The sequence below is a fragment of the Cryobacterium sp. TMT1-3 genome (assembly GCF_004402315.1).
GTDB lineage: Bacteria > Actinomycetota > Actinomycetes > Actinomycetales > Microbacteriaceae > Cryobacterium > Cryobacterium luteum.
Window position 1 is genome coordinate 1 of sequence record NZ_SOFW01000014.1, and the last position, 53,208, is coordinate 53,208.

A 53,208-nucleotide genomic window follows, 5' to 3' on the forward strand; every position below is an offset into this window, starting at 1 on the left:
CGCAGCAGCGACTCGGCTTCGGCCGGCGGCGCCCGTCGCGAGCGGTCCGGTCGTCCGGCCGGCGCTGCTGCCAGCGCACCCCGTTCGGGTTCGGCCGCCGGCCGTTCCGGCGGACCCCGCGTCGGCAGCCTCCAGGTCGGCGGACTCGTTCGCGGTCCGCGCGAGGGTGGAGCCGGCCGTTCGGCTCCGCGCCGCTCACAGGGCTAAGCCCCCAGCATCCGCTTGACGAACGGGCCGGTCTCTCAGGAGGCCGGCCCGTTGCCGTGTTCGGGCCCACTCGCAAACACGGTTAGTGTCGAATCATGAACACCACAGTTGTCGTTCGACCCGTCAGTGAAGCGGATGCCGAAAGCCTGGGCCGCGTACACGCCGCCTGCTGGCATGAAACCTACGATCACCTGCTCAGCCAGGCGGCCCTGTCCCAGTTGCGGCCCCAGCGCCTCGCGGCCATGTGGCGTCGGTTCACCACCCAGGGACCCGAGTACCGCCAGAGCGTCGTGCTCGTCGACGACGAGATCGTCGGCTTCGCCGGCAGCGGACCGTGCCGCGACGACGACCTGCCCACCGAGCACGAGCTGTTCTTCATGTACCTACTCGACGCCCACCACGGCACCGGCATCGGTCAGCAGCTGTTCGATTCCGTCGTCGATCCCGGCCCGTCATCGCTCTGGGTTGCCGCCGACAACCCACGCGCGCACGCCTTCTACGCCCGCAACGGCTACCTCGCCGACGGCCAGGAACGCACCGAAGAGGTACTCGGCGAGACGCTGCACGAGGTGCGCCTGGTTCGCTCATAAGTGCAAACTTGGGCGTTCAACGCGCGAGTGCGGCGGCAGACGCCACGGCGGGGTTCCGGGGCAAACCCGAAGGAATAGGGTGAGCGGATGACTCATTCCACCGTTCCAGACGCCATCCCGGTCATCCTCGACGTCGACACCGGCGTCGATGACGCGCTGGCCATCCTCTTCGCCCTCGCGCACCCGGGCATCAACGTGCTCGGCATCAGTTGCGTGGCGGGCAATGCCTCGCTCGAGCGCGTCGTCGAGAATACGCTGCGCATTCTCGATGTCGCCGACGCCCCGCCCGTGCCGGTCGCCGCCGGGGCCAGGCGCCCCCTGCTCGAGCCGGCGCGCTCCGCCGCACACGTGCACGGCGAAAGCGGCCTCGGCACCCTGAAGCTTGCGGCGACAGACCGGCAGGCGGAGTCGATCAGTTCCATCGAGCTCATGCACCGGCTGATTCAGGCCAGCCCGCACCCGGTTACCCTGGTCGGGCTCGCACCGCAGACCAACCTGGCGCTGCTGCTGCGTCAGTACCCCGACGTCGTCGACAACATCGAGCGCATCGTCTTCATGGGCGGATCGACGACGGTCGGCAATGCCACCGCGGTCGCCGAGTTCAACGTCTGGCACGATCCGGAAGCAGCAGCCATCGTGCTCGACTCCGGCGTACCCACCTTCATGTACGGGCTGGACGTGTTCAACCAGGTGGCGATACCGGAGCCCGTTGCCGCGGCCCTGGTGCGCAGCAACTCCCCCCTCGCCCACGTCGTCGGCCTACTGCTCAGCAACCGGGTCGCGCTCGGATCCGGGCGCAACGCCGCCTACACCGGGCTGATCGGCGATGCCGGTGCCATCTGCGCCCTGGTCGACCCGGACGCCCTTACGACGGCGATGCTGCCGCTGCGTATCCAGCTCTCCGGTTATGGCCGAGGCCAGACGCTCGTCGATCAGCGCATCCACCCGGGCGAGGACATCGTGCACGGTCTCGCCGGCGACTGGGAGGCCGCTGAGGTGGCCCTCGACGTCGATGTCGACCGGTACGTTCACCTGTTCCTCGACACGCTCGGCCTCGGTTCGGCGTTGCCGCAACGGCGATAACCGTCGTCGAACGGATGCTGTGGCCCGCCCCTGCCGCGCGGCACGCTCATGGCCGCGCCCCAGACGGGTAGCCGCTACGCCGATTACCGCAGCGGCCACCTGTATCGGGCGCCGCCGCGAGCAGACCGGTCGGGGTGCGGGGCCGGCCGGCGCTGCCGGCATCCGCTCAGCGCGTCAGTACAGCTGGCCCACCGAGGCGAGCGCCGCACGCAGCAGGGTGCCGCGGCCGCCTTCCATCTCGGCCGAGACGCCGGGGGATGCGGCCTCGGCCGGAGTCATCCAGGTGATTTCGAGCGCGTCCTGGCGGGGGTCGCAGGTGCCGGTGACGGGAACGACGTAGGCCAGCGAAACGGCGTGCTGGCGGTCATCCGTGTAGGCGGTGATTCCGGGCAGGGGAAAGTATTCGGCGACGGTGAACGGCACGGGGCTGGTCGGCAGTTGCGGAAACGCCATCGGTCCGAGGTCCTTCTCGAGGTGACGGAACAGCGCGTCCCGCAGGGTTTCGCCGTAGAGCACCCGGCCGGAGACCAGCGTGCGCGTCATTTCGCCGGTCGGGCGGGCGCGCAGAAGAACTCCCACCTCGACCACCTGGCCGAGGCCGTCGACCCGCACGGGCACGGCCTCGATGTAGAGAATCGGCAACCGGCGACGAATTTCGGCGAGCTCGACGTCTTTCAGCCAGCCCGGATTCGCGTTCGGGGCTCCCGCGGGGGGCTTTGGCGTCCAGTCCGGGTCTGGGTCAGGGGTTCGCACGCTCATAGTGCCATTCTGTCCTACGCCGGCCCCGCCCGCGCACTCACGAGCGCCCTCGCCCCGCCGGGCGGCGCCTGCGCGCGGCCCGTTCTGCGGCCGGCCCTTCAGCCTTTCTAGCAACAGGAGCCGGGCTCCTGGGTAACGAATTCAGGAAATCCACCGGCCCCAGGAGCGGCGAACCCGGGAATCCGCGGTCTCCCGGTCGGCCAGCGCGCGGGTTTCCTGAATTCGCCACGGCTGGCAGGTGCGAGAACTGGGCGCGGCGATGAAAGTATGGAAGTACACGGCGCCCGCGCCGCGAACCCCGGAAGGATCCCCATGACCACCAGCACCACCATCGACAATGCCGCCGTACTCTGGTCGGCGACCGGCGCCGACCGGGCCGACCGCCCGCTCCTGCTCATCATGCACGGTTACGGCTCGCACGAAGGCGACCTGTTCTCCCTCGCGCCGCACCTGCCGCTCGAACCGGTGATCGCGGCCCTGCGCGCGCCGCTCGTGGCCCAACCGGCGCCGGTCACCGACGGTTGGGCCTGGTTTCCGATCAGCGAGCCGGGCAGCCCTGACCCGGCCACCGTCGCAGCGGCCGTCACCGCGGTGCTCGACTGGCTCGACGCCCTGCCGCAGCAGCCACCGACGATCGGCCTGCTCGGGTTCTCGCAGGGCGGAGCCATGGCGCTCGAGCTGCTGCGCGCCGCCCCCGACCGGTTCAGCTTCGCGGTGAACCTCTCCGGATTCATCGCGACCGGCTCGCAGTTCAGCGACGCCGAGCTGGCCGAACGGCCGGCCCCCGTGTTCTGGGGTCGCGGCACGGCCGACGGCATCATTCCGACGAGCGCGATCGAACGCACCCAAGCCTGGCTGCCGAACCACAGCACCCTCACCGAGCGCATCTACGAGGGACTGGCGCACTCGATCTCCCAGGCCGAACTCGGTGACGTCGTCAACTTTCTGCGCGCGCAGTACGTCACGGTCGCGGCCGAACCGACCGCCTGACGACGCGGGCCCCAGCGGATGCCGCGGCTCGGCATCCGCTCGCCCCGCAATCTCAGCGCTCCCCCACGCAGGAGTCGCGCCAGCGGCCGGAACACCCGCGCAACACGCTGCGCCGGAGTTGAGCCAGTGCGCTGGAGTTGCGCCTCGCACGCAGCTGCGCAACTCCAGCGCGGCCGTGAAATGGGTCCGGCCACCCGCCCGGCCACCCGGTCAGCGGCCGCGACGAGCTAGGAGCGGTCGCGCTTGGCCTGTTCCTGCGAAGCCTGGCGTTCAACGTGTGCCTTCTTGGCTGCCCGGTGGGCGTCGCGGTCTTTCACCGCGATCTGGTCGGCGCGCACGCCGGCCTGGGTGGAACGCTCGAGCACGAGCCAGGCCGGCGGCTGCTGCAGCAGGGCGGCGATCTCGGCCGTGGTCAGCGGGTCGTTGATGTCGCTGCGAGCGAGGCCGGAGATCGAGACGCCGAGCTTGGCGGCGACGACCTGACGGGGGTGCGGGCCGTTGGCGCGCAGCAGGGCCAGCCATTCCGGCGGGTTTGCCATGAGCTCGGTGAGCTCGGTGCGGCTGACGAATTCGGTCTGGAACTCGGCCGGAGCCGCGTCGAGCAGAATCCCGAGTTTCTGGGCCGCCGTGGCGGGCTTCATGGTCTGGGGCTTCTTCTCGGAACTCATTGTTCAAGCGTATAGCCTAAAGAGAGCCCTCGTTTGGGCGAAACGCACGCTCAACTACCCGAGAGAGGACGCCGGTGAGCTTTTCCATCGCTTTCGTCGCCGGTGTGACCCCCACCAAATGGACCCGCATCTGGAATGACCGCCGCCCTGACGTTCCCCTCACCGTGTTTCGCACCGAGACCGCCGAGCAGATTGCGGTACTGCACGACGGCCGGGCCGAGGTGAGCCTCGTGCGCCTGCCCATCGATGACACCAACCTGAGCGTCATCAACCTGTACAACGAGATTCCGGTCGCCGTCGGGGCGAAGGATCACGCGAGCCTGCAGTCCGAGACCGTGCTGCTGGCCGACCTGGCCGGCGAACATCTGCTGCAGAACCCCGACGATGTGCCGGAGTGGCGCGACCTCGCCGACGAGGTGCGTGACGGCTCCCGTCGCGCCCTGCCGCCCATGCGCGACCTCGACGAAGCCATGGAGCAGGTCGCCGCCGGCGTCGGGATCCTCATCGTGCCGCACTCGATCGCCCGGTTGTACGGTCGTAAAGACGTGGTGTCCCGCCCGGTGACGGGTGTCGCCGAGACCCAGATCGCGCTGGCCTGGATCACCCGGGAGACCACCGACGACATCGAGGACTTCATCGGCATCGTGCGCGGACGGTCGAAGGCGAGCTCCCGCACCGATACCGGAGCGGCGGCGGCCGACGCCGCGGCATCCGCTGAAGCCGGCGCTGCAGCCGATGAGGCGCCAGCGCGCAGCGACGGCCGGCCGCCCAAGCCACCGCGCAAGCCCAAAAAGACCGACAAGGCCAAAGCTGCCGCCAAGGCCATTCGGGTCGCGGCGGCCAAGGCCAAGCCCGCCGTGCGTAAGAAGGTCGAGAACTCCCCCGGTCGCACCCGGCCGACCAAGAACCCCAACAAGGGCAAAAGCCGCGGGCGCTAAGCGGATGCCCGGGCCCGCCTCCGGGACGTGGCTGAGAGGTCGCAAATCGACCTCGCAAACCAGTTATTGGGTCGATATGCGACCCCTCACGGGGACGCCACCCGCAACGTACCGCCGCCGAGCTACGGGTTCGTCAGCACCGACAGAATATTGCCGGACGGATCGGTGAACCAGGCGATGTCGGGTCCCTGCCCACCGCCGGCAGCGATGCCCTTGTCGTTCTGATCGAAGCCGTCGTACCGCAGAAAATCCACGCCGCGCTCGGTGAGTTCGTCGACGGTCGCGTCGAGGTCGGTGACCGCAAAGTTGAGAATCGTATAGGTGGCCGGTGCGAAATCCGGCTTCGGGTAGACAATGACGGTGGCACCGCCGGGAAGCGCGATGCGCAGCATGCCCATCTCCCCGGCCGTCACCTCGAGACCGAGCGTCTCGGCGTAGAAGGTGCGCGCGGCATCGAGGTCGGAAACGGCGAATCCGCTGAAGCCGGCGACGATGCCGACGGCGTGCTCAGACTGGTGCTGGGTCATGAGGGTGACTCCTTCGTCGAAAATGAATCGGTCAGCGGGAGCTGATCGAGGCGAACTTTCGAATGCACAGCGGCACGAACACCAGCAGCATCACCGCGATGCCGATGAGCACGGTCAGAATCGGGTTCTGCATGGTCCAGATATCGGGAACGGGCGCGGTGCCGAGGTTTCCGAACAGCTGCCTCACGGCCTGCACGAGCGAGGACACCGGGTTCCATTCGGCGAACACGCGCAGCGCGGTCGGCAGGGTTTCGCTCGGCACGAAGGCGTTCGAGACGAAGGTCAGCGGAAAGAGAATGAGGAACGACGCGTTGTTGATGACCTCCGGGCTCTTCACACTCATGCCGAGCAGCGCCATCACCCAGCTGAACGCGTAGCCGAACAGCAGGAGCAGCGCGACTCCGGCCAGAAATTCGGGCGGCGAGGTATTAACCCGCCAACCGACCGCGAGGCCGGTGGCCATCATGATGATCATGGAGATGGTGTTCAGCACGAGGTCGCCGTTGGTGCGACCGATCAGCACAGCGGATGCGTTCATCGGCAGGCTTCGAAAGCGGTCGATGATGCCCTCTTTGAGGTCGAGCGCCATGGCGGCGCCCGAGAACGTGGCCCCGAACACGACCGTCTGCGCGAAAATGCCCGCCATCAGAAACTGGGTGTAGTCGCTGCCCTGAACCGCGATGGCACCGCCGTACACCTGGCTGAACAGCAGAACGAACATGATCGGCTGGATCACAGCGAAGACCAGCATGTCGGGTGAGCGCTTGATCTTGATCAGGTTGCGCTTGGTGACGGTCCAACCATCGGAGTACCACAGTGACAGCGGGTTCCAGGTGGGCAGCGGGGGCAGGGTCCCCACGCGAGATTCGCCACGCGCGAGATTCGGCTCGCTGCGGGTCTGCATTAACGTGGCCTGCGCGGTCGTGGCCTGCGCGGTCGTGGCGGGCTCGGGCATGGTCGGCTCCGGCGGTGCGGCCGAGTGCCGGGGGCTCATGTGACCTTCTCCAAATCCGTGGCGGCGGCATCCGCTGCGCGCGCTTGGTCGCGCTTGGCTTGTGATCGCTTCGACGACTTGGTGCCGCCGGCATCCGCGTCGTCGTCGGTCGCGTTGAGATCGGCTTTGTGGCCGGTGAGTTTGAGGAACACGTCGTCGAGGGTGGGGCGGCGCATGCCCGCGTCGTGCAGGTTGATCTGGGCGGCACGGAGGTCGGCGAGCATGTTCTGCAGCGCGGTCGGGCCGTCGGTGACGGCCACTTCGACTCCGCGGCCGTCGGTCGATACCGACGACGCCCCGGAGCCGTGCCGGGCGAGGATGTCGCGGGCGGCCGCGCTGTCGGCGGCATCGACGAGCGCGACGACCACGCGGTGTCCGCCGATCTGCGCCTTGAGCTGATCCGAGGTGCCCTCGGCGATGACCCGGCCGTCGTCGATGACGACGATATCGTCGGCGAGCTGGTCGGCCTCTTCGAGGTATTGCGTGGTCAGCAACACGGTCGTGCCGTCGGCGACGAGCCGTTTGATGACGTCCCACAGGGCGATCCGGCTGCGGGGGTCGAGTCCGGTCGTCGGCTCGTCGAGAAAGAGCACCCTGGGGTTGATCACGAGCGCGCCCGCGAGGTCAATGCGCCGCCGCATGCCGCCGGAGAACCCCTTGACCGGTCGATTGCCGGCGGCGGTGAGCTCGAACAGGTCGATGAGCTCCTGCGCCCGCTGACGGGCGGCCGCGCCGCCCAGGTGGTACAGGCGGCCGACCATCTCGAGGTTTTCAAAACCGGTGAGGTTCTCGTCGACGGCGGCGTACTGACCCGAAACCCCGATGATGCGACGCACCGACTTGGGGTGGCGCACGACGTCGATTCCGTCGATGACGGCGGTGCCGGCATCCGGTCGAATCAGCGTCGTGAGCATCTTCACGACGGTGGTCTTGCCGGCGCCGTTGGGGCCGAGCAGCGCCTTGACCGTTCCGCGCGGAACCTGCAGGTCGAGCCCGGCGAGCGCGTGCACCGGCCCGCTCTTGGACTGGTAGGTCTTGGTCAGGCCCTGGGCCTCAATGATCACGGGGATTCCTTGCCGGGGTATCGAGTGGGGAAGTGCACGCTGCCTGCAATGCTAGTAACGCCCTCCAATTTCGACAACCGTCGATGCCAATTTGGACGGGGCCCGGGCCCCGTCCACGGGCTCATGATAGAAACTGGGCCCGGGGTCACAGTGTGGGCCCGGTCGGTTGCGCCCTCCGGCTACGGGAATCGCGCGTTGGCCCCGACCGATACCGTGGCCAGGGTCAGCGTGGCGAGCTCGGCTGTGCTGCTGACCGACCGCACGCACGGCTTCGCCACCACTCCCGCAGAATGCCAGCTCATCGCCGACACGTGGACGGTGGGAACCGAGCTGACCGCCAACGTCCTCTCCGAATGGGGACCGGAACTCGTGGCCGATATCCTGCTGCACGCCGCACGCCGCAGCCGATCCCTCGGATCGGTCGAAGCCGCGCTGGCGTACGCCGGGCTGTCGTCGCGCATCGCGCCCAGCCTGCCGGCCTCGATCGAGTATTCCAGGTGCTTGGCCAGCGTCGCCCGATACCGGCAGGCCCTGGCCGTCGCGACGGCCGCAGAATCCATGCTGCGCACACCCGAGAACGGGGTGAAGCTGATGCGCTGGCGCATCACTCTCGGTCGCCTCTCACCGCCAAGCGATGCGGTCATCGCGGAATTCGTGGCGGCGGCCTCCAGCTGGTTCCCGGACAGCACCCTGATGCGCGGGATGATCGCCTTCGTTCACCTCACCGCGTCGATACAGAACCTGGACTGGGCATCCGTCGCAACGGATGGCGAGGCCATCGCCCGTTCGCCGCACAACAACGTGATCACCCGCATCCGCGCCGCCTGAGCAATCGGGAGATCGCGAGTGAGCTGTTCCTCTCCGTGCGCACCGTGGAGTCACACCTGTACCAGGCCCGCATCAAGACGGGGCAGAGCCCCCGGCATGCCGGGCACGAGGGGACCGCGGCCGATCTGAGCGACGAGCCGGCCGAGTAGCCTCGAGCCACGCAATCCGGAGTCGGCAACCTCAAGCCACGCAATCCGGACGGGGCCCGGGCCCCGTCCCCGGGCCCAGGTTGGAACCTGGGCCCGCGGTCGCACGGTGGGCCCGGGCATCCGCTGTGCTACAGCCGGGCGAGCCGCTCGATGTCTTCGAGGAACTCGGCCGCGACCTCGTCGGAGACGGTGCGCCGAGTTTCGGAGATCGCCAGGGCATAGTCCTCTGTGCTCGGCCCGTTGATGACCGGTCCGTCGCCGGCCCGGTACAGGGCCTTCTCGAGGGCATGTTGCGAGGCCCGGTGGGCGGCATACTCGACGTCGGCCGGTGAGAATCCGTCGCTCTGTTCGACCAGAACGGCGAGGTCGACCTCGTGCGACACGGTCTCCGGAATGTATCGCTCCCAGATGGCCTGGCGGGCGGCGACATCCGGCAGTCCGATCGGCACGACATAGTCGAAGCGGCCGTGCCGGAGAAAAGCGGAGTCGAGCGCACGAATGAAGTTGGTGGCGCAGACCAGCAGGCGTCCGGGCTGCTCACGGAAGGCCGGAATGATCTTGAGCAGCTCGTTGGTCACACCCTGCATCGCCGACGGCGGTTCGCCCGAGCGTTGGGCGGCGATCTCCTCGACCTCGTCGATGAACACGACCGCGTGTTCGAGTTCGGAGATCTTCAGAAACGTCTCGCGCAGCGCGCCGGCGAGGCCCTGCGGGTCGGCCGCGAGACGCGACGGGAAGACCTCGACGAAGGACCATTCCAGGCGGGAGGCAATCGCCTTGGCAAAGGTCGTCTTTCCGGTGCCGGGAGGGCCGAACAGCACGACGGCCTTGGGCGGCGAGACCCCGTACTGCTCGGCCAGTTCGGGCTTGGCCAGCGGCATGACCAAGCGGCGTTCGAGCAGTTCCTTCTCGCGCGCCATGCCGCCGACCTTCTGCCACAGGTCGCGCGGCAGCACCCGTCCGCCGAGTTCGCCGAGCAGTTTGAGTTCCTCCCGCTGCACGGGAATGTGTCGTTCGAAGTAGCGCAGGTTCTTCTTCACCTCGAACCCGCGGTTGAGAAAGGCGTCGACCTTGGTCTCGGATTCGGGCATGAGCGCCGACAGTTTGGTCATGCCGTGCGGGGCCATGCGGGCTTCGAGTGCGGCGAGCATGGCCGTGCCGATGCCCTGGCTCTGCCACTTCTCAGCGGTCGCCAGAAAGACGATCCAGCCCTGCGCGTGGGCGGCTCGTCCGACGGCCGCTCCGACCACCTCGTCACCGTGCACGGCCACGACGGCGTGGTCCTTCTGGCAGGAGGCGAGCACCTCGGACAGGCCGTACACCGGCTCGGTGTCCGAAGCCTTGATCTCTTCCCACAGACGCAGAATGCCGTCCAGATCGTCGGAATGGAAATCGCGCAGTCGCCAACCAGTCATCGTGAACCTCACATCTTTGGTGTTACTGCCAATCTATTGCACCGGCTCTGGCGCCCCGTCCGCTCCGCCGTACCCCGCTGTCCCCCTCCAACGCGCATAACTCCTGCAATTCGGTCCGCGAATCTTGGCGAGCAGCGGAAACACGGCCAACTTTTCGAAGCCCCGCATGATTTGCAGGAGTTACGCGCGGGCGAGCCTTCAGAATCGGAGAAGGTCAGGCGCGAAACGCGGCGGCGAGGATGCGCGGCAGTTTGCGCGCCGACGGGTGGGCGGCGAATTCGGTCAGCAGGTGGGCGGTGAGCGTGCCGCTGCGGGACGATACGAACCACGGCGGCTTCGGCAGCAGCGCCCACTCGCCGTGCAGCAGCGAGCGCGGAAACGGACGGAACGGTCCCCGCACGACGGTACGTTCGACATCATCGAGAAGCAGCGCGTTGTGCACCACTCCGATACCGCTGCCCACGTTCTCAAGGGTGTGTCCCGGAAACGCGCCCCACGGCGCCGCCGCTGACAGAAAGCCCACGCCGGTCCACGCGTTGATCGCAATGGTTCCGTAGCGCAGGCGCGCCACGGCCAGTTCGAACCCGGGACCAAGCCGCCGAATCGTGCTGGGCAGCCCGAGAATATTCGCACCGAGGGTGCCGAGAAAGTCACGGTTCACGGTCTCGACGGCGGAGTCGAGAAAGGCCTGCCCGGTTCCGTCCAGTTCCAGCACGCCGAGTACCGGTGCGAAATATTCCGTGGTGAGCATATTCTCGGGTGAGGCGGATGCTGCACCCACCCCGGCCGCCACGATGAGGCGCCCGCGGGCCAGAGACCAAGCGGCGGGGTAGGCAGCGCGGGCTGCGCGCATCCGATCGGCGCTGCCGGGGTACCAGGGCGAACGTGCGGGGGCGGCCGCGAGGGCACCCGCGACGGCGTCGAGGAACGCGGCCTTCTGCGGCCAGTCGGCGCTGAGCACGAGCACCTGCCCGGCGATGCAGTTGGAGCCGCCATTGTGCAGCCGCATGGTGGCCACGTGTTCAGCCTGGTAGCGCAGGTCGCGGGCGCTCCACCGGCCCGGCAGCACGATGATCGGCGAGACACCGCCGAGCTCGCTGCTGATCGGTTTATCGAGGCGCGGCGAATCGGCGCCGCCGAACACGATCGCTCGATGGGTGGCCGCGCTGCCGGTGATATGCACGTGGCTGAGTTCAGGGTGGTGGGCGAGGTAGCCGCCCACCTCAGCGCCTCCGGTCACGATGCGCAGTAGTCCGGCGTCGATGAGCGGGGCGAGAGCCGCCTGATACACCGGCAACAGAGCGTCGAAGGTGGGGTTGAGCTTGAGAATCGAGACCCGATTGTGCGCCACCAGCTCGTAGAGCACGTCGAGCGGCGCGATCGAGGAGATATTGCCGGCGCCGAGCACGAGCCCGACCCCGCCGGGCACCGTCGGTGTGAGCTGTCCCAATCCGGCGCGGACCGTTGTGAGGCCCGGCTTGAGCCAGGCATGGGCGGTGAAGCCGTGCAGCAGCAGGCCGTCATAGGCATTGTGCGGAAGTACGGCCACCGTCAGGCGGCCGCCCGGCGCCCGACCGAGCCGTCGGCCGGCGAGCGGCTTGCGCCCCGAAGCGAGCGTTCGGAGCGTCTGCTCGAGGGCGGTCAGCGTGGTGAGCACGCCGTACGGGCCGGTCAGCCATTCCTCACCAATCAGCGGCGATAAGGGCTCGAGGCCCTTGGCACGCGCCGCGGCTGCGACCCAGCGCTCGGCCTCGCCGGCAACGGATGCCGCGGTGCGGGCCAGCAGGTCGGCGCGCTCCCCGAGGGTGGTCGCCGCCCACCGCTCGCTTGCGGCACCGAGCTCGGTGATCGAGAGGTCCAGGCCGACCTGATCCGCTGTCATTGATCTCCCCGTGATTCCCGCCAGCTTAATGCGTCGCCGACAGCGGCGCCCCGCAAAATCGGGTCAGGTCTGGATCAGCGAAGAGAGAGCCTAGTGGGCGACGACCGGGCAGTGCAGCTGGGTGCGCTCGCCGGTGCGGTCGATGTCGTGCTGGTCCATCGGTTGGGCGCAGACCGGGCAGGCGCGCACGGGCGCGAGCGTCGCCGGCAGCAGATCGGAGCCGCTCGGACCGACCGGCGGCGGCCCGAGGATGGGAAACAGTCGACCGTTGAGCCAGGCCGTGAAACCGCCGGGTCCCTTGCTGCGCGGGTGGGATTCCTTACCGTGTGTCATAACTGTTAGTGTACTAACTAAATGCACGAATACGAAACGGAACGCTCCATGACATCAGCAACACTCGAGAACCCCCTCGCTCTCGACAACCAGGTCTGCTTCGCGCTCGCGATCGCCTCCCGCAATGTCATCGCGCTGTATCGCCCCATTCTCGAACCGCTCGGTCTCACACATCCGCAGTACCTGGTGATGCTCGCCCTCTGGGATGAGAGCCCGCGCACTCTCAAAGGCCTCGGCCAAACCCTCTGCCTCGAGTCGGCCACGCTCTCGCCCCTGCTGAAGCGGCTGGAAACCACCGGCTACGTTCGTCGCCAGCGCCGCGTTGCCGACGAACGCACGCTGGACATCACCCTGACCGCTCAGGGCACGGCATTGCGCGCGGTGGCCGAATCCATCCCGCCGCGGGTCGTCGAGGCTCTCAATCTTCCACTGGCGGAACTCGCCACCCTGCGCGACGCACTGCACCGGGTGATGGCCGCGACCGCCTGACCGCACGGCACACCCGCTGCGCCAGTCAAGCGGATGCCGCCACCGTTCAGCTCGACTGGCGATCGTCGTAGTCGTCGCGGGCGTCGAGAATATGGGCCGCATTGGCCTCGGCCCAGGCCCGCACGGCGTCGAGCGGCTCCAGCAGCGTGAGGCCGAGCGGCGTGAGCTCATAGTCGACCCGCGGCGGCACCTGGGCGAACACCGTGCGGCGCACGAGGCCGTCCCGCTCGAGGGTGCGCAGGGTCTGGGTGAGCACCTTGGGCGTCACGCCCTGAATGGTACTGCGCACCCGGGAGAACCGCACCGGGCCGCCCTTGAGCGCCTGAAAGACGAGCGGCGCCCACTTGTCGCCGATGCGCTGCAGCACCACGCGTGAGGGGCAGTCGTTATTGAGAACGTCGAAGGAGGTATCCATCGGGTAAGTATATTACGTTGAGGTACTCAGTATCTGTTTGATACTGTCGATTTATCCCCCTCAATTGACAGAAACGGATACCCATGAACATCGCAATCTACGGAGCCACCGGCATGGTCGGCAGCCAGATCACCGCCGAGGCCCTGCGCCGCGGACACTCCGTCACCGCCATCTCACGCGGCGGAACGGCCGTCGACGGCACCACCGCTGTCGCGGCGAATCTGTCCGACAGCGCAGCGTTCGGCGCCATCGCCGGCGCGCACGACGTCGTCGTGCTGTCGGTCGCCCCCGACCGCACGGGCGGCTCGCACGATCCTTTCCTGGCCATGCACCGGGCGATCATCGCTGCACCGTCGACCTCACGACTCCTCGTGGTGGGTGGCGCTGGAGCTCTGAGCGTCGATGGCGTGCAGCTCAAGGACATGCCGGAATTCCCCGCAGAATATCACGCTGAAGCGTCGACGTTCAGCGCCGTGCTCGACCTCTACCGGGCGTCGACCGACCTCGACTGGACCATGCTGGCCCCGGCCCCGCAGATCATGCCGGGCGAGCGCACCGGCCACTATGTTCTCGGCGTCGACTCCCCCGCCGGCAGCGAGATCTCGACCCAGGACTTCGCCGTGGCCGCTCTCGACGAGCTGGAAACCCCGGCGCACGAGCGCCGTCGCTTCACGGTCGCCCACTAGCAGCCGGCAGCGGCGCGAGCATCCGTTACCGAACACCGAACCGCCCACATTCCGTGGCGAATTCAGGAAATCCGTTCATCCCGCCATACTCGGGCCGCGCCAGTTCGGTCACACCGGGCCTCGAACCCGCCGAGTTTCCTGAATTAGCCACTCAGAAGTCGGCTCCGACACGATGAGGGCCGGCATCCGCTTGACGGATGCCGGCCCCGCTACCCGTTTCAGGCGATCGCGTCGGCGACAGTGAGCAGCTCGGCGTGGAACGCCGATGCCACGTGCGGGTTGGTGATGCGCCCATCGTGGGTGTTCAGCCCCTGGGCGAGGGCGGCGTCTTCGGCGATCGCCTTCTTCCACCCCTTCTGGGCCAGCGCGACAACGTAAGGCAGGGTCGCGTTGGTCAGCGCGCGCGTTGACGTGGCCGGTACGGCGCCGGGCATGTTGGCAACGCAATAGTAGATGCTGTCGTGCACGGCGAAGGTGGGGTTGTCGTGCGTCGTGGCGTGCGAGCCCTCGAAGCAGCCACCCTGGTCGATCGCGATGTCCACGAGCACGGAGCCCGGCTTCATCGACGCGACCATGGCGTCGGTGACGAGCTTGGGAGCCTGCGCGCCCGGAATGAGCACGGAGCCGATCACGAGGTCAGCCTCCCGCACCTGCTCGTTGATTTCGTACTGGGTCGACGCGCGCGTCTGGATCTCGCCATTGAAGCGGGCCTCGAGCTGGCGCAGGCGAGCCAGCGAGAGGTCGATGATGGTCACGTCGGCGCCCATTCCGAGCGCGTTGGCCGCGGCGTGCTCGCCCGCGACGCCGCCGCCGATCACGACGACCTTGGCCTTGGGGGTTCCGGGCACACCGCCGAGCAGAATACCGCTCCCGCCGTTGGCGCTGAGCAGGTGGTACGCGCCGACCTGCACCGACAGCCGGCCGGCAACCTCACTCATCGGCGAGAGCAGTGGCAGGCTTCGGTCGGGCAGCTGCACGGTTTCGTACGCGATCGCGGTCGTGCCCGACGCGAGAAGTGCCTCGGTGCACTCAGCGGATGCCGCGAGGTGCAGATAGGTGAACAGCACCTGTCCGCGGCGCATCAGCGGGTACTCGCTGGCAATGGGCTCCTTGACCTTCAGGAGCAGTTCGGCCGCGGCCCAGACTTCGGCGGCGGTGTCGACGATGGAAGCTCCGGCGAGGCGAAAGGCATCATCGGTGATGCTCGAGCCGAGTCCGGCGCCCTTTTCAATGATGACGTCGTGGCCGCGGCGAGTGAGCTCGTTGACGCCGGCCGGGGTGATCGCGACGCGGTTCTCGTTGTTCTTGATCTCAGTGGGAATGCCGACCAACATAAGGGCTCCGTCTCGAAGTTTGCTGCCGAACGACTCGGCTGTAGTAAACGTAAGACTGCTATTGATTCGTTTCGGCTAGGTAAATTCCGTAGAATCTGCCAGACTTGAAGAATATTCCACGAAATATGCGGAGATGAGGAGATCTGTGATGGCAGAAGCGAAGAGGATTCGGGTGATTGAAACCCTCGACGAGGTCGACCGCATCCTGGTCGCGGCGCTGCAGGCGGATTCCCGCACCACGAACAGCCGGCTGGCCAGCGCGGCCGGCATCGCCGAGTCCACCTGCGTCTCCCGGGTGCGTTCTCTGGTCAGCCGCGGAATCGTCACGCGGTTCACCGCCCTGGTCGACCCCAAGTCGATCGGACTCGGCCTGCAAGCGCTGATCAGCGTGAGCATCCGTGCAGGCGCCCGCACGCATATCCCGGCCTTTCGCGATTCGATCCGGGTGATGCCGCGCGTCGTGCAGCTGTTCTTTCTGGGCGGGTCAGAGGACTTCATCATTCACCTGTCAGCGCGTGACACCGACGACGTGCGTGACTTCGTACTGGAAAACCTCTCGGCCAACCCCGCCGTGGCGTCAACCCGCACGAGCATGGTGTTCGAGCACTTCTACAACGGCGTTGCTCCCGAGTAATCAGGCCGGCGCGAGCTACTCGCGCCAGTACCCGGCCTTGCCGAGCAGCTGCACCTCGCGGTTCGCCCCCTCGGGCACCGGCACCTCGGGCGGAAACACGCCGAAACCTCGCCACATTTCGATGTCGGGAGCGATCTGCTCCCACAGGTTCTCGACCAGCGCGTCGGGTAACGAGTAATCGAGGCCGATGTGCCTGGCGATGCTCCAGGCCTGGAACGCGCGGTACAGGGCGGTGTGCTGCAAGGCTTCCTTGAGGGGATAGTCGCCGTAACTGAGATGCACGATCTTGTCGGGGTCAAGGTCGCCATTGACCACGGCTGTCGTCGCTTCGTTGATGCGGTCGTAGTTGCCGATCGGATCGTCACCGAGCAAATCGTTCCGATAGGTGTCGCCGACTTCCTCGATCGTCTTCCCCTCGAGCACCGCGGGCAGCCAGGCTTCGTCCTCGGCGTGGGAGGCGAGTATGTCGCGCAGGGTCGGTTTGTGTTTGCGCGACCACTCGGCCGGGGCCGGCCGGTCGAGCTGCGCGGGAGTGATCTGGTCGATGACGGAGCGCAACGCGGCATCTGCTTGAAGGAACATCTCTCTCTGCTTCATTGGGGCAAATTAGCACCGGTCACGGGGATGGGCTAGGCGCTCAGCCGCACGCTGGCCACGATCACCGTGATCTGCGCCACCGGCGGATCGCCGGCCTGCCGAAGGTGTTCGGCGATGGCATCGTGCACGCGACCGCTGACCTCGGCCGAGGACTCGGCCGCGCCGATGCCGATCTTCGCGGTAATCCGCACGCCGTCGGCCTGCTGCGCGCTGTGCACCAGCGGCGCGGCGGGCGCGCGATGCGCCGCCGCATCGAGGGTGGCGGTGAGCACGACGGCCACGATCGAGCCGGCCGGGTAGAGCGCCTCGACACCGGGAACCTGGCGCACCAGCGCGTCAAGCTGCTCGGTGAACGGAAGAACCGTGCTCATCAGTGCTCCTTGTTCTGAGCGGATGCATCGGGCGGGGCCTGCAGGTCGCTCACCGTGATGTCGATGGTCGCCACGACAAGTTCCGTGTATTTGCCCAGCGCGACGTACATCGCGTGGCGTAGTTGCTCGGCGAGCAGCGGTATATTCTCCCCCGGGAATACGGTTACGTCGACCGCGATTGAAATTGGCGTGCCGGGCACACTGACGTCACCGACCAGCACACACCGCCCGACGAACACGTTCTGCACTCGGTCGCCGGTCTCGCGCAGAACGCCGCGTACGGCGCCCTCGGTCACGACGAGGCGTGCGGTCGGCGAGGGGTGGGTCAGCGGAATCTCCCGGCCCGCGTGGGCTTCCAGGGTGATGTTCTTGAGAATGGATGACACCCAGCTGTCGTCGCGCAGTGACTCGCGTTCGAGGTCTCGCTCGAGCAGCGCCTTGTGGGATCGGCGCAGGCGCTCCAGACCGCGCAGGGCGATGTCACAGTCGGGGGAATCGTCGATGCTCGGGTCGGCGGGCGAACGACCGCGGTCCAGGTAGTCGCTGAGTTGCTCGATGGTATGGCCGTTCAGGCCGGCCTGTTCCCGCTCGGTGTCGTCGAGGTCGAAGGCGAGGAACCGCCGGTTCGCCGGCGTCAGTTCGGTCATCGCCATTCCTCCATCTCGCGTAGCAGGGTCTTGCGGGCCCGGGCCAGCAGTCCGCGCACGGTGGACAGCGGAAGGTTCAGCTCGGCGGCAATATCACCGTAGCTGTACTCGGCAAGTTCGCGCAGGGTCCAGCAGCGGCGCTGGTCCTCGGGAAGCGCGGCAAGCACCCGGGCGAGTGCCTCGGTCTGCGATTCGGCCTCGGCCAGGGCGTGGGGGGCATGATGGTCCGGCGCCGGGGCATCCGTGTCGTCGATGTTGACGTGTTGACGGCGAGCGCGCAGCCGGTCGATGCTTTTGCGACTGACGATGCGCATGAGCCAGCTCTTCACCGCGCTGCCGTCGTCGAGCGTGCCGAGGTGTTGCCAAGCCGTGATGAACGACTCCTGCACGACATCGTCGGTCTCGTCGTTGGAGCCGAGAACCCGGGCGGCGTAGACCCGCATGAGCGGGCCGTACCGCCGCACGAGCACTTCAAAGGCTCGCAGGTCTCCGTCGGCTGCACGGTCGGCAAGCATCTGGTCGGTCGCCCCGGCGAGCGGCGATGCGACCTGCTCACGCAGAGTCCCGGGCATTACCCTCCTCCAGAGAACCAGATAAAATTCTTTCTCATCTTTGCGTGACGAATATGGCACAGGTTTCGTCCTACAGGTAACAATCCGCTTTCGGATCGACATCCGGCCAGACTTTAAGGAGCTCTTCAGATGGACCTCATCGACACCAACGGCACCGCGTCCTCGAGCAAGTCCCCCCGCAACCGTGAGCCGATCGGCACGGCGCTGGCCGGCGAACCGCTGCTCGGCACCGGTAAGACGGTCATCAATGATGGCGTCGTGGCCAAGGTCGCCGGCCTCGCCGCCCGCGAGGTCGCCGGGGTGCATGCGCTCGGCGGCGGCGCCGCTCGTGCCCTCGGTGCGATTCGCGAGGCGATGAACAACACCGACGTGAGCCAGGGTGTGTCGGTCGAGGTCGGCGAAACCCAGGTGGCGGTGGACGTGACCATCGTGGCCGAGTACCCGGTGCCGCTGCAGCAGGTGGCCAACGACATCCGCTCCAATGTCATTAGCGCCATCGAAGACCTGGTCGGTCTTGAGGTCACCGAGGTGAACGTGACCATCGTAGACATCCACCTGCCGAGCGACGACGCCGACGCCGAGGTCGAACCGGCCAGGACCGCACTCCGATGACCACCGCGACCCGCACCGGAATGCTGGTCGGAGCGGTGCTCGCGCTGACCTGGGTGATTCTGGGCTTCTGGGCCTTCCTGTTCGTGGGCGTGGCCATGCTGGTCGGAGCGCTGGTGGGCCGGGTCGTCGACGGTCGGCTCGACGTGAGCAGCCTGATCGGAGCGTTCCAGGGAAAGCGCTCGTCGTCGTGAGCGCCACGGCCGACGCAGCGGGCTGGTTTCTCGGCGCACCCAGCGCCACCCCGGTGAAAAATCCGGCGGACCAAAGCCCGACATCCACTCGCGGACGCACCCGCATCGTGCCGCGCGCCCTGCGTCAGATCGTCGGCATGGTCACCGCCGAATCGCTCGGCGTCACGCCGAACCAGGTCAGCGTGGAGCTCGGCGACGACCACGGCAGGCTCGCACTCACGATCAGCACCCCAATCCGCGTCGTTTCCCTGCAACGAGTCACCCGCGAACCGGCCCTGATCGCGCGCACCGGAGGGACCATTCTGGCTCGCTCGGCCACGTCGCAGACCGAAATCCGACGCCGCGTCGGGGAGCTGACCGGCGCCGACATCGGCCGGGTCACCGTGCGACTCACCGGAGTGGACGTTAGCCCGGAACGGCGCGTGCGATGAGCCTAACAGCGACCTACGCACGTGTCAGCCGGCGGGAACTGCACTCATCGCGGTCAGCCGCGGCGATCGCCGTGGCCGTCGCGATCATGCTCGTGTGCGGCTGGATCGGCACCGAGATCGTGCTGCACCTGCTGAATGAGCCGGCAGTGCTGGCGGCACCGGCGAACCTCGCGGAGGGTCTCGCATCCGCTTCGACCGCGCCCGTCGGGTGGCTCGCCGGTCTGGCCGTCGGCTGCGCCCTGGTCGGTCTTGTGCTCGTGGCGGTCGCCGTGACGCCGGGTCGCCGCGCGCGGCACCTGATCAAATCCGAACGCACGGTGACAGTCGTCGATGACGAGGTCATCGCATCCGCTCTGGCCGGGCGCGCCGCTCGAGTGGGCGGGATCGACCCGGACAGCACCCGGGTGAGCATCTCTCGCAAACTCGCCACTGTGCACCTCGTGCCGACATCGGGGCGCCCGGTTCACCAGGACACCGTACTCGACGCCGTGCGCGGCCAGCTCGACGGACTACACCTGCAGCCACCCCTGCGGTCCCGGGTGGTCGTAGCCCTCGGCGGAAAGGTCGGCGCGTGAACAACACCAATCGCGCGCTCAACCGCAGCCTGGTTCTCGTGGTCGGCCTGCTGTTGCTCGCCGCGGCCGCCCTATCCGGCCTGCTCGCCACGCAGCCCGCGACTGCAAATGTCTGGGGCGCGGTCGCCGACAGCGTTCGCACGACGGTCGCGGGCTGGCTCCAGGCCACCCCCCTTGCCGCAACGGGGCACAGCTGGCTCTGGATCGTCGCCCTCGCCGGGCTGTCGGCGATCGTGGGCCTGCTGCTCAGTTTCATTCTGCGGCAGGGCCACGGCCATTCCGGCCGATTGCTCAGCGAACAGACCACGGATTGGGGCAGTACCCAGGTCAATTCGGCCGTCGCCGAGCACATGCTGCAGGAGTCCCTCGGCCAGTACCCCGAGTTTCTGTCGACCCGCGTATCGACTTACCGGGTCGCGCGCGAGGCCGTGCTGAAGGTCTCGGTAACCTGTCGACGCGGCACTTCCCCGACGGATGTCGTGCGCATCGTCGAGCAGGCGCTCGCCGCCCTCGACGACCTCCTCGGCCTGCGCATCCCCGCCCTGCTGCAGATCAGCGGCGGCTTCCGGGTGCGTACCAGCCGCACCACGCGCATCCAGTGAACGGATGCGCCCCATCTACTCACGTTCGGCGCGTCCGCGCCGAACAGCCCCGAAAAAAACCACCCGAAAGAGAGAACACCATGAGTGCATCAGACAAGATCAAGAACGCCGCCCAGGACCTCAAGGGCAAGGCCACCGAGGCCGTCGGCAAGGCCACCAACGACGACTCCAAGGTTGCCGAAGGCCGCGCCGACCAGACCAAGGCGAGCGCTAAGAAGGTCGGCGAAGACGTCAAGGATGTCTTCAAGAACTAGTCCCACCCGGGTGCCCGGCGGGCGCTGAGGCGTGCCGTGCACCACCACTCCCCTGGCCCAAAAGCCCATCAGCACGCCACGAAAGGAAGCAGCATGTCCAACTTTTACGCAACCTCGCCGGCCTCGAGCGCCGACGACTCCGAGTTCGACGGCTCGTCACCCGCAAAGACCACAAAAACCGCCGCGACCCACACTGCGAACGTCGCCGCCGACCAGGCCGCGAACGTGGGCGACACCGCCGCGCACGCCGCCGGCGAGGTCGCCGACGTCACCAAGGATGAAGTGGGAAAAGTCGCCGCCGAAACCAAGAAGCAGGCGAAAGACCTGCTCACGGATGCCCGCAGCCAGCTCACCGAACAGGCCGGCGAACAGCAGGCCCGAGTCGCCGAGGGCCTGCGCTCGATCAGCGACGAACTGACCCAGATGGCCGGCGCGTCCGACGCTGACGGCGTCGCGACGGACCTCGTGCGGCAGGCCGCATCTCGCGCCGGCAGCGTCGCCACCTGGCTCGATGACCGCGACCCCGGGTCGCTGCTCGACGAGGTGCGCTCCTACGCTCGACGCAAGCCCGGCACGTTCATAGCCCTGGCCGCTGCAGCGGGAATCCTGGCCGGCCGGTTGACCCGCTCGGTCGCCGCCGAGTCTGCCGACGAGGCGAAGAAGACCTCCGGGGACCTCGCCGATACCACGCCGCGGTATGCCGGCGCAGCAGATGCCGGAGTCGGTCTGTCCGGTACCGGTGGCGCCGTCGGCCAGGCCGGAATCGTCGGACTCACCGACACGAGCGGCCGCACGAGCGTCACCGCGCAGCCTGGCCTGCTCGGCGACGACCCCGACCTGGCGGTTCCGGAACGATGACCGACCTGCACACTCCGTCGGAGCAGAAGGCCGCGGAAACCTCGCTGGGAGACCTGCTGGGAGAAGTCACCCGTGACCTCTCCACACTCATGCGCCAGGAACTCGAGCTGGCCAAGGCCGAACTGCGTCAGTCGGCCACCCGGGCCGGAAAGGGCGCCGGCATGCTGGGCGGCGCTGGCTACGCCGCGTTCATGGCCGTGCTGTTCCTGTCGATTGCCCTCTGGTGGGGACTGGGCTACCTGGTCGGCAACGCCTGGTCCGGCCTGATCGTGGCCGGACTGTGGGCGATCATCGGCCTCGTGCTCTTTGTGATGGGCCGCAAAGAGATGAAAACCGTCAAGGGTGCACCAAAAACCGTTGACTCCCTGAAGAAAATCCCCGACACACTGAAACGAAATGAGGAAAACCGATGACCGACACCGACCGCACCCCCGATCAGATCCGCATGGACATCGAGCGTACCCGGCGCGAGCTCGGCGGCGACGTCGATGCGCTCGCCGACAAGGTGACTCCGTCGAAAATCATGCAGCGCCAGACCGACAAGGTGAAGTCTGCCTTGGGTTCGGTGTCGGAACGTGTCATGGGCGCGGCCTCGGAGACCGGCGACGCTGTGTCTTCGGCGACCGACACCATCGGTGATCTGCCGCACCAGGCCGCAAACAGGGCCAAGGGAAACCCCATGGCCGTCGGGCTCATCGCCTTCGGTATCGGCTGGTTGGCCGCGTCGCTGGTTCCCGCCAGCGACAAGGAGAAGGAACTGGCCGGTTCATTGAAGGAAGCCGCCCAGCCGCTCCTCTCCGAAGCGACCGACGCAGCCAAGCAGTTGGCCGACAACCTGCGTGAACCCGCGCAGGAGGCCGTCGCCGCGGTGAAGGACAGCGCCACCGACGCCGTCGAGGAGGTCAAGTCGGCCGCGCAAGGAGCCGCCGGCGACGTTAAAGACGAAGCACAGTCAGCGAAGGACACCGTCACCGACACGGCTCGCGACGAGGCCGCGTCGGCGAAGCACAAGAGTGACACTGGCCTGTACTGATCTGCCGTACTGATTCACCAGACGGATGCTGCGGCTCGTCCGCCAGCCGCCCCCGTTCGGGCCGGGGCGGCTGGAGGGCGCCGCAGCATTCGTCGTACCCTTAGTACCCGTCAAAGCTGCGCGGCAGCCATGTCAGCGCCAAAATTGCGAGAACGCAGCACATTTTCAGCGCCGGGGATCGCGATCCCCGGCCTCATTCGACCCGAGCAGAGAGAATTTCATGGTTGACAAGGGCCAGAGCCAGGAACTCGCCGACGCGCCGGAGCCGGACGACGACCGTAAGCCAGACTCCCCGACCGAGGTAACCAAGACCTCCTGGAAGTACGTTTTCAAGCGCACGCTGGGCGAGTTCGGCACCGACCAATGCACCGACATTGCGGCGTCGCTCACCTACTACGCCGTCTTGTCGTTGTTTCCGGCGCTCATCGCCCTGGTCTCGCTGCTCGGCGTGTTCGGGCAGGGAAAGCAGTCGGCCGACACCCTGCTGACGATTCTGGCCTCGGTCGCCCCCGGGGACGCCCTCGAGGTCATTCGCGGACCGATCGAACAGTTCAGCACCTCACCCTCGGCCGGGTTCGCCCTGGTAGCGGGAATCGCGGTGGCGATCTGGTCGGCATCCGGTTATGTCGGCGCGTTCAGCCGTGCCATGAACCGCATCTACGAGATCGACGAGGGTCGCACCTTTCTCAAACTCAAGCCGACCCAGCTGCTCGTGACGGTCATCGGCATCGCCCTGCTGCTCGTGGCCGTGCTCATTCTGGCCATTTCCGGCCCCGTGACGGATGCCGTGGGCGCAGCCCTCGGGCTCGGCCAGACCGTGCAGGTGGTCTGGTCCATTGCCAAGTGGCCGGTGCTCGCGGCGACCGTGGTGCTGCTGATCGCGGTGCTGTATTACTTCACGCCCAACGTGCGGCAGCCGAAGTTTCGCTGGATGAGCCTCGGGGCGCTCGTGGCACTGGTGGCGATCGTGGTCGCCTCGCTCGGCTTCGGGTTCTACGTCACGACCTTCTCGAACTATGCCAAGACCTACGGCTCGCTGGCCGGGATCGTGATCTTTCTGCTCTGGCTGTGGCTGACCAACCTCGCCCTGCTGTTCGGAGCCGAGTTTGACGCCGAACTCGAACGCGGACGCCAGCTGCAGGCCGGCATCGCCGCCGAGCAGAATATCCAACTACCGCCGCGCGGCACAAAGAAGAGCCAGAAGGCCGCCCTGAAGGAGATGCAGACGGTCGCCGACGGCCGTCGCATCCGCAAGGCGAACGCCGCCCCGCCCGAGTAGGAGCTGCGCCCGTCCCACCCCGTCTCTGTGTCCGCCATTTTGACCGGGCCCGGGCCCGGAAAGAGAGAGGTGCGGAGGCTGGTTGGATAGGAGGACGTGTTCGACGGGACACGGTCGATCCAGTCAGGGGGTTCAGCGTGCGACTGCTCTACGCCCTGCTGCTGAGCGGCATCATCCTGTGCGTGGGGCTGTCGGCGCTGCTGCCGAGCGCGACGCTCGTCGCCGGCGGGCTCACGATCGCCGCCGCTGCGGCCGGACTGGTGCTGGTGACCCGCACCCAGCGCATCATTGCCCTGCTGCTGATCGGCGTGGGACTGGCATCCGTTGTGCTATCGATTCAATTGGGCAGCAACATCAACGGCCGCGACCTGCTGTCGGTCAATCAGGACCTCATCGGCATGCTCACGGCGGTGTCCTTTCTGCGGCTGATCACACCGACCGCGCTGACCACGCGCACCCGGCTGCACGGCCGGCTCGCCGTGGTGCGAACCGCCCTCGCGACGCACGCGCTCGGCGCCGTCATTAATATCGGTGCGGTCAGCATCGTCGGGGATCACCTGCGCGGCCGGTCGCCGCTGCGGCTCGCCGATGCCGCACTGTTGACCCGGTCGTTTTCGGCGGCGGCGTTTTGGTCGCCGTTCTGGGCGGCGGCCGCGGCCGCGACCACGCTCGTACCCGGAGCGAATTCCCTCGTGCTGCTCCTGGTGGGTCTGGCGCTCGCGCTAGTCGCGATCGGCCTGAGTGTCTGGGACATCTTTCACCTGTGGGGCCGCGAACTGCCCGCGTATACCGGCTATTCCCTGACCTGGGCGCTCGTGCGCGTACCGCTGGCCCTCGTGGCAATCGTCATCACCGCTCACCAGCTGTTTCCCGCGGTTTCGGTGCCGCGCATCGTGCTGCTCGCCGGTCTGGGCGTGACCCTGATCGGCCTGATGATCATCGACGGTCGCGGGGCCCTGCGCGCGCTCGCCCGGCACGCCCGGCATGACCTGCCCCAGCTGCGCGGCGAGGTCACGCTCTTCGCCTCGGCCGGCGTGCTCGCCGTCGGCCTGCGGATGCTGCTTCCCCTGTTCGACCTGCCGCTGCCGGTGTCGGAGTTCACCGTTTTCGTCGCCTGGGCGATGATGCTCGCCATGATTCTGCTCGCGTTGGTCGGGGTACACCCGGTCGTGTCGGTCGCGATCGTCGCGGCGCTGGTGCAACCGCTGCACCCCGACCCCACGCTGTTCGTGCTCGCTGCGTGCATCGGTTGGGGAGTGTCGACAGCGGTCGGGCCGATCACCGGGCTGACCATGCTGCTCAGTGCGCGCTATGGCATCAGCAGCTCCACCCTCACCCGCCGCAACCTGGTCTACCTGGCGGCCGTGCTCGTCACCGCGTGGCCGGCGCTGCTGCTCTGCGCCGCACTGGTGTAGCCCAGAACCCGGCGGCTACCGCCGACGTCGTCGCGCGAAGAACAGCGGATGGCCACGCCAGATCTTGGCGCGCGCTACGCCCGTTACCGTCGCGCTCACCCAGATGAAGCGCGCTCAAGCGGATGCCGGCCGAAAACAGGAGTGCACCCGTTCGCGCGGCGAACGGACGTGCCCTCCTGAGCCAGATTAGACGGCGACTTCGACCGGCTCGTCGCTGACGACGTAGTTCTGAATTTCGATCAAAAGCAGGTCGCCGGCTTCCTGGTCGGTCAGGCCCTGGGCCAGAGCGAGTTCGGAGACGAGGATCTGGCGGGCCTTTTCGAGCATGCGCTTCTCGCCGGCCGAGACGCCCTTGTCCTGGTCGCGGCGCCACAGGTCGCGCACGACCTCGCTGACGCGGTAGACGCTGCCGCTGGCCATCTTCTCCTGGTTGGCCTTGTAGCGGCGCGACCAGTTGCCCGGCTCCTCGGTGAAGGCGTTTTGCAGAATTTCGTACACGGCACTCACGCCGGCGGCGTCGATGACGTCGCGCACGCCGACGAGCTCGACGTTGTCGACGGGCAGCTGAATGGTCAGCGCGCTGGTGTGCACGTTGAGGGTCATGAACTGCTTCTCGACGCCTTTGATGGTGCGGGTCGCGAGGGCCGTGATGGTGACCGCTCCGTGGTGCGGGTAGACCAGGGTTTCGCCGATTTCGATCTTCATAGAATGCGCCTTCAGTGTTGTGTGGGTGAGGCAACGCGAACGGGCGTTGCTGAAGCAGGGGTATCGAGCAACCAGCCGGGCAGCAGGGCCACGAGCTGGTCGACGAGTTCGTCATCTGAGACATCGAGGTGACCGCGCATCCAGGCGCCGATCAGGGTGAGGGCGCCGCCGGCGACGTAGGTCGTGACCAGTTCGGCGTTGACGGCGTCGTCGAAGACCAGTATCGACTCGAGCAGGCGGGTGGCGTAGGCCTCGATGATCTGGTCGTGCGCGCTGCGCGTCAACGGCAGTTCGAGCACGCTCGCGTAGAGGGGAAAGTTTTCGACCATGTGGTCGACCAGGCGGGCATAGCCGAGTCGGGCTGCGTTCTCGCCGGTGCGCGGCCGGGGCAGGTCGAGCCCGGCCGAGCCGATATCGGCGAACTGCGCCTGCAGCAGCTCGGCCGCAAGCACGTCGAGGCTCGCGAAGTGAGCGTAGAAGGAGCTGCGGCTGATGCCGGCCAGGCGCACGATCTCGGCCACCGAAACGGATGCCGCCGGTTGGGCGATCAGCGCCCGGATCGCTGTGAGAATAAGCTGCCGGGTGCGCTCAGCGCGGGGGTCGTGCTTCGATTCGCTCTGCACACTGAACGGCACCGCATCGGACTGCACCGCTCCCGCCAGCAGGCGGGGGGCAGTCAACGAAGTCATTCGTCTATCCTACCACTTTTCGGACACATGTCCGAGACGGGGTTGCCGGTTCACGGCGCACTCGCACACAGCCCGCGACCGGGCACTCGGATTCAGCGCTGACGACACTCGTCCAGCAGCTGCGCGCAGCGAATGAAGCCGAGGTGCGAGTAGGCCTGCGGGTGGTTGCCCAGGTGGGTTTCGGTGGCCGGGTCGAACTCTTCAGAGAGCAGCCCGGTCGGGCCGGCCAGGGCGATCAGCTGATTGAACAGGGCTTCGGCCTCGTCAAGGCGCCCGGTGAGCACGTAGGCCTCGATCAACCAGGTGGTGCAGATATGAAAGCCGCCCTCGAGGCCGGGCAGGCCGTCGTCGTAGCGGTAGCGGAACACCGTGGGCCCCACGCGCAGTTCGCGCTCCACCGCACTCACGGTCAACTGAAAGCGCTCATCGGTCACGTCGAGCAGTCCGGACAGACCGATGTGCAGCACGGCGGCATCGAGGTCGGGGCTGTCGTAGGCCACGGTGTAGGACTGGGCTTCCTCACTCCACCCCTCGCTCAGCACCTCCTCGCGAATGGTGGCGGCGAGCAGAACCCAGTCCTCGCCCACCTCGCGCCCATGCCGTTCGGCGGTGCGGATGGCCCGGTCCACGGTCACCCAGCACATGGTCTTCGTGTAGGTATGGTGCCGCGGCGAACGCCTGGCTTCCCAGATTCCATGGTCGGGTTCCTGCCAGCGACTCGTGACGGCGTCGACCATCTCGGTGAGCAGGTGCCACTGAAAGTCCGAGAGGGTACCCTGCCGGGCGCTGAGCGTGTCGATCAGTTCGGCGACCGGGCCGAACACGTCGATCTGCACCTGATTGTCGGCGGCGTTTCCAATGCGTACCGGGCGGGAGCCGGCGTAGCCGGGCAGCGACTCGAGGCTCGCCTCGGTCGACAGCGACGAGCCGGTGACCGAGTAGAGCGGATGCAGCCACTGCGCGCCGGGACTGTCGTCCACGACCCCGGAGAGCCAGCGCAAAAACCCGTCGGCTTCGTCGCTCGAGCCGAGGTCGACAAGCGCCTTGACCGTCATCGAGCCGTCACGCAGCCAGCAGTAGCGGTAGTCCCAGTTGCGGGTGCCGCCGATACCCTCGGGCAGCGAGGTGGTCGAGGCGGCGAGCACCGCACCGGTCGGTTCATAGCACAGGGCCCGAAGCACCAGCGCTGAACGGCCCACGAGCGAGGGCTTCACGCTCGGCAGCGACAACGAATTCACCCACGCACGCGAGTCATTCATGACCGCGCCGCGCCGCGTGGCTTCACCGGCGGCATCCGCTTGATAGGGCTCGGTGTCGCCGCAGCGCAGGTTGAGCATGACAGCGCCCTGCGACAGGTCGACGACGGCGGTCGCTGTTTCGTTGCGGCCGTCGCTCCTGACGGTGAACTCGACACCCGCCGCCGTGAGCACGATCGGGTCAGGAATGCCGGTGAGCGTGACGATGCCTGTGCCGGCGTGCATGTTGAAGTAGGCGACGGCGTAGTCGGGTCGCGGCGCGAACACGATGCGGGCCAGACCGGTGCCGGTGAGCTTGCGCACCAGGTTGGTGATGCCGAGCGGCGAGGGTTCAATGTAGTCGGTCACGGTGACGTCGGCCCAGCGGGTTTCAACGATCATGGTGTTGTCGACGTAGCGCTGGCCGAGCACCCGGCTCTTCTTCACCGGTTCGATCGAGAAATGCCCGGCCTCTTCGCTGCCGAGAATGCTCGCGAACAACGAGCCAGAGTCGGGCAGCGGATGCGTCATCCAGCAGATGCGCGCTTCCGGCGTGACGAGGGCTGTCGAGGTGCCGTCGCCGAGCATGGAGTGGCGTTCGATGGCAACGACGTGCTGGCCGAACAGCCAGTCCTTCCGAAGCTCGAACAGCAGAGCGAGCATCTGGGCGAGCATTTCCGGACCGCTGATGCGATGGTCGGCGACGGACTCGCCGTCGCCGATGCGAATGCCGAGGTCCGGGCCGTGCAGGGTGTTCATGGCCATTTCGTCGCTCTCGGCGTCGCCGGCGAAGAAGGCGGCGCTGACGCCGAGCCGGGTGCGCAGGCGATCCAGTGCCACACCGGAGTGTTGGGAATCGTCGGCCGGCTCCGGGGCGTCAAAGAATTCCGAGTCGAACTCGGCACCGTTCGACCCGACCAGGTGCACTTCGCGGGGCAGGCGGGAATCCGCGGCGAGGTCCCGCAGCGGGCGGCCCGACATGACGGCCGTGTGGGTGTTGGGCAGGGCAGCGAGGGCGCGCAGGGCGGTCGCCGACTCGGCCAGCAGCACCGACGGAACGTCGGAAGCGACGTGGTGCGAGAGCGTGCCGCCGTAGTTGCAGGCCACCAGCAGTGAGGGCGTGCGCGCGAGCTGCTGCAGGTCCTGCAGGATCTCAGCTGACAGCCCCGTCAATGTTCGTGGAAGATTTTTGGAAAGATTCATGCGATGGGGCATCTGAGATTCCTTGCAGGAGGCGTCGACCGTCAAACCAGTTGCTAGACCTAGGCGACGTTACCATTTGCGGATGTCCGCTCCACCTTTTGGCGCGAGGGTTCCGTCGGGGCGAGGCTGCGGCATCCGCTAGCCTGTAGGCGCGACCACACTCAGTGTGCGGCGAATCCGGCAGGTGGATGACATGGCAACGAGGTGGGCGCGATTCGTGCGCGGCTGGCTGACCGCCGCCGTGGCCGTGCTCGTCGCCGCCCTCTCTCACGTGGCCGCCGGTGGGCATGCCCCCGCCCCGGTCAGTATCGCGATAGCGCTCGCCTTCGCCGGCATGGTCAGCGTGGCGCTCGCCGGCAAGAATCTCTCGCTCGTGCGGCTCACCCTGTCGGTGGGGTTCAGCCAGGTGCTGTTCCACCTGCTGTTCGGGCTCGGCGGATCGGCCGGCTCGATGACCGTGGCCGGGCATCACGGAGCGGCGACCGTGATCGTGGGGGCGGCATCCGCTGCGCCGGTCTCGCCCGCTATGGACTGGATGTGGCTGGCCCACGCTGTTGCGGCGGTCGTCACGATCGTGGCGTTGCGCCGCGGCGAGCGCACCTTCTGGGCTTTGGTCGAGCTGGCGCGCACCGCCCTGGTGGCCGTGATCATCGCCCTGGGCATCGTGTTGCCGACGCCGAGGAGCGTTCTCGTGCGCGCCGCTCGGCACCTCACCTTCATTCCGTTTGATCTGGCCGTGCTGCTGTCGCCAATGCGACACCGCGGCCCGCCCGCCGCGCCCACAGCCGTCTAACCGGCGCGCCCGCGCGCATCCGCTCGCGGCACTCATTTGAGAAGCCGGCACTGGTTTGAACCAGTGCCCCGAGCCCAAACCCGTGCCACGAAGCACCCACCCTTCTCGCGACCTTTTCGGAGGCACAGCATGCACCATTTTCCTGCCCGAAACCGGCTCCTGGCCGGTCTCGGGGCTCTCGCACTCGCCGCGACGTTCGCGATCGGCGGTGCCGCACCGGCCGCAAGCGCCCACGACTCGGTGCTCGCCACCGTGCCATCCAACACCGAACACGTCGATCTGGCACCGGCCACGGTATCAATGCGGTTCACCGACGACATCATGCAGCTTGGCGCGATCATGCTCGTCGTTGATTCGGCGGGCACCGACTGGGCGCAAGGCGAACCTGCCCTCGACGGTCCGACGGCCTCCGTGGCCGTCGACCCGGCCCTGCCGGACGGCGGCTACCAGGTGCGCTGGCGGGTCGTCTCGGCCGACGGGCATCCCATCTCCGGCACGTTCGACTTCAGCGTCGGCTCCGGCGCGTCGGCAGCACCCACGACGGATGCCGCCACGCCCGCTGTCAGCACTGCCCCCGATCCGAGCATGGCCGCGTCCGCACCGTCCCCGGCCGGGCTGCCCGTCGGCGTCACCGCGCTTCTCGGTGCCGTCGTCGGCCTCGGACTCTTTCTCGGCATCCTGGCGCTGACCCGGCGCCACGCAGCATCCGCTGCACGCACTTTTCCCACTACAGAAAAGACAGAACAATGACTCTCACCACCACCCCTCGCATTCTCATCGTCGCCGTCGCCGCGCTCCTCACCCTCGCGGGCTGTGCCAGCACGACCGACACCGCGGCTCCGGCAGCCACGACCGACACCGCGGTCGAGACCACGGCGGCCACGAGCCTCACCATCACCGATCCGTGGGTCAAGTCCGCCGAAACAGGAATGAGCGCCGCGTTCGGCACCCTGACGAACTCGAGTGACACCGACATCAACATCGTTTCGGCCATGTCGCCGGCGGCGACCATGATCGAGCTGCACGAGACGATCGAAGACGACTCGGGAGCCATGGTCATGCAGCAGAAAGAGGGCGGCTTCATCGTTCCTGCCAATGGTTCCTACGAGCTGGCCCCCGGCGCCAATCACCTCATGATGATGAAGCTGACCGAGCCCCTCGTCGCTGGCGCCGAGCAGACCTTCACCCTCACCCTCTCCGACGGTTCAACCTTCGAGTTCACGGCCCCGGCCAAGGACTACTCGGGCGCCAACGAGAGCTATAACAAGTAATGTCCGGCGATCAGCAGGCATCCGCTGGTCGTCGTCTCAGCCGGCGGCATCTCCTTCTGGGAGGTGCCGCGGCCGGGATCGGCGCCGTCGGCGCGGTCGGCATCGACCTCGCCACCCGAGAGGCCCCGCAGGCCGTCGCTGAGCCCCTCAACGGCTCGCAGACCGTGCCGTTCTACGGGGTGCACCAGGCCGGAATCGACACCGTGCCGCAGAGCAACGCGACACTGATCGCACTCGACCTGGCCCCCGGAACCGACGCCCCGGCGCTGCGCCGGCTCCTGAAGATTCTCACGAGCGACGCCGCCCGGCTCAGCCAGGGCGAGGCGGCGCTCGCCGACTCCGAACCCGAACTCGCCGTCGCACCGGCCAGGCTCACCGTCACGTTCGGCTTCGGCGCGAACCTCGTGGCGATGGCCGGCGGCACCGCGCCGAGCTGGCTGCGACCGCTGCCCGCTTTCGGCATCGACCGGCTCGACCCGGCCTGGGCCGACGGTGACCTGCTGTTGCAGATCGCGGCCGACGATTCCCTCACCGTGGCGCACGCCACCCGCATGCTGCTCAAAGACAGCCGCTCCTTCGGCACCGTGCGCTGGGTTCAGAGCGGCTTTCGGCGGGCGCCCGGCTCGGTCAAGCCCGGAACCACCATGCGCAACCTGTTCGGCCAGGTCGACGGCACCGTCAACTTCGTGCCGGGTACCCCCGATTTCGAACGATTGGTCTGGGGTTATGCCGGCAACCCGACCTGGCTGCACGGCGGAACCGGGTTCGTGTTGCGGCGGGTGGCCATGCAACTCGACAAGTGGGACAAGCTCGACCGATCCGGGCGGGAGGCATCCGTTGGGCGAACCTTGAGCAACGGCGCGCCGCTCACCGGCGTCAACGAAACGGATGAACCCGATTTCGACGCGAAGACCGCAATCGGTTTTCCGGTGATCCCGGAGTTCTCCCATCTGCGCCGCGCCCGCAGCGAGAACCCCGACGAACGCATCCTGCGCCGCGGCTACAACTACGACGACCTGCCCACCAATGACAGCGTGTCCAATTCCGGGCTTCTGTTCATTACCTTTCAAGCGGATGTGGACGCCCAGTTCGTGCCGATCCAGCGTCGCCTCGACGCTCTCGACCTGCTGAACGAGTGGACCACGCCGATCGGGTCGGCCGTCTTTGCCATCCCGCCGGGCTGCGCCGCTGGCAGCTACATCGGTGACACGCTGTTCTGAGCCGGCCGGCCCCCTACGCGCTCGTGGCCCGTGTTTGAGAAGATGGCACTGGTTTGAACACGTGCCACCTTCTCAAACACGGGCCACCAAAGCGGATGCCGCGGTTAGATGACCTCACCCATCGGGAGGTTGCCCTTGCGGGCATCCAGCTTGCCGAAGTGGGTCTCGAGCAGGCTCTTCATCTTGTGCAGGGCACCGGTCAGGGCTTCCTCGACGGCGTTGGCGTTCTCGGTCACGACGACCGGCGTTCCACCGGCCGGGCGAACCTCGAGGGTGCACTTGAAGTCGTCGGTGCTGCTGCGTCCGGCGCTGCCATCGATGAGGTGAACCTCAACCCGGGTCAAACGTTCGCCGTAGCGTGCGAGGGATTCTTCGACGATGGTTTCAAGCGCTCCGGCGACCCGCTCGGTGCCGTTGACGTTGCTGTCGGTGTTCACGATGACCTGCATTATCACTCCTCTAATTGCTTCTGACTTAAGGCTACCGCTCCCCGCTCCTGGCCCGGTACGGCCGCCGCATCCGCTCGCCAGAGAGCCCGGCTGCAGATGACCACGACGCTGGCTCTCGACGCTGCGGGAACGCTGGCCGAAAGCATCAAGGCGCTCGGGTGATTCGCCTCACGAAGCCGTAGCCTGTGTGCATGCAGACCAGGCCGCAAGTGAGTGACCGGGTCGTCGCCATCGACATCGCACGCGGCCTCGCGATCATCGGCATGTTCGTCGCTCACGCCGTCCCGCGCGCAGGAGACGCCGAACTGTTCGTCGACGGCCGCTCGTCGATTCTGTTCGCGACCCTCGCCGGGGTATCGCTCGGCATCATGACCGGGTCGGCGCATCCACTCCTGCGCGGCCAGCGCTCCGATCGCGTCATCGGCATCCTGATCCGTGCCCTTTTCCTGTTCCTGCTCGGCGTGCTGCTCTCGAGCCTGAACAGCGGCGTGGCCGTTATCCTGCACTTCTACGCCCTCATGTTCCTGCTGCTCATTCCGATGCTCTTTCTACACCGGTGGCTGCTCGGCGTGATCGGCGTCATCTTTCTGGTCGGCGCGCCGTTGCTCGGCGCCGCCCAGAATGAAGTGGATGCCGGTGCGCCCCCGATCAGTTACTTCGTCGACTACTTCTTTCTGAACGGTACCTACCCGGTGCTCATCTGGATGCCGTTTCTGCTCGCTGGTCTCATCATCGCGCGCTCCGACCTGGCCCGGCCGAGAACGCAGGTGGCCCTGGTCGGGGCGGGTGCGTCAGCGGCGGTCGCCGGGTACGGCGCGGCGGTCGTCGTACCGGGCATCAGCGCGCAGGCCCATTCCGGCTCCATCGCCGAAGTGCTCGGCTCGGGCGGACTCGCCGTAATGCTCATCGCTGCGCTGCTCTGGCTCACAGCCGTGGAACGTGAGGCCCCGGCACGGAGCCTGCGCGGCATCCTCTCGCCGATCGCTGCAACCGGTTCGATGGCGCTCACCATTTATACGGTGCAGATTCTCGCCCTGGCCGTGGTCGCCGGTGGCACCGAGATCGACTATCCCGGCTGGCCGCTGCTCGTCGGGATGCTCCTGCTCACCCTGCTCGGTGCCGGTCTGTGGCGACAGTTCCTGGGCAAGGGGCCAATCGAGCGCCTGCTCGCCTGGCTGACCCGTGGCCCGCGCAGGGGCTGATCAGCTGATGCCGCCCATGCGTTCGAGCGCCGCGCGCATGATCTGCGCCTCCGGCGTCGGCGCCACATGGTGGTTGGTGTAGATGCCGACGAGCCACTGCAGAACTTCATCTTCGCTCATGGCAACGGCGTTCCAGTCCACCCCCGGTTCGGCGGCTGTGCGCGGCTCACCGGTCTCCGGGTCGAGCCAGGCCCGGGCTATCGGCGTGTCGGGGTCAGCATTGTTCATGTTCCAGAGCAGGGCAATCGGGTGGTTGTCGCCGTCGATGTGCTCGTGATCGACCCGGCCGGAACCGAGCCAGGGCAGCGTCAGCAGCTCACCGATGATACCGACCTCGATCAGTTCGAGCTGGGTCGGTTCGGTCTCGGGAACGTACAGTGTGAGGCCCTGCTCGAACCACTCGGCGGCCTCGAAGATCGAGTCGAGCAGATCATCGAGGGCGTCGACCGCCTGCACCAGAATAAGCGCCCACTCGAGCAGTTTTTCGGTCTGGTCGGCCGGCCAGGGGCTCTCGAACGGGTCGCTCGTGCCGTGGTAGTGAAAGCTGGGTCCGGCCTCGTCGAGCAGCACGTGCAACTGGCCGCTGTCATAGTCGATGCTCAGATTGAGCGCCCCGCCCTCGTCGTCACGGTCAGCAAACAGGTCGGGATGCGCCAGCTCCGGGGGCAGGGTGACGGCCGCGGCGAGCCGGGGTCCCAGATCGAGTACGACGCGAAACTGGATGGTCGGCAGGCGCAGGGTTTCATCCTGCTCGAAGTGCTGGTCTGACATGCTTTGAGTTTATCGATCGTGCAGGCACACTCCCGCGCGGACGCCCCGTCGCGCAGCATCAGCCGTCGTGGCAGACTGCGCCGTATGGATATCGAGCTGTGGTGGCCCAAGCTGATGCCGTCGACGCGGGAGTGGCTGATGCAGAACAACGGTGACGCCGTGCCGCCCGAGTTCGTCTCCGAAATCGCCAGAGCCGGCGGTGAGATCGACCCGGACAGTGAAACGGATCAACCCGGCACGTACCTCTCCGATGACGACGTCGACTGGGTCGAAACACGCGCCAACGAAGAAGAGCCCACCTAACACCAGAGCGGGTCTGCTCGAGGGTCCGCCAGGCAGGGGCGACGCTGCAATAGGCTGGAGGTCCGAGGGCGATTCCGAACGTTTCGCCGAACGGATGTTCGCTGCCAGTGACACAGACCCGTCGCTCCTGGCTTCCGGCTGGTCCCGCGCCGACATCGGCCTGTCGTCAGCGTTGGGCAACCACCATTCTTTGGCTTCGTGACACAGACAGGAACAGCAATGACTGACTCCCCGGGCCAGTACGCCTTTGTTGTACGCCACCTCTCCAAGGTTTTCGGCGGCTCGGGGCAGGTTCATGCGCTGAGCGACATCAACCTGAACCTGAAAAAAGGCTCGTTCACCTGCATCGTCGGCCCGAGCGGATGCGGCAAGTCCACGCTGCTGCGCATTCTCGGCGGCCTCGAGACAGCCACCTCGGGTGACGTGCAGATTAACTTCGAGCCGACCCGGGTACCGCGCTCGGCCTTCGTGTTTCAGGAACACGGCGTGTTTCCGTGGTTCAACGTGCTGGAGAACGTGGCGTTCGGCCAGAAGATGGCCGCGGTGTCGAAAAGACAGCGCGAGAGCGAAGCCCGCAATTGGATCGCCGAGGTCGGCCTGACCGGCTTCGAAGACGCCTACCCGCAACAGCTCTCCGGCGGGATGCGGCAGCGCATCGCCATCGCGCGCGCGTTCGCGACCGGCTCGCCGTCACTGCTGATGGACGAACCGCTCGGCGCCCTCGACGCTCAGACCCGCATCCTCATGCAGGAGCAGCTGGTTCGGCTGTGGGAGGTTGAACGCAAGACCGTGGTGCTGGTCACCCACTCGATCGAGGAGGCCCTGCTGCTCGGTGATCAGATCGTGGTGATGTCGGCCCGGCCGGGCCGCGTGAAGGAGATCATCGACGTGCCGTTCGGTCGCCCGCGCAGTGTCGCCATGGAGGCCAGCCCGGAGTTCGCCCGCATGAAACAGGATATTTGGGAATCGCTGCGCGATGAGGTTCAAGCCTCGATGAGCTTCAAATGACCGTCACCGAGACTGTCGCCCGTCGTACCAGCGAACTCGATCAGGCCATCGACCAGGAATTCAGGCGGGAACAGCGACTGCGCGCTCGCGACCTCGGCCTCGCCATCCTCACCCCCATCGTGCTGCTCGCGCTCTGGGAGCTCGCTGCCGCTACCGGTGTGCTCGATTCCCGACTATTCAGCCCGCCCAGTGCCATCGCCGAGCGGGGTGCCGAAATGGTCGCCGATGGTTCGCTGGCCGTGCATATCGGGGCCACGGTCGGTCGCCTCGCCCTGGGCTTCGTCGCCGGCTCGATTCTTGGTGTGTTCGCCGGGCTCATCATGGGCGTCGTGCGGCCGATTCGAGCGGCGCTGAGCCCGACCTTCACCGCACTGTATGCGCTGCCGAAGATCGCCATCCTGCCGCTTTTGCTGCTCATCTTCGGCCTCACCGAGACGCCGAAGATCCTCGCCGTGGCCATCTCGGTGTTCTTCGTCGTGCAGATCAATACCCTGGCCGGCATCACGCAGATCGACCCCCGCATCCTGGAATCGGCGCGCGCCTACAAGGCCACCGGCATCCGCCTGTTTCTGAACGTGCTGCTTCCGGCCGCCGCGCCGGCCATCATGACCGGGCTACGCGTCGCCGCCGGCATGTCGGTGATCGTCGTCACAGCGGTGGAGTTCGTCGCCTCCAACAACGGTCTCGGCTATCTCATCTGGAACTCGTGGCAGCTGTTTCAGCCCGCCACGATGTTCGTCGGCCTGATCGTTGTCTCGGTCATCGGCGCGCTCGTCACCGGGCTCATTATCGTGCTGGAACGGGTGCTCCTTCCATGGCGTAATTCGAACAGCCTCAAGAAAAAGGAAACAAAAAAGTGAAGAAACTGAGAATCATCGCAGCAGTGTCGCTGGTTGGGCTGGCGCTGTCGGGCTGCACCGCAACGGATGCCCCGGCCGCGTCGGGAGACCTGCAGACGGTGAACGTGGGTCACGTTCAGCTCGCGATCTTCTCGCCGCTCTACGTTGCCGACGCCAAGGGCTACTTCGAAGACGAAGGTATCGAGCTCAAGCTGGAGGCGATCAAGTCGGGACAGGACGCCGTACCGCTCGCCGCGAGCGGCAAGCTCGACGTCGTAGTGTCCGGTTTCTCGGCCGGACTGTTCAGCGCGGTCGAAACCGGCCTCGACGTGAAGGTCGTCGGCTCCATGGGTGTCTCGGCCGGAGACGAAGAAGAACCGCCCTCGGCGCTCATCGCGTCGAAGAAGCTCGTCGATGACGGCACGATCACCGATGTCGCGGATCTGGAAGGACGCAAGGTCGCCGTGGCCGGCGGCGCCGGCGGAACCGGCGCCTTCTATGTGGGTATGGCCCTGGAAAAAGCCGGACTCTCGATCACCGACGTCGAACTGGTCACCCTCGGCAATCCCGACATGCCCACCGCCCTGGCCAACGGCAGCATCGACGCCGCGTTCGCGTCGGCGCCGTTCTGGAACATGCCCGTTGACGACGGCACCGCGGTGAGCCTGTGGACGTCGCCCGCCGGAACATCCGGCACCGGCGTCATCTACGGCGGAGACTTCGCGTCGTCGGATCTCGCCCAGAAGTTCTTCACCGCACTGACCCGGGGCGCGCAGGACCTGCAGGGTGACGACCGCTACAGCGACGAAAACCTGGGCATCATCGCGGCCGCGACCGGCCAGACGGCCGAGCAGGTGTCGGCGGTGCCGCTGTACCGTTGGCTGCCCGACCTCGCACCGCTGCCGGAGCAGCTCGCTGCGATGGAGCGCATGTGGATGGAACTGGGAGCGATCATCTACCCCGAACCCATTCCCGAGGCCGACTACATCAACGCAACCTTCGCACAAAACTCCTGACCGCTAGAAGCCGCGTCCGCCCGTGACCGGCAGAATGGCGCCCGAGATAAGGACGCTTCAGCTGCGGCCAGTTCGGCGGGCTGACCGGCCCGACCGAGCGGGGGTGTCCTGGCCGAAAGTGGGCAGCTTGTCGGGCCAGGACGTTTTTCCTCTTTGTTCGATACTTCAACCATGGACACGCAGGTGTGCGGGCTGAGCTTCGTGTTCTTGTCCACTCAAGTTCCGAGGCCGACCCTGTCGACCTTGCGGTGAAAACGCATTCCCGCGACACCGCCGAGGACGGCGCCGCCGAGGCTGACCAGCGCGATTGCGATGGCCGTGAGAACGCTGCTGAGGGCGAGGTTGCCTTCGTTGATGGGGATGCGTGGAAAGCTGTTGAGGTTGGCGAGGATGTTCATCTGGCTACCCGCGATCGCTCCAACGATGGCGAGCACAACTGCGATGATCAGAGCCCACAGCCACACGGCGACGCCCTGCTTCGCTCCGCTGAAGCGCGCCATTCTGCCCGCTACGTAGCCACCGCACAGGTAGGAGACGAAGACCACGACGATCAGGGCGATCCCTCCGACTAGGCCCACAGTCGAGGCGTTCTCGGCTGCGGCGTCGGCAGCCTGCCTGGGATCCGCTTGGGTTCCGAGCCCGACGGCGGCCCCTGCGCCAGCGACCAGCGCGGAAATCAGGGAACTCTTCGCTTGGCTGCCAGGTGCCCTAGGCACCGACCCGACTGATTGTGAACGCGGTCAAAAATCCCACAGCGGCGAAAAGTCCCGTCAACATGTGATGTTCCTCGAAGGCCTCGGGAATCATCGTGTCGGCAAGCATGGCCAGGATGGCTCCCGCAGCCGTGGCTGTGATGAACGCGATAAGTCCGACCGAGGCGCTTTGCAAACTGACATAGCCGACAAGGGAGGCGACCCCCGAGACGACAGCAATCCCTCCCCAAACTCCAAACACGTAACCGGCGCTCCGGCCGGCTTTCTTCATTCCCGCCGTGCTGGAGAGACCTTCCGGCACGTTGGAAATGAAGATGGCAGCCAAGATTGCCGGGCTGACCGCACCCCCCGCAACAAGTCCCAGCCCCAGGACGACGGATTCAGGGATGCCGTCCAGGAGGGCACCAACCGCAATTGCCGTCCCGCTGCCCGGACTCTCCTTTTCAGAGGGCTGCTTCCCTCCGGAGCGTTTCCGGTGTTTGGCTCCCCGCTGTGCGAGAAGTGCGTTCGCTGTAACGAAGGCCACCGCACCAGCCAGGAAACCGGTCGCGGTAGGCCACAGGCCCCCGCCTCTGGCGGCTTCGTCAACTAAATCGAAGGCAAGCGCCGAAATCAGCACACCCGCACCAAAAGACATGATCAGGGAAACGAACTTAGCGGGAATGCTCCACCACCACGCCAACGCAGAACCAAGGACCAATGCCGCGCCGGCAAGCGTTCCCCAAAATAGAGCCTGCAGCCAAACCGGCATGGTCTCAACCCTTCCAGATTCCGGTCGCTGTTCCTGTTTTCCTGGTTCGTTACCGGGCTGCATGCGTTGGCGACAAAGGACTTCGCAGCGCGGATGCTGTCCAACGAGACGTGCACCGGCGGCACCTAAATCTAGACCAAATTCAACCGGCGAACTGTTCACGATCCAGCTGGTTCGTTGGGCACGACATCTACGCGCGAGGCCTCTTCGTCGGATGTACCCCGCGCAGAGCGAAAATTCTCCTCGAAGTGCCCACTCTTGACCTACGAGACACCTGGAGCACTCTGACGAGACTGCGTAGCGTCGGGTTCATTCCTGTCCGGTGATTTCGGTGAGCGCGGCGAGGTGGGTCTTCCAGGCGGCGCGGCCGTGGCGGGTCAGCGTCAGGGATGTGCGCGGCATCATTGTGCACCCGTCAGCACTGCGCACCGACTGGCCAGTCTCGGTGAAAACTCTCGTCTCCCAGTCGCCGGCGAGGCCCAACCGGCAACCTGGAAACCGATGCAATTTCGTTCAAATGTTGCCAAAATGTTGCCGCGGGTTTTCAACGTCGGTCCACTACCTGATGTCAACACTGGTCGGCTTCACGCCGCGACCATCGTTGCGACGACCGGTTGAATCCGCCGAACGTCTTACGGGCCGTTTTCGGTGAGCGCTCAGCGAGCTGTTGCCTCGTGCCTCGCCGAAGTCATCGCGCTGCTATGCCACGGGCGTTCCCTCGACGGGTATCTCGGTGACGACGCGGCACAGATCTCAACTGCCACGAATCGAACGAAACGAACGAAACGACAGACAGCAATAAGGTGGACTTCATTCAAGTTGTCACAAAATACCGGATCGATCCTCGGGCTGGTTGTTGGGCCCTCAATGCTTTTAGGTGCTGCGACACCAAGGGGCGCTGCGGGGCTGCTGCTTCGTTCGTGTGATAGTTGTCTGATGGATTCCACACGCTCGGTGCGGCCGGTTCGCCGCCGTCGATTCATTGCGGCAGTCGTCGCGGTCGTCGTCCTGGGCTCCGCTGGGTACAGCACGGCTGCGCTCACCCAGCCGATGCCGACCACGACCGCCACACTCACAGCACCGGTCATCGAAACAGGCGCTGCCGCGCAGATCGCCTGGCCGTCGGTCGGCCGTGGAGCGCTCGGCGCGGTTGGGTTCGACGGCGTCCTGAGTTCTAGCGGCGGCGAAGACCCCTTCCCGATTGCAAGCCTCGCAAAGATGATCACCTCGCTCGTCGTGTTGGAGCACAAGCCCATCGTCGCCGGCGAGAATGGTCCGGACATCCACATCACCGACGACGACGTCCAATGGCTCGACGACACGATCGCAGAAAACGGTTCCTGGGCACCGGTCGTCTCCGGATCCGTGTTCACGCAACGGCAGGTGCTGGAAGCGATGATGCTGCCCTCAGCCAACAACTACAGCAAGACACTCGCGATCTGGGCATTCGGGAGCGTCGACGCATTCCTCGACGCCACCCGGACGTGGCTTGCCGATAATGGGCTCACCGGTACCACGCTTACCAACACGAGCGGGCTCGGAGCCTCCAACGTGAGCACCACGAGGGACCTGGTCGAGATCGGCAAGCTGGCTCTTGCGAACCCAGTACTGGCGGGAGTCGTGTCCGAGAAGACGGCGATACTGCCCAACATCGGAGAGATCGAAAACCTCAACAGCCTGCTCGGCACGGCAGGAATCACGGGCATGAAGACCGGCACCGACTACGATTCAGGCTCGTGCATCCTCTTCTCGGCCGAAGTAGCGGTGGGCGCTACGATCATCACCGTGGTCGGAGCGATCCTCGGGGCAGACACCTGGCGAGAGCGCAACGCGGCTCTCCTCGATGTCCTCGCGAGCGTTCCACCCGCCTTCGAACGCGTCCAGCTCGTCACAGCAGGTGATCGTGTGGGCGCGTACTCACCCGAGTGGATCAACGGCGCCATGAACAACAGCGATGTCGTGGCCGGCACAGACGCGTCGGCCCTCGTCTGGAAAGGCACAACCGTCACAGCAACGGCAACAGCACTGTCCCTGGAGGACGGCTTGACCGGTTCCACTGTCGGCTCGCTCGAATTCACACTCAGCGCGGCCTCACAAGATCAAGGCACGTCGATCCGCGTCCCGCTCACGCTCGCCGCCGACATCACCCCCGCCACCGCCTGGCACCGCCTCACCAACCCAGCCTTGTAGCAACGCGACCCGACTTCGGGATCGGCCGGATGGGTTGATCTCGAAGGCGGGTCGCTTCGAGGTACGCCACCGACGAACAGACGGCCATAAAGGTCGTCGACGGCTCCGTCCAAGTGGTCTCCGAAGGACAATGGACGAAGTTCGGGCCTCGACCGACCTGACGACTTCATGAACCTGACGGCCCGGCGCCCCACGATCGCAATGCCACGCCTGTGACGACGATCTACAGGAGCCTGAAACGATCCGGGGAGCATGCGTGAAGCGAGGTATCGGACGCATTAATTGCCGAACCGAGGACGGCGCCGAGCGGGCGACCTCCCCCACGAGTGCTGGCTGCCACCGCCAGTGGGCAGTTCCTCATGGCCCTTGACGCTCAGTGGCGGTATTGCCGGTTGAATCCATTATCACTGCTAGCAGTGCATCAATGGATGGGCCCGACCGCCGGTTCTTCAAAACGCGTTTGGACGGTCTCGAAAAGCACCTCACGACGATGTTTCGAGCCACGAACGAATGCCCTGACAGGAAGAAGGAGCATGATGTCCCAGACACGCACTGAAAGAAGCTTTACCCTGACCCGCATCCTGCGGGCACCGCGCAATATCGTTTTCAAGGCTTGGACTGAGCCGGAAAACCTCGCCTGGTTTTACAACCCCGCTATGCCCACTCCCACGGCGCCTATCCAGGTTGATCTCAGAGTTGGCGGCGTATGGCGTCAACAAATGGTGGTCGATGACGATCTTCAATACCCCACCGGCGGGGTATACCTCGAAGTCGTTCCAGACGAACGGTTGGTCTTTCGGTGGGGAGCGGCTGGAGGATGGCCAGAGCTCGTCGGAGACCGCGAGCTCGAAGCACCGATCATGACCGTCAACCTCCGCGACGTCGCAGAAGGCACACACCTCGAACTCACTGTCGCCTTTCCCGAGCAGCTGACGGATGAGGAGGTGCGCGACCTCATGGAAGGCGGTACCCGTGATGGATGGAGCGCCACAATTGACCGAGTTGCACATAGCACCGCCATCACCACCTGGCACATTCGCCAATCCAATCCGCACGTGTGATGAGCAGGGGACTGCTGAACATGGGTGACGCACAACTGCTCGCACAGTTAGCGAACGAGCGCCAGCATGTGCTGCGAGCGGTTGACGGGCTGGCGGAGGATGCGATGCATCGGGTGATAGTTCCGTCTGTTTGGACGATCACGCGGCTTCTCAACCACCTCGCCTACGACGACGAGAGGTTCTGGATCTCGGCCGTTCTAAGCGGTGACGTGAGAGCGATCGAAGCCCTTCACGACGGCTGGGCATCGGACCCGATGACGGGCGCGGAAGCAATCGAAACATACAAGCGCGAGCGCTCGGAGCGACAAGGTGCTCAGGAGAATCGATTTCGACGCCCTTCNTCGGAGCGACAAGGTGCTCAGGAGAATCGATTTCGACGCCCTTCCCCGGTGGAGGCCTCCAGCCGGCGTCTTCGAGGCACCACCGCTGCCTAACGGGCGCGAGGTCGTGTTTCGCGTCCTTGCTGAGACCTCAGTGCACGCAGGCCACCTTGACATCATGCGCGAGCTCATCGATGGTCATCAGAACCTTGTCGTTGGATAACTCCCAAAATGGGGTTCAAGTGACGTCAGCGGGCACCGGCCGGGCAGGACCCTGAATCTTTTTCTGCATAGGAGGCAAAGATTTTTCGCCGGAATGTCCTGCCCGTCGCCATCGAGCGGAGCTGGTTTCCGTGATGAGCCCGGCCGGCTCGAGTACGTTCAGGTGGCGTGAGATAAAAAGCACGCTGATCGTGTGCGGGGCGGCGAGTTCGGTAACTGTCGCCTCCCCTTTCTGTAGCTGCTCCATTAGTGCGCGGCGCGATGGATCAGCCAGCGCTAGAAATATCGTGCTCAAGCCATCCATTTGCGCTTCAATGTAATTACGTTTGAGCGCAATTACTAGCCCCGAGTTCCTCAGGAATCAGCGGCTCCCATGATCCGTACTGATCGAACAGTTGAAGATCTACGTCGAGGATGAAGCACGCAGTGGATGCGCTCTTGGCTGTGGTGTTGGCTCCCTCCGGGGCGTACGCTGCTATACGCACCTTGCCCGTAATACGGCTGCCCTCTTGAGAAACATCCCCGACGGCGACTCGTACGGAGGTGTCGGCCGACGACAAACGCGCCTTCTTGATCACGTCCACCACGGCGTCCGCATCGACCAATTCGTGACGCGGCTGGCTGCCGTCGCTGCTATGAAACAGAAGCCATCTGACGTCTTGGTTGAGGCTGCTGACGCTGACCTGAACCACCCAGGCAGCAGCCGCGTCTCGGGTCCACGAAGCCACCTCTGTTGGTGGTGACCACGCCGCGAGGGGGTGGGGGCAATCGACTGGTGTGGAGGTGACCTTGTGGCCCGTCCGCTCTATCGACGCGCACGCTGTGCCTACCACTATTTCCTCGGTACTGAATCCTCGTTCGGGATCAGAGCTGTAAGGTCCCGGTCCGGGGCCGGGTACATCCCTCCTCCAGAGAGCGATCCGGGCACGATCGACGGACGAGTCGATGACGCGATAAACCTCTCCTGAAGAGGTGAAGCGTGCACGCAAGTCGGCGCTCGGTTCGTTGAACTCGCGCAAATCAGCCATCGTCGAAACCTCGCTGAACCCAGCGATCTCCGGAATGGACTCGCTCAACTCGGCGCAAATCTCCGCCCGCCCATCACCTCCGCTGAACAGTGCTGCCAGGGTGATCCCGCCCAGCGCGACACAGAGCCACGTCATCGGGCCGGGCGGGCGGCGTCCCGGTGTCGTCGCGCCGGCATACGGCTCGCCGCGACTCAAAACGTAATCCAATAGACACCGAGCGAACCCACTGCGAAGCGGGCGACTCGAAGCAAGACGATGACCGCTATTGCGATGGTCAGCCAGAGCCACCATCGACGGCCGGTATTCGCGATGGCCAACGCGATAAGGATGGGGACGGAGAGATATATCACGGACACGACCAGTAGGGCAGCGGCGGACCCCAGGGAAGATACGTCCCTTACTGAGGCGATGCTGGCCACCTCAGGGAACAAGGAAATGGCTGTGGTGATGGTTCCAATAACTCCGACCGCCCAAGCGAGCACGAACTGGATAGTGCGTGCAGGTCGCGGTTTGTTGGCGATCATCCGAGTTCGGAGACGAGCAGTCGCGTGGTGTCGGCTATCACGTCATTGTTACCTTTTGCGTTGGGGTCGTTGGTCCGGGTAAGGATGCACAGAGCGATGGGGTCAGTGTCGTCTTGCCAGAGGATGCCAGCGTCGTTGACGATGCCATAACCTCCTGCACCGGTCTTATCCGCGAGTTCGTATGAGCCGGTCAGTCCCGCGCGTGCCCGGGTGCTCGAGGTGCTATTACGGAGCATCCAGTCGTGGAGCTTGCTTCGGGCAAGTTGTCCGGCTCCTCCGTCGACGAGGAGCGCACGCAGGACGGCCACCATGTCATCAGCCGTGGTTGTGTCTCGCGGATCGTCGGGAAGTCCCTCATTGAGTTCGGGTTCGATGCGATCCAACCGGGTGGCGGTGGCGCCGAAAGAACCAACGACTCGGGCGATGGTTTTTGGCCCGCCAATTTCTCGCAACAAGAGGTTCCCTGCGGTGTTGTCCGAGAAGCGAAGCGCTGCATCCGCCATCTCATCCGGGGTCATCGTCAAAGTCGTCAGCTTGGAGGCGACAGGTGAATTTACGACGATATCTGCTGCAGTGAATGGGATCGGGGTGTTCCAGTACTGCTCGTCATAGCCACGTTCACTCACTAGTGCGCCGACGGCAATGACTTTAAACAGCGAGCACATCGGAAACAAGTCTGTCGATCGATGCTGGACGCGTCGGTTCGTACCGAGATTGACCGCGGTCACGGCGATGGTCACACCAGACTGCATTTCGAGGTCTTCGATTCGTCGGTTGAAGGCATCGGTGGTGGCTCGAGGAACGGGTGCGGTCGAGCATCCGGCCAGCGCGAGCATCGCTGCCCCACCGACTAGGAGAGCGCGCCGCGTTGGGCCGGAAGGAAGAGTAGTTGCCATGGCGACACTCTTCGGGACAAACTGTAGTCAGTCCAATCATTATTAAGCGCTACTGATTCCGTTAGGGAATAGACAAGAATCCTCGTATGGACATCGTTGCTGGCTGCGAAGCGTTCGTGAGCGTAAGTCGAAGAGGAAGCTTCACCTACGGCGCCGCCGAGTGCGGTATCCCGCAGTCCGTAGCGAGCAAACGCATCGCGTCACTAGAGGACCATCTCGGTGGCCAGCTTCTTGATCGGACGACCCGGCGAGTCGAGCTGACCGAGCTCGGTCGGACTCTGCTTCCATCCGCATCGGCGATCGTGTCACTTGCGGAGGGGCTACGCGATCAGGCAAGACGACAACTACACCGGCCCGTCACCTTAATGATGCCGACGGCCCTCGCTGTGGCAGATCTGTCACAGATAGCAATAGCGGCCCGTAAACACGACTTCGCACTGCGAATCGAGACGGCAGAGCCTGCTGTGCGAGGCGAGATGGTCAGGGTCGGGCAAGCGGAGTACGCCGTGCAGCCCGTACCGGCGGCGGATGCGGTGTGGCAAGTAAATCTCGGTGTGGCATCCGCACAAACTACGGGAGATAGCCAGTTTCAACTCGAATCGATCCGAGTGCGACGAGGCGAGATGAAACGACCGACGCGCAAGCTGTGGATTCAAACCGAAGACAACGTCCCGCACATTCGCGATCGCATCACCTGGCTGGCGAACTCGATCTCGTTACAGCCCGGCCAGCTGAAAGTCGCCGACACATTGATTGAAGCAGTCACCGGCGTGGCAGGCAGCAAAGACCTGCTCCTGTGCTCGGAGCGAGAAGCAGACCACCTGCAACTTCACTGGCGGCACATTCGAGAGCTGCACCTCGTACGGGGCTACGCTCTCGCAAGCAGAACCGGCGAACGCGACGCCGAGCTGCTCGACGGAAGCGCTTCTCCCATCGCTTGCGCTCTTGGCGGTCGAATCATATGAAACACCTCCAGCAGATCCTCGCTGACGCAGAAAATCAACTTGCAGAAGCCGGACTACGAGGGGGCTTCCTCGTCCGCGACCTCGACACCGGCACCGAGATCGGGATAGAACCAGACACCATCTTCCCCATCGCATCACTGGTAAAAGTGCCTCTCGCTCTCACTGTTCTCGAGATGATCCGAACCGGCGATTTAGACCCGGCACGCACGATCGAACTTCTTCCCGAAAACCGAACACCCGGGCTGACCGGGCTCTGCACCTTCCAACACCCGACCAAGGTCGCAGTATTCGACCTCGTCTCCCTCGCGCTTTCCATCAGTGATGACACCGCCGCCGACGCACTATTCGACATTTGCACGCCGCGCATGGTCGATCACCTTATGCAGCAGCTGCACATACCCGGCCTCCGTATCCGCCACACCATCCGCACTCTCTACCAAACTCTCGCCGAGAGGCTCGCCCCACACGAGGCCCACCTCGCCCACACCCTAGCCATCCAGGCAGGCACACCGGGCGGAGGACACCTCATCCCGCAACTCGACATCACTCAAGCCAACGCCGGCTCGGCGCGAAGCTTCGTCAACCTCCTCGAGCAGATCTGGATCCACTCAGCCCCTAGCCCCGAAACGGCATTCACCACCCAACAAATGATGAGCACAAACCTGATGCGGCACCGCCTCACGCCTGACTTTGCAACCGGAACATCCCGCTGGGCATCGAAAACCGGCACCTTCCTCAACCTCCGACACGAGGTAGGAGTCGTCGAGCACAACGACGGCACCCGATTCGCCGTCGCCGCCCTCACCGAATCACGAGTCCCGACCGCCACACAACCAGCCGCCGAACAAACACTCGGACACATAGCCCGCACACTTCACGACACCATCAGATAACAGCAGGTGAATACACTCGAGACTGGGAAAGCGTCTTGCAAATCCAGGGTTTCGAAACGGACCTCCCGGGCGACGAGCCACTGCGGATGTTAGCGCTACACAGCAGGATCGGAAGGTGCTAGCAGCGCTCCGATCAGCAATCGTCCTATTGTGCGAAGGTCACGTGGATTGTGCCACTCTCGGCCACTTCCGTCGTCACCGTGTGGGTGAGGTCGAGGCGGGGCAGGCCGTCCCACAGTCGAGTGCCCCGGCCGAGGAGGATCGGGGCGACCATGAGATGCAAGTGATCGACGAGGCCGGCGCGCAGGAAGTCGCGCGCAGTGCGGACTCCACCGCCGACGCGCACGTCCAGGACGCCGGCAGCCTCGGTCGCCTCCGCGAGCACGTCCTCGATTGCTGCGTTGCGGAAGTGGAACGTCGTTCCGCCCTGCATCGGGATCGACGGACGCGGTGCGGTGCGGGTGAGGACGTAGACCGGGGTGCCGAACGGCGGCTCGCCACCCCACCAGCCCTTCCAATCCGGATCGTGCCAAAGAAGAACCCCCTACTCCCCAGTGAAACACTGGGATGTAGGGGGTTTTTCGTGGCGGTACCGGTGGGATTTGAACCCAAAGTCCCGCCCAGTCACAGCCTGTCTAGTCGCCAACATGCCCGTAGAATCCAGGGTTTTCAGTCACCGCGACGCCCTGTGGATCATGCCGAATCTATTCAAGTGTGGGCAAAATGTGGGCAAGCCCTGCACGGGCAGGTACGGCCTCTCTACTGGGCAATGACCAACGAGTCGATGACCATTTGCGCCACGCCGTTGCACTTATAACTGTAAAGTCTTAGAGTGGGCTATTCAGGGTTCCGCACGCGACAGTTGCGAGGAGAGCGTACACATGACCACCACCCTCCTATCCAATGGCACCGTTGTCATCGACGAGGAGTTGCGCAAGCAAGCGGCGGCTCTTGTCAGGGAAGCGCACAACAACGCCTTCACGGGCGTTATTGTGACCGTCGACGATGGGCGTGAGATTCGGCTGAGCCCCGACCTCAGGACATTCATCACCCGTGTGCTCGATCGAGCGGCCCACGGTGCGGTTTCCGTGATGACACTCCCCGATGAACTCACCACCACCACGGCCGCAGAGTTGCTCGGGGTGTCACGCCCGACGCTGATGAAGCTCGTAAAGTCCGACAGAATTCCTTCGAAGAAGGTCGGCTCCCACACACGACTTGTCACCGCTGACGTGCTCGCATTCCGCAATGCACGTGACGAGAAACGAGACACAGCGTTCGCCTCTCTCCGCAGCTTGGACGACGAAATCGACGACCTGGTCACTAACCATAAGTAGTGAGTGCAGCTCAACCGATACTCTGAGGCTCATGCTTCAAAGAGTCTTCGTCGACGCCAACGTCTTGCTGAGTCGAACGACGCGTGACTGGCTCTTCCTGCTGCGCAACGAGACGCAGCAGATGTTCCAGCTCCACTCAACGATTGACGTGGTCACCGAAACAGTTCGTGCTCGACGGCGCCTGCAGCCTGAACTCGACGGAAACATAACCCGTCGTCTGCACGATGACCTCATCGAAAACCTCGACGAGGTCGTCGCCGACTTTGACGGGTCCATCGAGTTCCACGGCTCGGACCCCCACGACCGGCACGTCCATGCCGCCGCAACTGCAGCGGCCTCCAATTTTTTGCTCACCAGCAACGGCAGCGACTTCGGCAATCCCGATCTTCTTCCCTATGAGATCTACACGCCCGACGAGTTCTTTCTCCTCGTCGACGACGGCGCGCAGGACTCCGTCCGCCGGGTCACCAAGGCACAGCTGAAGTAATGGAGCGCCAAACGTGCTCGCGGACACAGCGTCAAGCCTTTGCCCGCCGCGCTGACTGATGCCGGCTGTCCGCTCTTCGCTGACCGAGTCAATGGGCATGTGAGATTCCTGGCGGGACCACCGCCCCGCTGACCACCCGGCCATGCGGAGCATTGGCATCCAGACTCCTCCCGAATGCTTCATTCTCAGGCCAGTTCGGCGATGCGACGCTACTTGCTGCGGTTGAGCCGGTCACCTTCCGACGTCAGGTCAGCATCGGTGCGTATCGACAGCACCTCGAGGCCGGGCATCTGCACCAACTCCTGGATGAGCTTCGTGGTGCCCGCAACGAGTGTCGAGTCGAAGTCAATCTCTGTTGCAAGAACCCAGGAATGATCCTCGGGCCACACGATGCTCGGCGACTGCGCCCACATGGGCTGATCGACCCAGGGTGCACGTTCAGGCCATGCCCTATCCGCCAGGTCGTTCGCGCCGACCTCGAACAGAACGTAGTGTCGCCCAGTGTTTCCGTGCAGATCGAACCGTGACCCTGTCGCGACCTCTCGAGCAAGCAGCCCCGAACCTGGTTCCGGATCGCCGCCATCCTCACCCCCCGCATCAGCAATCCGTGCGGACTGGCCGTCACTCACCTCGAACGTGAGCCGGGCGACCCCTGCCGAACTTACGAGGCCTCCCCACCCCTCCCACACTGCGGCGATACCAGCATCCGGAGTCCCGGTGTGACGGGCAAGAACCGCGGATGCTGCCGCAAGCGAGGCGGCATCGATGCATCCCTCGCGCGGGGCCGCGTAGCGCCAGCCGTCTGGGGCGATCGCCATAGCGGCAGTACCGTCGTCGCGCGGTAGCAGTCGTGCGTACTGCGCTTCAGAGTGCATGGCTGTGCCGAAGGATGCCGCAGCGTTCGCCCAGGTTGTCACCTCGGTCTCGAGCGCCGCCCCGATATCAGCGACACCGTCGAAGTGCGTACTCTCATCGACGCCCCGCCACGTCTTCGTGTCACGCGGGCGGTCCCGCTCAACCGGATGAAAGACGCGCGCGTATGACTGGAAACCGCGAGGCACAACGGACAGAATGCTTCCGAATGGCTCAGCTTCCATCGCCCGAAGCCACTCACTCCGTCTGAGATCACGCACCCACTCGAATTGTCCCGGCATGCGCCCATCCTCCTCTACCCCGAGGACGATCGGCCACCTTCCAAGTTCTGCACTGAAATTCGCCTGTGCTCCATCGGCCCCACAGGTCTGCGAAAGCGATGATTGCCGCCCCACTAGGTGACTTAAATCAGGCAGCCCCAGGCGGTCCGGAGACTGGGGCATGACGCCTCATTCGCAAAAAAGATGAGTTCTCATTCGAGCGAGCTGCCCACGTTGATCGGAGTAACCGCACCGCGTGGATCCGGATGATTGCAGGCCATCAAATGGACGGCACCGCCCAGTCCGAAACGGACCCTCCCCCAACAAAAGACTGCCTGTAAATCACCATGATGTGGGCAAATTGTGGGCAAAGAGCACGCCGCAGCGTGCAAAATTCCTCTGATCAGGGATAAAAATGGCGGTACCGGTGGGATTTGAACCCACGGTGGAGTCTCCCCCACACGACTTTTCGAGAGTCGCACCTTCGGCCGCTCGGACACGGTACCGCCGTCGATCCTAGTAGAGACTGGGGTCCGACGCGAATCGGCGAACATGCAGCAGACACACGGATGCCGCGGAGTAGCCTCAGCGGGTGACCTCACCAACCCCACGCATCCGCTCGACCATCGCCACCGGAGCCGCCCTGATCGCGGCCGCCATCGCCCTGGGCACAACCTGGTGGCGGCGCGACTTGGAACAGCAGAAGGCTATTCTCAACGAGACCCTGCCGGTGCACTCGGCCTGGTGGCGCGCCCATGCCAAGCAACCGGGCGAGCTGCTCTACGTCGCGATCGGCGACAGCGCAGCGCAGGGCATCGGCGCTTCCACCCCGGACAAGAGCTACGTCGGCGTCCTTGCCGAACACGTGCGTCTGGCAACCGGGCAGACGGTACGCGTCGTGAACCTGAGCGTGTCGGGTGCAACCGTGGCTTTGGCCGTGCGCGATCAACTTCCTCGCTTCGCCAAGCTTGAGCCCGACCTCGTCACGGTCGCCATCGGCGCCAATGACATCGCCGAGTGGAACCCCATCACGTTCGAAGCGGGCATCCGCTCCGTGTTCGCTCGGGTGCCGCCGCACGCCCTTGTCGCCGACCTCCCCTGCTTTCACCTGCCGCACAACGAGGTCAAGGTGGCGGTGGCCAATGAGATCATTCGCCGCGTCGCTGCCGAGCACGACCTGACCGTGGTTCCGCTGCACGCGACGACCAAGCGGGCAGGATTTCGCAGCATCCTCACCCACGTGGCCAGGGATCTGTTCCACCCCAACGACCGCGGCTATCGGTCCTGGGCTGAAGCATTTCTGCCAGCGGTGAGCGCCGAGGTCGCACGCCGGTTCTCGGCGGTCAGCTAGACACCGACTAGAGTCGCCGCCGCCGTGCACGACTGCCTGTCGGTGGCCCCGGCTAGGCTCGAATCATGGCAAAATCCGTCTCCTCTTTCCGCTGCTCCGAGTGCGGCTGGACCACCCTCAAATGGGCTGGCCGCTGCGGCGAATGCCAGCAGTGGGGCACCGTCGTCGATGCCGGCCAGACCGCTGGCATTACCCGCAAGCTCAAAGCCATCACCCTCGTCGGTGACGGCATCGCGCGACCCATCACCCACGTTGAAACGGATGCCGCCACCCACTGGCCGACCGGCATCAACGAATTCGACCGGGTGCTCGGCGGCGGCATCGTGCCCGGCTCGGTCGTTTTGCTCAGCGGTGAGCCCGGCGTCGGCAAGTCCACACTTCTGCTCGAAGTGGCCTCCAAGGCGGCCGCGGCCAAGAGCCGCGTGCTCTACGTGAGTGCCGAAGAGTCGGTAAGCCAGGTGCGATTGCGCGCCGAACGCACCAACGCGCTCGAACCCGAGCTCTATATCGCCGCCGAGACCGATCTCGGGGTGATCCTGGGGCAGATCGACGCCGTCAAGCCCGATCTCATCATCATCGACTCGGTGCAGACCGTGTCGAGTGCACTCTCCGACGGCTCACCGGGCATGCCCAGCCAGGTACGGGAGGTGGCATCCACTCTCATTCGGGTGGCCAAAGACCGCAACCTGCCGGTGTTGCTCGTCGGTCACGTCACCAAAGACGGCTCGATAGCGGGGCCTCGGGTGCTCGAACACCTGGTCGACGTGGTCTGCCAGTTCGAGGGCGACCGTCAGACCTCGCTACGATTCATTCGGGCGCTCAAGAACCGGTTCGGGCCCACCGACGAGGTCGGCTGCTTCGAGATGACCGGTGATGGCATCGCCGAAGTGCCCGACCCGAGCGGGCTGTTCCTCAGCCGTGCCACCGAGCCGGTCGACGGCACGTGCGTCACGGTTGCTTTGGAGGGCCGCCGAGCGATGCCCGTCGAGGTTCAGGCGCTCGTCACCGATACCCAGGCCCCGAATCCGCGCCGCGTCACGAGCGGCGTCGACGCCGCCCGGGTGGCCATGCTGCTCGCGGTGCTGCAGGAGCGCGGAGGCATGAAACTCTCCACCAAAGATGTCTACGTGTCGACGGTCGGCGGTATCCGTCTCACCGAACCGGCGGCCGATCTGGCCATTGCGCTGGCCATCGCGTCCGCCTTCACCGGG

General features: G+C 65.6%; 65 protein-coding genes, 1 tRNA gene and 2 pseudogenes (1 of these 68 only partly in view). 39 read left to right on the forward strand and 29 right to left on the reverse strand.

All coding sequences use genetic code 11. The features are described 5' to 3' along the window. The 3 genes and pseudogenes from E3O25_RS17250 to E3O25_RS04510 all read left to right on the forward strand — a co-directional run. Positions 1–207, forward strand: a pseudogene (locus tag E3O25_RS17250) (hypothetical protein); the annotation flags it as partial. Between the two features lie 95 nt (positions 208–302). Beyond that, the gene (locus E3O25_RS04505; RefSeq protein ID WP_134360567.1) at positions 303–797 is read left to right on the forward strand and encodes a GNAT family N-acetyltransferase; all 495 of its coding nucleotides are present in this window, start codon (positions 303–305) and stop codon (positions 795–797) included. Positions 798–884: 87 nt separating this feature from the next. After that, a complete protein-coding gene (locus tag E3O25_RS04510) occupies positions 885–1,880 on the forward strand; it encodes a nucleoside hydrolase (RefSeq protein WP_134360568.1) in 996 nt (331 codons plus the stop codon). 174 nt (positions 1,881–2,054) lie between these two features. Here E3O25_RS04510 and E3O25_RS04515 read toward each other — a convergent pair whose 3' ends face one another. After that, entirely contained in the window at positions 2,055–2,639 is a 585-nt protein-coding gene (locus E3O25_RS04515) for an NUDIX hydrolase family protein (RefSeq protein WP_092107099.1), read from the reverse strand. Positions 2,640–2,951: 312 nt separating this feature from the next. On the opposite strand from E3O25_RS04515, the gene E3O25_RS04520 reads away from it, so the two are divergent. Next, on the forward strand, positions 2,952–3,629 hold the full coding sequence (locus E3O25_RS04520; protein WP_134360569.1) for an alpha/beta hydrolase: 678 nt from the start codon (positions 2,952–2,954) through the stop codon (positions 3,627–3,629). A 227-nt stretch (positions 3,630–3,856) separates the two neighbouring features. Here the strand turns inward: E3O25_RS04520 and E3O25_RS04525 are convergent, their stop codons facing one another. Continuing rightward, on the reverse strand, positions 3,857–4,297 hold the full coding sequence (locus E3O25_RS04525) for a DUF5997 family protein (protein ID WP_092107095.1): 441 nt from the start codon (positions 4,295–4,297) through the stop codon (positions 3,857–3,859). 74 nt (positions 4,298–4,371) lie between these two features. Between E3O25_RS04525 and E3O25_RS04530 the strand changes: the two genes are divergently transcribed. Beyond that, entirely contained in the window at positions 4,372–5,235 is an 864-nt protein-coding gene (locus E3O25_RS04530; RefSeq protein ID WP_092107093.1) for a LysR family substrate-binding domain-containing protein, read from the forward strand. A gap of 122 nt (positions 5,236–5,357) precedes the next feature. On the opposite strand, the gene E3O25_RS04535 is transcribed toward E3O25_RS04530, so the two are convergent. From E3O25_RS04535 to E3O25_RS04545, 3 genes are read right to left on the reverse strand one after another with little or no spacing between them, the layout of a single operon-like run. After that, a complete protein-coding gene (locus E3O25_RS04535) occupies positions 5,358–5,762 on the reverse strand; it encodes a VOC family protein (RefSeq protein ID WP_134360570.1) in 405 nt (134 codons plus the stop codon). Positions 5,763–5,793: 31 nt separating this feature from the next. Continuing rightward, positions 5,794–6,756, reverse strand: a complete 963-nt coding sequence (locus tag E3O25_RS04540) for an ABC transporter permease (RefSeq protein WP_370448721.1) — start codon at positions 6,754–6,756, stop codon at positions 5,794–5,796. After that, positions 6,753–7,826 (reverse strand): ATP-binding cassette domain-containing protein, encoded by a 1,074-nt coding sequence (locus E3O25_RS04545; protein WP_092107089.1) that lies wholly within the window; start codon positions 7,824–7,826, stop codon positions 6,753–6,755. Before E3O25_RS04545 ends, E3O25_RS04540 begins: the two co-directional genes overlap by 4 nt. A 189-nt stretch (positions 7,827–8,015) precedes the next feature. Between E3O25_RS04545 and E3O25_RS04550 the strand changes: the two genes are divergently transcribed. Beyond that, positions 8,016–8,648: a hypothetical protein gene (locus tag E3O25_RS04550; RefSeq protein ID WP_134360571.1), complete on the forward strand. Its 633-nt coding sequence runs from the start codon at positions 8,016–8,018 to the stop codon at positions 8,646–8,648. A gap of 277 nt (positions 8,649–8,925) precedes the next feature. On the opposite strand, the gene E3O25_RS04555 is transcribed toward E3O25_RS04550, so the two are convergent. From E3O25_RS04555 to E3O25_RS04565, 3 genes are all read right to left on the reverse strand, one after another. Next, positions 8,926–10,212, reverse strand: coding sequence for an ATP-binding protein (locus tag E3O25_RS04555; RefSeq protein ID WP_134360572.1), 1,287 nt, complete (start codon positions 10,210–10,212; stop codon positions 8,926–8,928). A gap of 214 nt (positions 10,213–10,426) precedes the next feature. Further along, positions 10,427–12,094: an aldehyde dehydrogenase family protein gene (locus E3O25_RS04560; RefSeq protein WP_134360573.1), complete on the reverse strand. Its 1,668-nt coding sequence runs from the start codon at positions 12,092–12,094 to the stop codon at positions 10,427–10,429. 90 nt (positions 12,095–12,184) lie between these two features. Further along, complete coding sequence (locus E3O25_RS04565) at positions 12,185–12,427, reverse strand: hypothetical protein (protein WP_092107081.1); 243 nt, start codon at positions 12,425–12,427, stop codon at positions 12,185–12,187. A gap of 48 nt (positions 12,428–12,475) precedes the next feature. Here E3O25_RS04565 and E3O25_RS04570 point away from each other — a divergent pair, with 48 nt between their 5' ends. After that, complete coding sequence (locus tag E3O25_RS04570) at positions 12,476–12,916, forward strand: MarR family winged helix-turn-helix transcriptional regulator (protein ID WP_092107079.1); 441 nt, start codon at positions 12,476–12,478, stop codon at positions 12,914–12,916. A 46-nt stretch (positions 12,917–12,962) separates the two neighbouring features. Here E3O25_RS04570 and E3O25_RS04575 read toward each other — a convergent pair whose 3' ends face one another. Then, positions 12,963–13,331, reverse strand: a complete 369-nt coding sequence (locus E3O25_RS04575; protein WP_092107077.1) for a helix-turn-helix domain-containing protein — start codon at positions 13,329–13,331, stop codon at positions 12,963–12,965. 83 nt (positions 13,332–13,414) lie between these two features. Here E3O25_RS04575 and E3O25_RS04580 point away from each other — a divergent pair, with 83 nt between their 5' ends. Then, positions 13,415–14,017 (forward strand): NAD(P)-dependent oxidoreductase, encoded by a 603-nt coding sequence (locus E3O25_RS04580; protein ID WP_134360574.1) that lies wholly within the window; start codon positions 13,415–13,417, stop codon positions 14,015–14,017. A 218-nt stretch (positions 14,018–14,235) separates the two neighbouring features. Here E3O25_RS04580 and ald read toward each other — a convergent pair whose 3' ends face one another. Beyond that, a complete protein-coding gene (gene ald / locus E3O25_RS04585) occupies positions 14,236–15,351 on the reverse strand; it encodes an alanine dehydrogenase (RefSeq protein WP_134360575.1) in 1,116 nt (371 codons plus the stop codon). Between the two features lie 148 nt (positions 15,352–15,499). Here ald and E3O25_RS04590 point away from each other — a divergent pair, with 148 nt between their 5' ends. Next, the gene (locus E3O25_RS04590; protein ID WP_092107071.1) at positions 15,500–15,985 is read left to right on the forward strand and encodes an Lrp/AsnC family transcriptional regulator; all 486 of its coding nucleotides are present in this window, start codon (positions 15,500–15,502) and stop codon (positions 15,983–15,985) included. Between the two features lie 15 nt (positions 15,986–16,000). On the opposite strand, the gene E3O25_RS04595 is transcribed toward E3O25_RS04590, so the two are convergent. The 4 genes from E3O25_RS04595 to E3O25_RS04610 are packed head-to-tail and all read right to left on the reverse strand — an operon-like array spanning position 16,001 to position 18,172. After that, positions 16,001–16,567 (reverse strand): hypothetical protein, encoded by a 567-nt coding sequence (locus tag E3O25_RS04595; protein ID WP_241983925.1) that lies wholly within the window; start codon positions 16,565–16,567, stop codon positions 16,001–16,003. Positions 16,568–16,614: 47 nt separating this feature from the next. Then, a complete protein-coding gene (locus E3O25_RS04600) occupies positions 16,615–16,953 on the reverse strand; it encodes a hypothetical protein (protein WP_092107067.1) in 339 nt (112 codons plus the stop codon). After that, the gene (locus E3O25_RS04605) at positions 16,953–17,600 is read right to left on the reverse strand and encodes a hypothetical protein (protein ID WP_134360576.1); all 648 of its coding nucleotides are present in this window, start codon (positions 17,598–17,600) and stop codon (positions 16,953–16,955) included. Before E3O25_RS04605 ends, E3O25_RS04600 begins: the two co-directional genes overlap by 1 nt. Next, the gene (locus E3O25_RS04610; RefSeq protein ID WP_092107063.1) at positions 17,597–18,172 is read right to left on the reverse strand and encodes an RNA polymerase sigma factor; all 576 of its coding nucleotides are present in this window, start codon (positions 18,170–18,172) and stop codon (positions 17,597–17,599) included. Before E3O25_RS04610 ends, E3O25_RS04605 begins: the two co-directional genes overlap by 4 nt. A 129-nt stretch (positions 18,173–18,301) precedes the next feature. Here E3O25_RS04610 and E3O25_RS04615 point away from each other — a divergent pair, with 129 nt between their 5' ends. From E3O25_RS04615 to E3O25_RS04665, 11 genes are all read left to right on the forward strand, one after another. Then, a complete protein-coding gene (locus E3O25_RS04615; RefSeq protein ID WP_092107061.1) occupies positions 18,302–18,784 on the forward strand; it encodes an Asp23/Gls24 family envelope stress response protein in 483 nt (160 codons plus the stop codon). After that, positions 18,781–18,975 carry a DUF2273 domain-containing protein gene (locus tag E3O25_RS04620; protein ID WP_092107059.1) on the forward strand — a complete coding sequence of 65 codons (195 nt, stop codon included), beginning with the start codon at positions 18,781–18,783 and terminating at the stop codon, positions 18,973–18,975. The genes E3O25_RS04615 and E3O25_RS04620 overlap by 4 nt, the downstream gene beginning before the upstream one ends. After that, positions 18,972–19,406 (forward strand): hypothetical protein, encoded by a 435-nt coding sequence (locus E3O25_RS04625; protein ID WP_092107057.1) that lies wholly within the window; start codon positions 18,972–18,974, stop codon positions 19,404–19,406. Before E3O25_RS04620 ends, E3O25_RS04625 begins: the two co-directional genes overlap by 4 nt. Further along, complete coding sequence (locus E3O25_RS04630) at positions 19,403–19,981, forward strand: DUF6286 domain-containing protein (RefSeq protein WP_134360577.1); 579 nt, start codon at positions 19,403–19,405, stop codon at positions 19,979–19,981. The genes E3O25_RS04625 and E3O25_RS04630 overlap by 4 nt, the downstream gene beginning before the upstream one ends. Beyond that, a complete protein-coding gene (locus E3O25_RS04635) occupies positions 19,978–20,583 on the forward strand; it encodes a hypothetical protein (protein ID WP_134360578.1) in 606 nt (201 codons plus the stop codon). Before E3O25_RS04630 ends, E3O25_RS04635 begins: the two co-directional genes overlap by 4 nt. A gap of 80 nt (positions 20,584–20,663) precedes the next feature. Continuing rightward, on the forward strand, positions 20,664–20,837 hold the full coding sequence (locus E3O25_RS04640; RefSeq protein WP_092107051.1) for a CsbD family protein: 174 nt from the start codon (positions 20,664–20,666) through the stop codon (positions 20,835–20,837). A 93-nt stretch (positions 20,838–20,930) separates the two neighbouring features. Beyond that, positions 20,931–21,695 carry a hypothetical protein gene (locus tag E3O25_RS04645; RefSeq protein WP_134360579.1) on the forward strand — a complete coding sequence of 255 codons (765 nt, stop codon included), beginning with the start codon at positions 20,931–20,933 and terminating at the stop codon, positions 21,693–21,695. Further along, the gene (locus tag E3O25_RS04650; protein WP_134360580.1) at positions 21,692–22,108 is read left to right on the forward strand and encodes a phage holin family protein; all 417 of its coding nucleotides are present in this window, start codon (positions 21,692–21,694) and stop codon (positions 22,106–22,108) included. Before E3O25_RS04645 ends, E3O25_RS04650 begins: the two co-directional genes overlap by 4 nt. Next, a complete protein-coding gene (locus E3O25_RS04655) occupies positions 22,105–22,728 on the forward strand; it encodes a DUF3618 domain-containing protein (RefSeq protein WP_092107045.1) in 624 nt (207 codons plus the stop codon). The genes E3O25_RS04650 and E3O25_RS04655 overlap by 4 nt, the downstream gene beginning before the upstream one ends. 220 nt (positions 22,729–22,948) lie before the next feature. Next, the gene (locus E3O25_RS04660) at positions 22,949–24,007 is read left to right on the forward strand and encodes a YihY/virulence factor BrkB family protein (RefSeq protein WP_092107043.1); all 1,059 of its coding nucleotides are present in this window, start codon (positions 22,949–22,951) and stop codon (positions 24,005–24,007) included. Between the two features lie 137 nt (positions 24,008–24,144). Continuing rightward, a complete protein-coding gene (locus E3O25_RS04665; RefSeq protein WP_134360581.1) occupies positions 24,145–25,422 on the forward strand; it encodes a hypothetical protein in 1,278 nt (425 codons plus the stop codon). 186 nt (positions 25,423–25,608) lie between these two features. Here the strand turns inward: E3O25_RS04665 and E3O25_RS04670 are convergent, their stop codons facing one another. From E3O25_RS04670 to E3O25_RS04680, 3 genes are all read right to left on the reverse strand, one after another. After that, positions 25,609–26,127, reverse strand: coding sequence for a CarD family transcriptional regulator (locus E3O25_RS04670; protein WP_092107039.1), 519 nt, complete (start codon positions 26,125–26,127; stop codon positions 25,609–25,611). 11 nt (positions 26,128–26,138) lie between these two features. Beyond that, positions 26,139–26,816: a TetR/AcrR family transcriptional regulator gene (locus E3O25_RS04675; protein WP_134360582.1), complete on the reverse strand. Its 678-nt coding sequence runs from the start codon at positions 26,814–26,816 to the stop codon at positions 26,139–26,141. A 92-nt stretch (positions 26,817–26,908) separates the two neighbouring features. Next, on the reverse strand, positions 26,909–29,266 hold the full coding sequence (locus E3O25_RS04680) for a trehalase-like domain-containing protein (RefSeq protein ID WP_134360583.1): 2,358 nt from the start codon (positions 29,264–29,266) through the stop codon (positions 26,909–26,911). Positions 29,267–29,447: 181 nt separating this feature from the next. Here E3O25_RS04680 and E3O25_RS04685 point away from each other — a divergent pair, with 181 nt between their 5' ends. From E3O25_RS04685 to E3O25_RS04700, 4 genes are all read left to right on the forward strand, one after another. After that, positions 29,448–30,047 (forward strand): hypothetical protein, encoded by a 600-nt coding sequence (locus E3O25_RS04685; protein WP_092107033.1) that lies wholly within the window; start codon positions 29,448–29,450, stop codon positions 30,045–30,047. Between the two features lie 129 nt (positions 30,048–30,176). Then, a complete protein-coding gene (locus E3O25_RS04690; RefSeq protein WP_092107031.1) occupies positions 30,177–30,797 on the forward strand; it encodes a copper resistance CopC family protein in 621 nt (206 codons plus the stop codon). Next, positions 30,794–31,318, forward strand: coding sequence for a copper chaperone PCu(A)C (locus E3O25_RS04695; RefSeq protein ID WP_092107029.1), 525 nt, complete (start codon positions 30,794–30,796; stop codon positions 31,316–31,318). Before E3O25_RS04690 ends, E3O25_RS04695 begins: the two co-directional genes overlap by 4 nt. Beyond that, the gene (locus E3O25_RS04700; protein WP_092107027.1) at positions 31,318–32,538 is read left to right on the forward strand and encodes a Dyp-type peroxidase; all 1,221 of its coding nucleotides are present in this window, start codon (positions 31,318–31,320) and stop codon (positions 32,536–32,538) included. The genes E3O25_RS04695 and E3O25_RS04700 overlap by 1 nt, the downstream gene beginning before the upstream one ends. A gap of 104 nt (positions 32,539–32,642) precedes the next feature. Here the strand turns inward: E3O25_RS04700 and E3O25_RS04705 are convergent, their stop codons facing one another. After that, the gene (locus tag E3O25_RS04705) at positions 32,643–32,987 is read right to left on the reverse strand and encodes an HPF/RaiA family ribosome-associated protein (protein WP_134360584.1); all 345 of its coding nucleotides are present in this window, start codon (positions 32,985–32,987) and stop codon (positions 32,643–32,645) included. A 191-nt stretch (positions 32,988–33,178) separates the two neighbouring features. Here E3O25_RS04705 and E3O25_RS04710 point away from each other — a divergent pair, with 191 nt between their 5' ends. Then, on the forward strand, positions 33,179–34,189 hold the full coding sequence (locus E3O25_RS04710; protein ID WP_092107023.1) for an acyltransferase family protein: 1,011 nt from the start codon (positions 33,179–33,181) through the stop codon (positions 34,187–34,189). On the opposite strand, the gene E3O25_RS04715 is transcribed toward E3O25_RS04710, so the two are convergent. After that, on the reverse strand, positions 34,190–34,960 hold the full coding sequence (locus tag E3O25_RS04715; RefSeq protein WP_092107021.1) for a hypothetical protein: 771 nt from the start codon (positions 34,958–34,960) through the stop codon (positions 34,190–34,192). 84 nt (positions 34,961–35,044) lie between these two features. Between E3O25_RS04715 and E3O25_RS04720 the strand changes: the two genes are divergently transcribed. The 4 genes from E3O25_RS04720 (at position 35,045) to E3O25_RS04735 (ending at position 38,126) form a co-directional block, all read left to right on the forward strand. Beyond that, positions 35,045–35,263, forward strand: coding sequence for a hypothetical protein (locus E3O25_RS04720; RefSeq protein WP_092107019.1), 219 nt, complete (start codon positions 35,045–35,047; stop codon positions 35,261–35,263). A 219-nt stretch (positions 35,264–35,482) separates the two neighbouring features. Continuing rightward, the gene (locus tag E3O25_RS04725) at positions 35,483–36,271 is read left to right on the forward strand and encodes an ABC transporter ATP-binding protein (protein WP_134360585.1); all 789 of its coding nucleotides are present in this window, start codon (positions 35,483–35,485) and stop codon (positions 36,269–36,271) included. Beyond that, positions 36,268–37,131: an ABC transporter permease gene (locus tag E3O25_RS04730; RefSeq protein ID WP_092107015.1), complete on the forward strand. Its 864-nt coding sequence runs from the start codon at positions 36,268–36,270 to the stop codon at positions 37,129–37,131. Before E3O25_RS04725 ends, E3O25_RS04730 begins: the two co-directional genes overlap by 4 nt. Further along, positions 37,128–38,126, forward strand: coding sequence for an ABC transporter substrate-binding protein (locus tag E3O25_RS04735; RefSeq protein ID WP_092107013.1), 999 nt, complete (start codon positions 37,128–37,130; stop codon positions 38,124–38,126). The genes E3O25_RS04730 and E3O25_RS04735 overlap by 4 nt, the downstream gene beginning before the upstream one ends. A gap of 3 nt (positions 38,127–38,129) precedes the next feature. On the opposite strand, the pseudogene E3O25_RS17355 reads toward E3O25_RS04735, so the two are convergent. From E3O25_RS17355 to E3O25_RS17360, 4 genes and pseudogenes are all read right to left on the reverse strand, one after another. Continuing rightward, positions 38,130–38,270 (reverse strand): annotated as a pseudogene (locus tag E3O25_RS17355) (NAD(P)-dependent dehydrogenase); the annotation flags it as partial. A gap of 71 nt (positions 38,271–38,341) precedes the next feature. Next, positions 38,342–38,842, reverse strand: coding sequence for a hypothetical protein (locus E3O25_RS04745; protein ID WP_092107011.1), 501 nt, complete (start codon positions 38,840–38,842; stop codon positions 38,342–38,344). Next, on the reverse strand, positions 38,835–39,590 hold the full coding sequence (locus tag E3O25_RS04750) for a ZIP family metal transporter (protein WP_134360616.1): 756 nt from the start codon (positions 39,588–39,590) through the stop codon (positions 38,835–38,837). The genes E3O25_RS04745 and E3O25_RS04750 overlap by 8 nt, the downstream gene beginning before the upstream one ends. 309 nt (positions 39,591–39,899) lie before the next feature. Beyond that, positions 39,900–39,992 carry a transcriptional regulator gene (locus tag E3O25_RS17360; RefSeq protein WP_241988494.1) on the reverse strand — a complete coding sequence of 31 codons (93 nt, stop codon included), beginning with the start codon at positions 39,990–39,992 and terminating at the stop codon, positions 39,900–39,902. A gap of 534 nt (positions 39,993–40,526) precedes the next feature. Between E3O25_RS17360 and E3O25_RS04760 the strand changes: the two genes are divergently transcribed. From E3O25_RS04760 to E3O25_RS17670, 4 genes are all read left to right on the forward strand, one after another. Next, positions 40,527–41,780, forward strand: a complete 1,254-nt coding sequence (locus E3O25_RS04760; RefSeq protein WP_166787737.1) for a D-alanyl-D-alanine carboxypeptidase family protein — start codon at positions 40,527–40,529, stop codon at positions 41,778–41,780. Between the two features lie 533 nt (positions 41,781–42,313). Next, positions 42,314–42,841, forward strand: coding sequence for an SRPBCC domain-containing protein (locus E3O25_RS04770; protein WP_206750206.1), 528 nt, complete (start codon positions 42,314–42,316; stop codon positions 42,839–42,841). 20 nt (positions 42,842–42,861) lie between these two features. After that, the gene (locus tag E3O25_RS17175; protein ID WP_255576094.1) at positions 42,862–43,275 is read left to right on the forward strand and encodes a DUF664 domain-containing protein; all 414 of its coding nucleotides are present in this window, start codon (positions 42,862–42,864) and stop codon (positions 43,273–43,275) included. Then, entirely contained in the window at positions 43,196–43,384 is a 189-nt protein-coding gene (locus tag E3O25_RS17670; protein WP_241983922.1) for a DUF664 domain-containing protein, read from the forward strand. Before E3O25_RS17175 ends, E3O25_RS17670 begins: the two co-directional genes overlap by 80 nt. Before the next feature lie 15 nt (positions 43,385–43,399). Here E3O25_RS17670 and E3O25_RS17870 read toward each other — a convergent pair whose 3' ends face one another. From E3O25_RS17870 to bla, 3 genes are all read right to left on the reverse strand, one after another. Further along, positions 43,400–43,687: a metalloregulator ArsR/SmtB family transcription factor gene (locus tag E3O25_RS17870; RefSeq protein WP_092107003.1), complete on the reverse strand. Its 288-nt coding sequence runs from the start codon at positions 43,685–43,687 to the stop codon at positions 43,400–43,402. A gap of 16 nt (positions 43,688–43,703) precedes the next feature. After that, on the reverse strand, positions 43,704–44,606 hold the full coding sequence (locus E3O25_RS04790) for a hypothetical protein (protein WP_134360589.1): 903 nt from the start codon (positions 44,604–44,606) through the stop codon (positions 43,704–43,706). A 325-nt stretch (positions 44,607–44,931) separates the two neighbouring features. Then, positions 44,932–45,831: a class A beta-lactamase gene (gene bla, locus E3O25_RS04795; RefSeq protein ID WP_092106997.1), complete on the reverse strand. Its 900-nt coding sequence runs from the start codon at positions 45,829–45,831 to the stop codon at positions 44,932–44,934. A gap of 86 nt (positions 45,832–45,917) precedes the next feature. On the opposite strand from bla, the gene E3O25_RS04800 reads away from it, so the two are divergent. Beyond that, positions 45,918–46,796, forward strand: a complete 879-nt coding sequence (locus E3O25_RS04800; RefSeq protein ID WP_092106994.1) for a LysR family transcriptional regulator — start codon at positions 45,918–45,920, stop codon at positions 46,794–46,796. Beyond that, positions 46,769–47,689, forward strand: a complete 921-nt coding sequence (locus E3O25_RS04805; protein ID WP_241988495.1) for a serine hydrolase — start codon at positions 46,769–46,771, stop codon at positions 47,687–47,689. Before E3O25_RS04800 ends, E3O25_RS04805 begins: the two co-directional genes overlap by 28 nt. A gap of 145 nt (positions 47,690–47,834) precedes the next feature. Here the strand turns inward: E3O25_RS04805 and E3O25_RS04810 are convergent, their stop codons facing one another. Then, the gene (locus E3O25_RS04810) at positions 47,835–48,122 is read right to left on the reverse strand and encodes a dihydrofolate reductase family protein (RefSeq protein WP_241988496.1); all 288 of its coding nucleotides are present in this window, start codon (positions 48,120–48,122) and stop codon (positions 47,835–47,837) included. A 448-nt stretch (positions 48,123–48,570) separates the two neighbouring features. Here E3O25_RS04810 and E3O25_RS04815 point away from each other — a divergent pair, with 448 nt between their 5' ends. Together E3O25_RS04815 and E3O25_RS04820 are read left to right on the forward strand one after the other, a co-directional pair. Beyond that, a complete protein-coding gene (locus E3O25_RS04815; protein ID WP_092106990.1) occupies positions 48,571–49,026 on the forward strand; it encodes a helix-turn-helix domain-containing protein in 456 nt (151 codons plus the stop codon). A gap of 31 nt (positions 49,027–49,057) precedes the next feature. Then, on the forward strand, positions 49,058–49,513 hold the full coding sequence (locus tag E3O25_RS04820; RefSeq protein ID WP_166805971.1) for a PIN domain-containing protein: 456 nt from the start codon (positions 49,058–49,060) through the stop codon (positions 49,511–49,513). 209 nt (positions 49,514–49,722) lie between these two features. On the opposite strand, the gene E3O25_RS04825 is transcribed toward E3O25_RS04820, so the two are convergent. Further along, positions 49,723–50,667: a hypothetical protein gene (locus tag E3O25_RS04825; RefSeq protein ID WP_092106986.1), complete on the reverse strand. Its 945-nt coding sequence runs from the start codon at positions 50,665–50,667 to the stop codon at positions 49,723–49,725. Positions 50,668–51,062: 395 nt separating this feature from the next. Continuing rightward, positions 51,063–51,152: transfer RNA gene (locus E3O25_RS04830), tRNA-Ser, on the reverse strand. A gap of 86 nt (positions 51,153–51,238) precedes the next feature. Between E3O25_RS04830 and E3O25_RS04835 the strand changes: the two genes are divergently transcribed. Both E3O25_RS04835 and radA read left to right on the forward strand, forming a co-directional pair. Further along, positions 51,239–51,997 (forward strand): SGNH/GDSL hydrolase family protein, encoded by a 759-nt coding sequence (locus E3O25_RS04835; RefSeq protein WP_241988497.1) that lies wholly within the window; start codon positions 51,239–51,241, stop codon positions 51,995–51,997. Between the two features lie 65 nt (positions 51,998–52,062). Continuing rightward, on the forward strand, positions 52,063–53,208 hold the 5' portion of the coding sequence (gene radA / locus E3O25_RS04840) for a DNA repair protein RadA (protein WP_134360591.1). It continues 219 nt past the right edge of the window; 1,146 of the gene's 1,365 nt are visible here — the first part of the coding sequence; it begins with the start codon at positions 52,063–52,065; its stop codon lies off the right edge, out of view.

Coding starts and splice junctions, on each gene's coding strand:
- E3O25_RS04505 (WP_134360567.1), top strand. CDS start 303: ATGAACACCACAGTTGTCGTTCGACCCGTCAGTGAAGCGGATGCCGAA.
- E3O25_RS04510 (WP_134360568.1), top strand. CDS start 885: ATGACTCATTCCACCGTTCCAGACGCCATCCCGGTCATCCTCGACGTC.
- E3O25_RS04515 (WP_092107099.1), bottom strand. CDS start 2,639: ATGAGCGTGCGAACCCCTGACCCAGACCCGGACTGGACGCCAAAGCCC.
- E3O25_RS04520 (WP_134360569.1), top strand. CDS start 2,952: ATGACCACCAGCACCACCATCGACAATGCCGCCGTACTCTGGTCGGCG.
- E3O25_RS04525 (WP_092107095.1), bottom strand. CDS start 4,297: ATGAGTTCCGAGAAGAAGCCCCAGACCATGAAGCCCGCCACGGCGGCC.
- E3O25_RS04535 (WP_134360570.1), bottom strand. CDS start 5,762: ATGACCCAGCACCAGTCTGAGCACGCCGTCGGCATCGTCGCCGGCTTC.
- E3O25_RS04540 (WP_370448721.1), bottom strand. CDS start 6,756: ATGAGCCCCCGGCACTCGGCCGCACCGCCGGAGCCGACCATGCCCGAG.
- E3O25_RS04555 (WP_134360572.1), bottom strand. CDS start 10,212: ATGACTGGTTGGCGACTGCGCGATTTCCATTCCGACGATCTGGACGGC.
- E3O25_RS04560 (WP_134360573.1), bottom strand. CDS start 12,094: ATGACAGCGGATCAGGTCGGCCTGGACCTCTCGATCACCGAGCTCGGT.
- E3O25_RS04565 (WP_092107081.1), bottom strand. CDS start 12,427: ATGACACACGGTAAGGAATCCCACCCGCGCAGCAAGGGACCCGGCGGT.
- E3O25_RS04570 (WP_092107079.1), top strand. CDS start 12,476: ATGACATCAGCAACACTCGAGAACCCCCTCGCTCTCGACAACCAGGTC.
- E3O25_RS04575 (WP_092107077.1), bottom strand. CDS start 13,331: ATGGATACCTCCTTCGACGTTCTCAATAACGACTGCCCCTCACGCGTG.
- E3O25_RS04580 (WP_134360574.1), top strand. CDS start 13,415: ATGAACATCGCAATCTACGGAGCCACCGGCATGGTCGGCAGCCAGATC.
- ald (WP_134360575.1), bottom strand. CDS start 15,351: ATGTTGGTCGGCATTCCCACTGAGATCAAGAACAACGAGAACCGCGTC.
- E3O25_RS04590 (WP_092107071.1), top strand. CDS start 15,500: ATGGCAGAAGCGAAGAGGATTCGGGTGATTGAAACCCTCGACGAGGTC.
- E3O25_RS04595 (WP_241983925.1), bottom strand. CDS start 16,567: ATGTTCCTTCAAGCAGATGCCGCGTTGCGCTCCGTCATCGACCAGATC.
- E3O25_RS04600 (WP_092107067.1), bottom strand. CDS start 16,953: ATGAGCACGGTTCTTCCGTTCACCGAGCAGCTTGACGCGCTGGTGCGC.
- E3O25_RS04605 (WP_134360576.1), bottom strand. CDS start 17,600: ATGACCGAACTGACGCCGGCGAACCGGCGGTTCCTCGCCTTCGACCTC.
- E3O25_RS04610 (WP_092107063.1), bottom strand. CDS start 18,172: ATGCCCGGGACTCTGCGTGAGCAGGTCGCATCGCCGCTCGCCGGGGCG.
- E3O25_RS04615 (WP_092107061.1), top strand. CDS start 18,302: ATGGACCTCATCGACACCAACGGCACCGCGTCCTCGAGCAAGTCCCCC.
- E3O25_RS04620 (WP_092107059.1), top strand. CDS start 18,781: ATGACCACCGCGACCCGCACCGGAATGCTGGTCGGAGCGGTGCTCGCG.
- E3O25_RS04630 (WP_134360577.1), top strand. CDS start 19,403: ATGAGCCTAACAGCGACCTACGCACGTGTCAGCCGGCGGGAACTGCAC.
- E3O25_RS04640 (WP_092107051.1), top strand. CDS start 20,664: ATGAGTGCATCAGACAAGATCAAGAACGCCGCCCAGGACCTCAAGGGC.
- E3O25_RS04645 (WP_134360579.1), top strand. CDS start 20,931: ATGTCCAACTTTTACGCAACCTCGCCGGCCTCGAGCGCCGACGACTCC.
- E3O25_RS04650 (WP_134360580.1), top strand. CDS start 21,692: ATGACCGACCTGCACACTCCGTCGGAGCAGAAGGCCGCGGAAACCTCG.
- E3O25_RS04655 (WP_092107045.1), top strand. CDS start 22,105: ATGACCGACACCGACCGCACCCCCGATCAGATCCGCATGGACATCGAG.
- E3O25_RS04660 (WP_092107043.1), top strand. CDS start 22,949: ATGGTTGACAAGGGCCAGAGCCAGGAACTCGCCGACGCGCCGGAGCCG.
- E3O25_RS04670 (WP_092107039.1), bottom strand. CDS start 26,127: ATGAAGATCGAAATCGGCGAAACCCTGGTCTACCCGCACCACGGAGCG.
- E3O25_RS04675 (WP_134360582.1), bottom strand. CDS start 26,816: ATGACTTCGTTGACTGCCCCCCGCCTGCTGGCGGGAGCGGTGCAGTCC.
- E3O25_RS04680 (WP_134360583.1), bottom strand. CDS start 29,266: ATGCCCCATCGCATGAATCTTTCCAAAAATCTTCCACGAACATTGACG.
- E3O25_RS04685 (WP_092107033.1), top strand. CDS start 29,448: ATGGCAACGAGGTGGGCGCGATTCGTGCGCGGCTGGCTGACCGCCGCC.
- E3O25_RS04690 (WP_092107031.1), top strand. CDS start 30,177: ATGCACCATTTTCCTGCCCGAAACCGGCTCCTGGCCGGTCTCGGGGCT.
- E3O25_RS04695 (WP_092107029.1), top strand. CDS start 30,794: ATGACTCTCACCACCACCCCTCGCATTCTCATCGTCGCCGTCGCCGCG.
- E3O25_RS04700 (WP_092107027.1), top strand. CDS start 31,318: ATGTCCGGCGATCAGCAGGCATCCGCTGGTCGTCGTCTCAGCCGGCGG.
- E3O25_RS04705 (WP_134360584.1), bottom strand. CDS start 32,987: ATGCAGGTCATCGTGAACACCGACAGCAACGTCAACGGCACCGAGCGG.
- E3O25_RS04710 (WP_092107023.1), top strand. CDS start 33,179: ATGCAGACCAGGCCGCAAGTGAGTGACCGGGTCGTCGCCATCGACATC.
- E3O25_RS04715 (WP_092107021.1), bottom strand. CDS start 34,960: ATGTCAGACCAGCACTTCGAGCAGGATGAAACCCTGCGCCTGCCGACC.
- E3O25_RS04720 (WP_092107019.1), top strand. CDS start 35,045: ATGGATATCGAGCTGTGGTGGCCCAAGCTGATGCCGTCGACGCGGGAG.
- E3O25_RS04725 (WP_134360585.1), top strand. CDS start 35,483: ATGACTGACTCCCCGGGCCAGTACGCCTTTGTTGTACGCCACCTCTCC.
- E3O25_RS04730 (WP_092107015.1), top strand. CDS start 36,268: ATGACCGTCACCGAGACTGTCGCCCGTCGTACCAGCGAACTCGATCAG.
- E3O25_RS04750 (WP_134360616.1), bottom strand. CDS start 39,590: ATGCCGGTTTGGCTGCAGGCTCTATTTTGGGGAACGCTTGCCGGCGCG.
- E3O25_RS17360 (WP_241988494.1), bottom strand. CDS start 39,992: ATGCCGCGCACATCCCTGACGCTGACCCGCCACGGCCGCGCCGCCTGG.
- E3O25_RS04760 (WP_166787737.1), top strand. CDS start 40,527: ATGGATTCCACACGCTCGGTGCGGCCGGTTCGCCGCCGTCGATTCATT.
- E3O25_RS04770 (WP_206750206.1), top strand. CDS start 42,314: ATGATGTCCCAGACACGCACTGAAAGAAGCTTTACCCTGACCCGCATC.
- E3O25_RS17870 (WP_092107003.1), bottom strand. CDS start 43,687: ATGGATGGCTTGAGCACGATATTTCTAGCGCTGGCTGATCCATCGCGC.
- bla (WP_092106997.1), bottom strand. CDS start 45,831: ATGGCAACTACTCTTCCTTCCGGCCCAACGCGGCGCGCTCTCCTAGTC.
- E3O25_RS04800 (WP_092106994.1), top strand. CDS start 45,918: ATGGACATCGTTGCTGGCTGCGAAGCGTTCGTGAGCGTAAGTCGAAGA.
- E3O25_RS04810 (WP_241988496.1), bottom strand. CDS start 48,122: ATGCAGGGCGGAACGACGTTCCACTTCCGCAACGCAGCAATCGAGGAC.
- E3O25_RS04815 (WP_092106990.1), top strand. CDS start 48,571: ATGACCACCACCCTCCTATCCAATGGCACCGTTGTCATCGACGAGGAG.
- E3O25_RS04820 (WP_166805971.1), top strand. CDS start 49,058: ATGCTTCAAAGAGTCTTCGTCGACGCCAACGTCTTGCTGAGTCGAACG.
- E3O25_RS04825 (WP_092106986.1), bottom strand. CDS start 50,667: ATGCCGGGACAATTCGAGTGGGTGCGTGATCTCAGACGGAGTGAGTGG.